This window comes from Shewanella sp. MBTL60-112-B2 (assembly GCF_019655055.1).
Taxonomy (GTDB): domain Bacteria; phylum Pseudomonadota; class Gammaproteobacteria; order Enterobacterales; family Shewanellaceae; genus Shewanella.
The window spans coordinates 57,672-98,854 of sequence record NZ_BPFA01000017.1 but is presented as its reverse complement, the minus strand read 5'-3'; the positions used below and the strand labels follow the sequence as shown (position 1 = coordinate 98,854).

Below are 41,183 nucleotides of genomic sequence, written 5' to 3'. Positions count from 1 at the left end.
AAGTAATGCATAGAAAGTGATTTATATCGCGTTTTTAATTTTTGATTGCGATACACTTTTTACTAAAAGGTGGCTGTATCATTGTGATTGCTTTCTTTGTTTACAACTGATTTGGTTAACAAAAATATTACAAACGCTTTTTAATGGAGAAGACTAACAGATGACACTTGTGCGCAATAGGACAGAAGAAGTTATTCAAATTGAGAGAGAATCGAAACTCAAGGAGATGGAAATGTCAGTAGTTGAAAAGCGTAGACGTCTGTCTTGGCGAGAGGATGAACTTAGCTCTCGTGAAGTAGTAGGCCGTTGGATAGATGAGCGCCCACTGCTCGGCGATAAGATTACCTTGTATAAACAATTGGGTAAGTATTATCTTGAGACTTGGTATTTAGATGGTTGCCACAGCTTGGATGAGATGACCTCTGAAGAGACCGAGGAAGGCACAAAACTAGAAGACAAGGGCGGTAATATTTTTGGTGAATACTTTATGTTGACTACAGATAACGAACTAAAATTCTGTAATTCAACTAATTGCTATTACACAGCCAAGATTAACGTCGAGGCGGCTTAGTCCCTAACCGCCACTTAATATTGGCGCGGCTAGCTAGTCAAACCAGCATTAGACTGTTGAAAACATAAAAGGGGCTATGCCCCTTTTTTAGTGATTTTAATTAGCAGTAACTTAAATTAGCAGTGGCAAGATTGGCATTGCTATATGAGTAAGTGAGTACTAATGAGTCGTGATTAGAATGGGGGCACACTGTTAAAGTGCATTGCTTTACCAGAATACGGATGAGTAAAGCTTAAGCTTTGTGCATGCAACTGCAAGCGTTTGGCTGCATTTATCACTTGCTCATTACCATAAAAATCATCGCCTAAAATGGGATGACCTAGCGCTAACATATGCACCCTTAGCTGGTGTGTTCTACCCGTAACAGGTTTTAGTTCAACAAGAGTGCTGCTAGATTTTTGTTGTAACACTTTAAAATGGGTTATCGCGCTCTTACCTAACTCATTGACTATTTGCTTTGGTGGATTGAGCTTATCTGCAGCAATAGACAATTCAATCACACCACTTTGCTGCTCGAGTATACCGTCAACTTCAGCGATGTAAGTTTTCTCTGTACGCCTATCTTGAAACTGGGTTTTGAGGCTTGACTCGGCTTTCTTATTACGGGCAAACACCATGATGCCTGACGTTGCGCAATCTAAGCGGTGCACGAGTATGCAGTCTTTAAATCGTTGCTGCAGGCGTGTGAGAGCACAATCGTGAGTATATTCAGCGATACCTGGATTAGATAGCAAGCCTGATGGCTTATTGATAACGATAATATCTCGGTCGAGATAACGGATATCTAACCAAGGAATACTGGGGGGCTGATAGCTAAATATTTGCATGAGTTCTCCTATTGCGGCGCAATTCTAGCAAAATACTTAGCGTTAAGACATGTACTTAATTTAAAGAGGGAGCTGCAACGTGGCTTAAACTAATCTGAGGAGTTAATCTAAGCCACTAAAGGAAGGCTATAAGTGCTTACAGATACTCAGGTGGAGTGTTACGTGTCCATAAACGGCTATAGGCCATTAGTTGAGGATAAAAAGTGCGAAAGGCAATCTCTATCTCGGTATCAAGTTTTTTTACGCATTCTTGAGCGCCGTTAAAAATCTCGGGTTTAGAAACTCGCTTAGCAACAGAGGTAAGGGTTTGATTGAGTCCTTCACGGGTTTGATAGGCAACAAGCCAGTTCTCTTGACGGATTTTTGGGGCAATCGATAGCAATTGCTCGGGGAGATCTTCACACTCATCAATGGCGTTGTAGGCCATAGTCGCAAAGTCTTCAAGAGTTTGGTTATGATACTCGTCCCAGTATTTTGCCAGCATATGGTCAAAACTGAGATCGATGATAATAGGTGCCGCGCGGGTTAACGTTTTGGGGAATAAACTTAAAAGCTCTTTGGTTATTTCATGGCTGTCTGTGAGTTGGTCTATTTGACGGTGAAGCCATATTCCTTGCTGAAGATGTTTAGGGAAGTGCCCAATACTGCCTTTTGCAAAGTCGCCGGCAATATTGGCTGCCATTGAAGTTTGGCTATTGTCTGCAAGGTGCAGGTGTGCAAGAAAGTTCATATTTTATACTTGGTGATTCGCATACTTCACGGTATCATGCAGAGCGATGCGAAGGAAATTCTTTATTGAGATAATTCAATATTTAAGGCTTTCCAAAAGGATGTGCGTCGTAAAATAGCAATATACCCACCAATAAAACGGTTTGAGGATCAAGGATGATGTGGAACTGGTTAACCCGAAAGTTGGGCCGCAGCGCTCAAGTTAGACGAAAAAAAGTCGAAATTGATATTCCCTACGCTCAGCACCGCTATCGTATTGAAGATTTAGATAGCAAAACTACGAGCAATACGACTCAGAAGCAGCCTAAGAAATTTAAATCGTTTAATTAATATTCTGCTTTTATTGCAGTAATACCAGATATAGGGCGTTTTTTAGGATCGGATTGTTGATCTTCTTCGGCTCTAGTCATAGACTAGCGGCCGATTTAGACACAGTAGAGACTTTCAATGCGCGTTGCAGATTTTTCTTTTGAACTCCCAGATGAGTTAATTGCCCGTTACCCAACGGCAGAGCGGACAGCGTCCCGATTGCTATCCCTTGACGGTAATAGCGGTCAGTTGGCAGATCTGCAATTTACCGATATTTTGGAGCAAGTTAATCCAGGCGATTTGATGGTGTTCAATAACACTCGGGTTATCCCTGCACGTATGTTTGGCACTAAGCAATCTGGTGGTAAGCTAGAGATCTTGGTTGAGCGTATGCTTGATGACAAGCGAGTGCTGGCTCATGTGCGTTGTTCTAAATCGCCTAAAGTGGATTCTATTATCTGCCTTGATGGTGGCTATGAGATGGTGATGGTCGCCAGACATGATGCATTGTTTGAACTCGAACTGCAAAGTGATAAGACTATCTTAGAGGTGCTTGAAGAAGTTGGCCATATGCCACTTCCGCCATATATAGATAGACCCGACGAAGATGCCGACAAAGAGCGCTACCAAACGGTTTATAATCAAAACCCCGGCGCAGTAGCTGCACCGACTGCCGGTTTACATTTTGATGATGCCATGCTGGCAAAGTTAAAAGATAAAGGCGTGAACACGGCTTTTGTTACCTTACATGTAGGTGCGGGCACCTTCCAGCCTGTACGCGTTGACAATATCCTTGATCATAAAATGCATTCTGAATGGGCTGAAGTGTCTCAAGATGTTGTCGACTTGATTGCTGAAACAAAGGCCAGAGGCAATCGTGTTATTGCCGTCGGTACGACATCAGTGCGTTCATTAGAAAGTGCTGCCAAAGCTTCACCTGAGCAATTGCAAGCTTTCAGTGGTGACACCGACATCTTTATTTACCCTGGTTATCAGTTCCAAATTATCGATGCTATGGTGACAAACTTCCATCTACCAGAGTCGACCTTGATTATGTTGCTGAGTGCCTTCGCAGGCTTTGATGAGGTAAAAAACGCCTATCAGCACGCGATCGCTCAAAAATACCGCTTCTTTAGCTATGGCGACGCCATGTTTGTGACCAAAAAAGCGAACTAATTATCCAAATTGCTTTAAAATACCCAGTTCATAATATGAAGTGGGTATTTTTTTATCCGCAGATTTAATGCATATTTTGGCATTTTAGGGTTGATACTGAATTGTTTGGCCTTATGTTTGTCATAGTCTTAGACTCAAATACTTGAGTTAACTCAGGTCAGACTGTTTATCTGGCGAGGTGAAAAATGAAATTTGAATTAGATACAACTCAAGGCCGCGCACGTCGTGGTCGTTTGATTTTTGAACGCGGTACAGTTGAAACGCCTGCGTTTATGCCTGTAGGTACCTACGGTACCGTTAAAGGTATGACACCGGAAGAAGTGCGCGAAACTGGCGCAGACATTCTGCTTGGTAACACTTTCCACCTTTGGTTACGTCCAGGTGAAGAGATCATGCGTAAGCACGGTGACTTACATGACTTTATGAACTGGCAACGTCCTATTTTGACTGATTCGGGTGGATTCCAAGTATTTAGCTTGGGTGATATTCGTAAGATCACTGAAGAGGGCGTACATTTCCGCTCACCAATCAATGGTGAAAAGATTTTCTTGGATCCAGAAAAGTCGATGCAAATTCAAGACTCATTAGGCAGCGATGTGGTAATGATTTTTGACGAATGTACTCCGTACCCAGCAACTGAAGACGAAGCTCGTAAATCGATGCAGATGTCACTTCGTTGGGCGCAGCGTTCACGCGATGAGTTTGACAGACTTGAAAACCCGAATTCTTTATTCGGTATCATTCAAGGTGGTGTTTATGAAGACCTACGCGATGAAAGCCTAAATGGCCTAGTTGACATTGGTTTTGATGGATACGCTGTTGGTGGTTTAGCAGTTGGCGAGCCGAAGGAAGACATGCACCGCATTCTTGAGCATGTTTGTCCAAAAATTCCAGCTGATAAGCCTCGTTATTTGATGGGGGTCGGTAAGCCAGAAGATTTAGTTGAAGGCGTACGTCGTGGTGTGGACATGTTCGATTGTGTTATGCCAACACGAAATGCTCGTAACGGTCATCTGTTTACCAGTGAAGGTGTTATCAAGATCCGTAATGCACGTCATCGCGATGATACTTCACCACTCGATGATAAGTGTGATTGTTATACCTGTAAGAACTACTCTCGGGCATACCTTTACCACTTAGATCGTTGTAATGAGATTCTAGGTGCTCGATTAAACACCATTCATAACCTTCGTTATTACCAAAGATTGATGGAAGGTTTGCGTGGCGCTATCGAGACAGGTACATTAGACGCCTTTGTTACGGAGTTCTATACCAGTCAAGGTCGAGAAGTACCTGAAGTTCCTGAATTATCCGATTAATTTTTACTCAGACAATAAGAAGAGAATACTATGTTTATTTCAAACGCATATGCAGCTGATGCACCTGTTGGTGGCGCTGGTGGTACGATGGAATTGATTTTCATGTTGGTCATCTTTGGCCTAATTTTTTACTTCATGATTTTCCGTCCACAATCTAAGCGTGTTAAAGAGCACAAGAACCTAATGAGCTCTTTGAGCAAAGGTGATGAAGTGCTAACAAGCGGCGGTATTCTAGGCAAGATCGCTAAGATCAGTGATGAAAACGACTACGTGTTGTTGGCTATCAATGAGACTAGCGAAATCACGATTAAGAAGGATTATATCGCGGCCGTATTGCCAAAAGGCTCTATTAAGTCACTTTAAGCCAAGAGGGCGATGGCGTGTTAAATAAATACCCGATGTGGAAAAACCTAATGGTGGTGTTAATCATCGCCATAGGTGGATTCTATGCGATACCAAACCTTTTCGGTGAAGACCACGCAGTTCAAGTGGTAGCCACACGAGGAGCAGAGGTCTCAGCGTCGACTATGTCGACAGTAAATGAAGTATTAAAGAGCAAAGGGATCGCTGTAAAGCGTTCTGAGCTTGAAAATGGTCAGTTGTTAGTACGTGTAAATAATGGCGAAGAGCAATTACTTGCTAAAGAAGCGATTAGCGATGCGTTAGGCGACAAGTACACCGTAGCACTTAACTTAGCTCCAGCGACTCCAAAGTGGCTAGAGGCCATGGGCGGCTCGCCGATGAAGTTAGGTTTGGATTTACGCGGTGGTGTTCACTTCTTGATGGAAGTAGACATGGGCGAAGCGATTCGTAAGATGACCGAAGCCAAGGTTGCAGACTTCAGAACTGATTTACGAGCTGAGAAAATTCGCTACGCGGGTATTCGTAATGGCGCCAAAGGCATCGAGATTAAGTTTCGCGATGCCGAGACTTTAGCGAAAGCAGAAAACTTTCTTAAGTCTCGCAGCAATGACATGGTCTTCCAAGACAAGACTGTTGGCGATGACTATGTCCTTGTTGCTAATCCAAGTGAAGCTTATTTAAAGCAGGTTAAAGAAGAAGCGCTACAGCAAAACATCACTACACTACGTAACCGTGTAAACGAGCTAGGTGTAGCTGAACCTGTGGTGCAACGTCAAGGTGCTGAACGTATTATCGTTGAGTTACCAGGTGTTCAAGATACTGCTCGCGCAAAAGAAATTTTGAGTGCGACGGCATCGATTGAATTCCATATGGTTGACCAAAAAGCAGATGTACAGGCTGCTATGAGTGGCCGTGTACCAGCAGGTTCTGAGCTTTATCAGCGCCGCAGCGGTGGCCCTGTTGTCTTGAAGAAAGCGGTTATGTTGACCGGTGACCATATTCAAGGCGCACAACCAAGTTTTGACGAATACAGTCGTCCTCAAGTAGCAATTAACCTTGATGCGAAAGGCGGTTCAATTTTCTCAAACGTGACTAAAGACAACATCGGTAACCCGATGGCAACGCTATTTATCGAGTATAAAGATACCGGTGAAAAGAATGCTGATGGTAGCGTTAAGATGAAGAAGATTGAGGAAGTAATTTCGGTTGCTACCATTCAAGCTCGTCTTGGCCGTAACTTTGTTATCACAGGTCTTGAGCATGCAGAAGCACAGAATCTAGCATTATTGCTACGTGCTGGTGCGCTAATCGCCCCTGTATATATCGTTGAAGAACGTACCATTGGTCCAAGCCTTGGTAAGGAAAATATCGAAAACGGTATGCAGGCGATGATCTGGGGTATGGCTGTTGTCCTTATCTTCATGTTGGTTTACTACCGTGGCTTTGGTCTTATTGCTAATCTAGCGCTAACAGCTAACTTAGTGATGGTTGTAGGCGTTATGTCTATGATCCCAGGCGCTGTATTAACCCTGCCAGGTATTGCCGGCATGGTGTTAACTGTCGGTATGGCGGTTGACGGTAACGTACTTATTTACGAACGTATTCGTGAAGAACTTCGTAACGGCCGTAGCGTACAGCAAGCGATTCATGAAGGATACGGTAACGCATTCTCAACTATCGCCGATGCGAACATTACGACCTTTATGACGGCGCTTATCTTATTTGCCGTAGGTACGGGTGCAGTGAAAGGCTTCGCGGTGACCTTAATGATCGGTATCGCTACTTCTATGTTTACTTGTATCGTCGGTACACGCTCAATCGTGAATGCGATATGGGGTGGTAAACGCGTGAAGAAACTGTCTATTTAAGGGGAAGTTGAAATGTTACAGGTTTTAAATGTTAAAGGTACAGTCAACTTCCTACGTCACGCATTGCCTATCAGTATTTTGTCTGCTGTGTTAGTGCTAGGTTCGATTGTTACCTTAGCCACAAAAGGTATTAACTGGGGCTTAGACTTCACCGGTGGTACTGTTGTTGAGCTTGAGTTCTCTAAGCCCGCTGATTTGAATGCAATTCGTACGAATCTGTCCAGTGAGTCGGTAGGTGGTGCATTGGTACAGAACTTCGGTTCTAGCCGCGATGTACTTATTCGCCTTCCAGTCAAAGATGACTTTAAGAGCGAAGTTCAAGTTAATGACGTTATGGCTGCAGTGACTCAGCTTGACTCATCAGTTATTCAAAAGCGTGTCGAGTTTGTTGGCCCACAAGTGGGTAAAGAGCTTGCAGAGCAGGGAGGACTTGCAGTTTTAGTCGCCTTGATATGTATTCTTATTTACGTATCTTTCCGTTTCGAGTGGCGTTTAGCCCTAGGTTCGGTGGCCGCCTTGGCGCATGACGTGATTGTTACTCTGGGTGTATTCTCGATTTTACAGTTGGAGTTTGATCTAACTGTATTAGCCGGTCTATTAACGGTTGTCGGTTACTCGCTTAACGATACCATCGTTGTGTTTGACCGTATTCGAGAGAACTTCCTTAAGCTACGTAAGAGCTTGCCTGAAGAAGTGGTGAATATTTCAATCACTCAAACCATGAGTCGTACCATTATCACAACGGGTACCACTCTAGTTGTGGTCGTAGCCTTGTTCCTTAAAGGCGGCACTATGATCCACGGCTTTGCGACCGCTTTGCTGATGGGTATTTTTGTGGGTACTTTCTCATCAATCTACGTGGCGAGCTTCTTGGCTATTAAGCTTGGTATCAATCGTGAACATATGATGCCAGTTGAAATAGAAAAAGAAGGTGCAGATCAAGACGCATTAATGCCTTAATCTGTTCTCCGTTGAAAAGCCACCGCAGAGGTGGCTTTTTTATGGCTAAACCAATATTACTTATGTTTGACTTTCTGCAAAATCAAGTACAAATCTCCACCATATTAACCTAGGGTAAGTGTTTTATGTTGTTTGAAAAAACAGCTCTCGACAGGCTTATTGTTTTAGCTGTAGCATGTAAAAATACTTTTGAAATGCGCTAAAATCGAGCTAATTGAAGTATTGCCAACAGAGCAATAGCAGTAGGAAATAACATGGAAGAGCAAACACGTTTGGTTGCAGCAGGGAACCTGCTAGAGGCTCATACTTGGAAAGGCATGCTGGAGGCCAGTGGCATTCAAGTCGAGTTAAAAGGTGAGGCCTTGTTAGGCGGTGTTGGTGAGTTACCAACAGGCATTCAAAATGTCGAGTTGTGGGTTGCTGATAGTCAGTATGAGTCTGCAAAGAAACAGATGGCGTCGTTAAATGCACAGTGTCCTAAGTGGAAGTGTGTTAATTGCCATGAAATTAATGAATCAAGTTTCGAGCTCTGCTGGAATTGCAGCGCCGAACGTAGTGAGAAGTACAGTTAATGAAACACAATCCCGCATTTCTAGCGTTAGTAGAAAGTATTTTACCTAAAATCACTGAAGTGACAGTTGAGCAATACCAATCTATGCAAGGCTGGGTTTTACTCGATGTCAGAGAAGACTCTGAGTGGCACCAAGGCCGCCTACCTGATGCACAGCATTTAGGGCGGGGGATTATCGAAAGAGATATTGAGACCCTGTTCCCTGAAAAAGATACACCGCTGGTTTTATATTGTGGTGGCGGTTATCGCTCAGCATTAGCAGCAAACAACCTTCAGGTTATGGGTTATACGAAAGTAGTATCATTATCAGGTGGTTATAAAGCTTGGCTTGGGCGACAATTGCCGATAGAACACGACTAATACACTTGTTAATTATCGCAAAGGTGTAACCTAGATGCAGTACTTTCCGCTATTTGTTGATACTCAGTCACTCAAGGTGCTTATCGTTGGGGCGGGTGACGTCGCGAGTCGTAAGCTCGACTTACTTAGCCGTACTGAGGCGAGTATTCATGTCATTGCTGTCGATATTTGCCCTGATACGCTCAACTATGTAAAGCAGAAGCGTATTTCTCTCATGCAGCGAGCCGTGAGAGATGCAGATATTTATGGGTACGACCTAATATATCTCTGCACCGCGGATAAAAGGCTTAATGAGCGTTTAGCGGGTATTGCCCAAGAGCAAGGCATTTGGGTGAATGTAGTCGATAACCCTAATTTCTGCCGCTTTATCACCCCTTCGATTGTCGATAGAGGCCGCTTACAAATCGCCATTAGTACTGCTGGCGCCGCGCCTGTTTATGCTCGAGAACTCCGAGCTCGGCTTGAATCTTGGTTACCATTGTCATTAAGCCCGCTGTTTGATTTTATTGCGGAGCGTCGTGAAGATGTGCAGCAGCGATTGCCAGTATTTAAACAAAGGCGAGTATTTTGGGAGCAATTTTTTAGGCGCAATGATTCCCGCTTTGACGTAGATACACAAAGCCACTATGACGCTAGTTTTACCCTGCAAGTTTCGCAGGGGGAGCTTTTGCTGATTGATTCAGATACCGCCCCAGAGATGCTGCCGATTGGCGCTATGCCTTACTTGCAAAAAATTGAGGTGACTTATTCTCGATTGTCGTTACCTTTTGCACTTAATGAGATGCTAAGGCGCGACGCAAGCTATTGCGATAGCTTTGATGAATCTGCGATTGCCGCACTATTAGCAAAGGGGGACTCATGTTTAGTGTATGCCGATACCTATGAGATAGCCCATCTGCGTAAGCATTTCCCCACCGCAAAACACCTACAAGCGGGTAGCTTTTAGCCCAACTCATATTCGCATATTTACTTTTTAGTGGCATGATCATGTGTTGAGCCACTAAATTGAGGTAAACTTGGCGCAAATTTCTTTATGAAACATTCCTAATGGCTAAGAAAGCTACCGTATTTAAAATTGCCATCCAAATCGCTGATATGGATCGTGGCTATTATCAAGATCATCAATTAACGGTTGCTCAGCATCCATCTGAAACCGATGAGCGTATGATGGTGAGACTCCTTGCTTTTGCCATGAATGCCAGTGATTCGCTAACCTTTAGTAAAGGGCTGTGTGTTGATGACGAGCCAGAGCTTTGGGATAAATCGTTGTCTGATGAGATAAATCTTTGGGTTGAGTTTGGCCAAAGCGATGAAAAATGGCTACGTAAAGCCTGTGGCCGTGCCAAGCAAGTACAATTGATCACTTATGGTGGCCGTAGCGTGCCGATTTGGTGGAAACAAAATGAAGCCACACTCGAGCGTTATGACAATTTAACGATTTGGAATATTCCAGAAGACGCAGTTAAAGCCATGGGGCTACTGGTCGGTCGTAATATGTCTTTACAGTTTAATATCTGTGAAGGACAGATCTGGATCTCCGATAATGATAACTCTGTACTTGTGGAGCCAGAGCTACTCAAGGGCGTTCAGGAATAGCGCTTTAGCGAATTGAACATGCAAGCATGATCTAATTGAGTGAACTTGATTACAAATAAAAAAACCAGTCAAATGACTGGTTTTTTTATGAAGTGCAAACTGTCCCGTCCGGAGATAAATTACGCTTCTTCAGCTGTCGACTCGATGTCACCTTTGCCTTTAGTTTTCACCACAATCAAACCTGTGATCACTAGGGTCGATACAATACCTGCAACCGTAGATAGTGTCATCGGTAGACCCGCGCCAAGTGTTGGCGAGCTTAATAGGAAGCTAATCACAACAGTGGTCATAAACATGGCTGGAATCGTACAGATCCAATGGAATTTGTTTAGACGGAGCAAGTAAGCTGATGCTGTCCATAACATCATTACCGCAGTCGCTTGGTTCGCCACGCCGAAGTAGCGCCAAATCACACCAAAATCTACTTGAGTCAACACTGCGCCAGCTGCAAACAATGGAATTGCAAACATCAAACGCTTTGGTAGCTCAGTTTGTGGCATCTTGAAGAACTCAGCTAAGATCAAACGCGCACTACGGAAAGCTGTGTCACCTGAAGTAATAGGTAAAACGATGACACCTAATACTGCTAGGAAACCGCCTACAGCGCCTAGAAGACCGGTAGAAGCTTCATAAACCACGTTTGCAGGGTTACCCGCCATGCCAGCATTTAAACCTTCAACACCACCAAAGAATGATAATGCAATTGCACACCAGATAAGCGCGATAATACCTTCACCAATCATTGCACCGAAGAATACGAAGCGGCCATTTGATTCGTTTTCTACACAACGAGCCATCAATGGTGACTGAGTTGCGTGGAAACCTGAAATTGCACCGCAAGCAATCGTGATGAATAGAGCAGGCCACAATGGCATGTCATTTGGATTAAGGTTTGTTAGGAAGTCGCCGATTTCAACGCCTGGCAGTAAGCTGTGCTCGCTCGATACAATTAAAGCGATGGTTAAGCCTACAGACATAAATACTAATAGCGCGCCAAAGAATGGGTATAGACGACCAATGATTTTGTCTACAGGTACGATAGTCGCAATTAAGTAATAGCAGAAGATAATACCGACGAAAATGCTGACATCCCAACCGGTTAGCTTACCTAGTAGGCCTGCAGGAGCTGAGATAAATACCACACCAACAAGAAGCAGTAGGATAATGGCAAATACGTTCATAAAGTGCTTAGCGCCTTTACCTAGGTATTTTCCTGCCAAACTTGGTACTGATTCACCATTGTTGCGTACCGACAGCATACCTGAGAAGTAGTCGTGAACGGCACCAGCAAAAATACAACCTAATACAATCCATAACATTGCTGCTGGACCATAAAGAGCACCAAGGATTGGACCAAAGATAGGACCTACACCAGCGATGTTGAGTAGCTGAATTAAGTACACTTTACCTTTTGACATCGGCACATAATCAACGCCGTCTGTTTTAGTAAAAGCAGGGGTCTGGCGCTTGGCATTGATGCCGAAAACTTTTTCGACAAATGCACCATAAATAAAGTAGCCACCGATCAACAGACCGACGCAAAGCAAAAACCACGACATAATAAATAACTCTCCAAACATAGAATGGCTGAGAGTGTAAACATATTTATAGTATCGGAAAGTTGCAAATTGATAAGCGGTCAAATAGCTAAGGTCAGCGGTTATATGCTGTCCTTAGCGGTTGAACTTTTTAGGCTTATTAGAACGTAATCTTATTCAAGCGTTAGTCTATTGAAACCCAAACAGCTGTTTTAGTTGCTTTAAGTAACGTCTAGAGACAGGAACCTTCGCACCAGATCGAGTCGTCACCTCGGCCCCAGCTTCTTGAACTTCGATTTCTGCAATGGCCTTTGGTGCGATTAAATATTGTCTGTGACAATAGATAAGTGAGGTTTTCTCCTCAAGCACTCTTAAGGTCATATGGGTGTGAACCAGCTCATCAGCTGTCGCCACGTGTACGCCACTCATGTCGCTATAGATGAACTGCACCGCATCAGTGGCGACCACTTTGAGTTTATTGCCACAAAAGCAGGGTATATGCTCAAGCTTCTTGCTGGCGATAGGGCCGAGTGCTTTTGGTGTCAGGTCTTTGCGTAATCGATTTAAGGTACTAGTAAAGCGGTTGTCATCAATAGGTTTTAATAGGTAATCAAAGGCCTGCTTTTCAAAAGCTGTGATAGCGAATTCGTCGAATGCGGTGACAAACACGATTCTCGGTAAATGCTCGGGATCTAGCATCGCTGCCAGCTCAAGCCCTGAAATCTTCGGCATCTGAATATCTAAGAAGATAAGCTGAGGTCTTAACTTGGTTATAGCTTGTATCGCCTCCACCGCATTGCTGCATTGAGCCAGTATTTCGAAGTCGGGTTCGCTCTCAAGTAAGATTGCTATCTCATCTCTGGCATAAGGTTCGTCGTCAATTATGATGCAGCTAATCAAGGTTTAAGTTCTCATTATAGGTAGGTGGATACTGATTGTTGTGTAAAGGCTAGGTTCACAATCTATGGCAATGCCGAACTGTTCACCAAACATGTTTTGAATACGTTTATCGACAATATTCATACCTAAGCCTTCGCTGTTTGTTGCCGGCTTATATAGGCCAGCATTGTCAGTAACAGAAAGTAGTAGGGTTTCATCGGCTAGTTGCTCACCTTTCACTGTGATCACGCCAGAGCTTAGCATGTTTGAGGTGCCATGTTTGACCGCATTCTCAATGATAGGCTGTAGAGTGAAGGCTGGAACCTTACAGTGCAACAGTAACTCTGGAATATCGATGTCGACGGTTAGCTTATCAATAAATCGAGCTTTTTCGATTGTCAGATATGAATCAATGTGTTCTAACTCATCAGTAAGCGTGACTAAACCTGTGGTGCGCTTTAAATTGATCCTTAAAAACTGCGATAAGTTTTGAATAAGTTGGCGCGCGGTATTGGGATCTCGGCGAATAATCGCTGCAATGGTGTTTAAGGCATTAAATAGAAAATGTGGGTTAACCTGAGCTTGCAGCAGTTTTAATTCAGCCTGAGTGAGTAAGTTCTGCTGTGCGGCAAAGCGGCCATAGAGGATCTGATTCGACAACAAACGACCAAGTCCCTCGCCTAAGGTGCGGTTAATATTCAAAAATAACTTTTTCTTAGGCTCATACAGTTTAATGGTTCCTATGACCTCGGCGTCGGAGCGCAGGGGGATCACTAGACTGGAGCCGAGCTGGCAATTATCTGAAATAGAGCAGGCGTAGGGCATATTGACCCCATCGGCAAACATCACTCTGTCTTGATCTATAGCATCTTGGGTTATTTTTGATGAGATAGGCGTACCGGCGATATGGTGGTCGTCGCCAATACCGATAAAAGCGAGTAGCTTTTCTGTGTCGGTAATTGCCACAGCACCAACTTGTGTTTCCTCTTTGACTATTTGTGCGACTTGTTTACTGGTTTCTTCGTTAAAACCTGTCGATAGAATTCCCACACTGCGCTCTGCTATCCGCAATGATTGCGTTGAAAACACCGATGACATCTTGTCATACATGGCTTTTTGATCGCGGATGATGCTCATAAATAGCGCCGCACCGATAGAATTAATGATTAACATAGGTAGAGCAATTTGCTCAACAAGCCCCCATGCATCACCGAACGGTTGAGCGACGATTAGAATAATTAGCATCTGCATGACTTCGGCGGCAAAGGTAACCATGCAGACGAGTAAAGGTGAGTATATAAGCTCTTGTTGGCCGATTCGGCGTAGATAATAGCTCACCATACCCGCAGATAACCCTTCGAGGGTTGTCGATATTGCGCAGGCAAGATCGGTAAAGCCCCCCATGCTATAGCGGTGTAACCCACCGGTTAACCCAACTAAAAATCCTGTAACAGGTCCTCCTAGTAATCCACCAAGTACAGCGCCCATAGCTCGTGTATTGGCAATAGCATCATTGGTTTGTTCTCCAAAGTAGGTCGCCATAATACAAAAGCTAGAGAAAATGAAATAGATATAGACTTTGTGGGGCAGTCGTGTTGCTGCTTCAGTAAAGACCTTAAAGAGCGGGGTTTTACTAACAAGGTAGACAATGACCATATAGAGGCTCATCTGCTGTGTTAGTAATAATATTAGGGACATGGAAGACTCACTTTAGAAGAGTGGCTTAGCATAAGCTTAATCAAATGCTTAATATAGTGCCCATCTAGGCGAGTTTCCTACAAAAAGTTATGGATATTGACGCGACTGCTAAGCAGATCAAAGTTTTGAGGTTATAGATAGCGTATAAAGTTGCTTAAAATATACAGCTTATTATATAGAGGCATTATGTCAGATTCGATTCATGGTCATCAGGTAATGGAGCTTATGCTTGCACATGGGCAATCTTTAACTAAAGAAGCTCTTAAATCGCTTATGCATAAAGAATTTGGTGAGCAGGCACGTTATCACACTTGCTCTGCACAAGAGATGGATGCCGATGAGTTGATTGCTTTTCTAGAGAAGAAAGGCAAGTTTATCCACTCTGAGCAGGGGATTGAAACGGCTGCTGATAGAATTTGTAATCACTAATTATCCTGATTGGTATTATCGAATAAAGTAAAATAAAGCCTGCATCTGCAGGCTTTATTTTTATCAACAGAGTTATATGAGTTGAAGCGCAACATGGAAGCTAGACTCATTAAGGCGAGCGCAGCGGCAAACTTGTCCTTTAACGGTATTTTCATTGTCTTGATTAATGTTAAAGGTAATTGTCATTAAGGTTCCTAATGGCATTAACTGTGTGCACTGTAAGAGTGCCCCTCTTCGAGATAGATCGACACAGATGGCTTTAGCTGGTTTGGTGATGGTATCGACATCACTCTGCAGGGTAATGATTACCGTTTCGCCTTCCATATCCACTCGTGCAGAGTTGCGTCTTTCTTCCCGATAGCTTTCCATACTATTAGTCCCTTATTCGGTTTAGCGCTATGATTTTGCTCAACAGTTTAGTTGATTGGATCAATAGCTTAAAGATCTTAACAGGACAATAAAAGTTAAAATTACTCAGAGGGAGGATTATAAAGTCAATTTTGACGGTTTGAGTACAAGTGGGGGACTGGTAATAAAAAACGCCCGAAGTGAACACTTCGGGCGTAGTTGTTATAGGTCTTCTTCTTTAGGACGCGGATAAGGTAGTTTTAACTGCCCCCAGCGGATCACTATCACTGTTGCAGCAAGTGTGAGAGTTGATAGTGATATCGCAATAATTCGCCAGTCATCCATGGCCTTCATATCTAAAATTAGATAACGCGCTAGGGCAACGATGGCAATGTACAGCGGCATGCGGATCGGTAATTTACCTGATTCGGCATAGTGAGACACCATTGCCAGTACTTCAAGATAAATAAATAGTAGAAGCAGATCCGCAAGTGCAACGGCACCTACATCAAAAATATGTTTAATCTCTTGTCCAATTGCTACAACAGTGGCAATTGCAATAATAATCAGTACTAGATGTTCGATGGCTTTAATACTTGTAATGCCATATTTTCGATACATTTTATCCATGATGCTCCCTAATGCAGTCGTTTGATAAAGGGTATCAGTAAATTGAAATAATGTGACATTATCGATGTGACAGCATTCACAATTGCGTTTTAAAATCCCATTTACCGATTTTGGTTGGTCACTATTTATTGCTAATTAAGTCGCTAATGCTCATTGGTTTTATCTTTTTATCAACCATAGCAGTAAACTGCTTACAAATGTCATTATTGTTAGTCTAGCCCTATCAAGGCGAATATTAGGTAAAAAACAGGTATAAAAAAACCGCCTAGAAGGCGGTTTAATTATCATTTCAAGCAAATTAACGCTTAAGTGCTTCGCTCAATAATGGGCGGAAAGACTTAACTAATGCAGTCGTTGTCTTTGGAGAACCAGCAACTATGTTGCCTGAAACTAGGTAGTTGTGGTTACCTGTAAAGTCAGTAACAGTACCACCTGCTTCACGTACGATTAGATCGCCTGCAGCGATATCCCATGGCTTTAGACCGATTTCAAAGAAACCATCAACACGGCCAGCAGCAAGGTATGCTAGATCAAGTGCTGCAGAACCGGCGCGACGCACGTCAGCAGATTGAGTAAATGCAGTTGCGAACAACTTCATGTAAGTTTCAGTGTGCTGCTTAGCTTTGAATGGGAAACCTGTCGCGATAATTGTTTCGTTTAAGTCTTTGTTCGCAACACGGATGCGGAAATCGTTAAGCTTAGCGAATTTACCACGTACAGCAGAGAACAGCTCATCACGGATTGGATCGTAGACAACAGCGACTTCAGTTTTGCCTTTAAATTGCATTGCAATAGAAACAGCAAAATGAGGAATACCTCTTACGAAGTTATTAGTGCCATCCAGAGGGTCAACAATCCAAACGTAATCTTTATTAGTTCCTTTATTCTCGCCACTTTCCTCACAAACGATTGTGTGGTCTGGGTAAGATTTACGGATCTGATACGTGATTGCTGCTTCAGCTTCCTTGTCTACGTTGGTAACGTAGTCGTTAACACCTTTTGAAGTCACTTCAACTCGGTCTAATTCCGCATAGGCGCGCAGAATAGTTTGGCCGGCAGCGCGAGCAGCGCGCACAGCAATAGTATGCATTGGAAGCATTGCAAATCCCCTGGATGTAAAAGAACGGATATAAATTATCGGAGGCGGATTATACTCTATTTGACGGTTATATCAAATGCTGATTTTTGTATAAGCAAAATGAGTCGCCTGTGGTAACATCCTTTCACGTGTTTTCTCAAAAAAATAAGTAGTTTCATGCTCAGCAATATTCGTGTCGTTCTTGTCGGTACTTCCCATCCAGGGAATATAGGTTCAACAGCCCGTGCTATGAAAACCATGGGTTTATCCACTTTATATCTCGCTGAGCCAAAGGTTGAGCCAGATGGACATTCGATTGCCTTAGCGGCAGGTGCTTCTGATATTTTGAAGCATGCAAAAACAGTGGCCTCTGTAGAAGAAGCTATTGCTGATTGTAGCCTTGTTATTGCAACCAGTGCACGTAGCCGTACTTTGGACTGGCCAATGCTTGAACCCCGTGAAGCAGGTGAGAAGCTAGTGGGCTCAGCCCTTAATGGCCCTGTTGCTATTGTATTTGGTCGTGAAAATAACGGATTGACCAATGAAGAGCTACAACGTTGTGATTATCACGTTGCTATTCCGGCCAACCCTGAATATACCTCGCTAAACTTAGCGCAAGCTGTACAAATCATTTGTTATGAGGCGCGAGTTGCGCATCTCGCACAAGTGGAAAGCGGTGCAGAGCCAACTCCTGTTGATGAAAACGATGACAATCTAGAAGCGTTCCCATCATCAAGAGAGCGTGAGAATTTCTTCGAGCATTTAGAAAACACCTTGTTGTCGACGAATTTTATCGTTAAGAATCACCCTGGCCAAATAATGACTAAGTTACGTCGTTTATTTAGCCGTACCCGAATTGAGCGCCAAGAGATGAACATCTTGCGCGGTATATTGACCTCGATTGATAAAGTCGTTGCCAAGACAGAGACTAAAGATAAGTAAGTAGTGCTAAAAAGGAAGTACCTAACATGGGTGTTATCGCAAGACTGAAAGACGACATAGCCTCTATTTACCATAGAGACCCAGCCGCAAACGGAACCATTGAAATTCTATTCAATTATCCGGGAATGCAGGCTATCTGGATCCACAGGGCAAGCAATAAACTCTGGGTCAGAAATTGGCGACTTTCGGCGCGATGTTTATCAACATTTTCTCGTTGGTTAACAGGGGTTGAAATCCACCCTGGAGCAACCATAGGCGATCGCTTCTTTATCGACCACGGCATGGGCGTTGTGATCGGTGAAACCGCGGAGATCGGTAACGATTGCACCCTGTATCATGGTGTGACCTTAGGCGGTACAACCTGGCAGTCGGGTAAACGTCATCCAACATTAGGTAATAATGTGGTGATTGGTGCGGGGGCTAAAATTCTTGGCCCTATCACCATGAATGATGGCGCGCGTGTGGGATCTAACTCTGTGGTAGTTAAAGACGTACCAGTCGATACGACAGTAGTTGGGATCCCGGGGCGCGTAGTGGCTACGCCATCAGCACAATCAAAAGAAACTTCTCAGCGCCGCACTGAAATGGCCAAGAAATATGGTTTCGATGCCTATGCAGTCTCGCCAGATAATCCAGACCCAGTTGCTAATGCTATTGGCCAGATGTTGGATCATATGCATCTAATGGACTCAAAAGTCCAAGAAGTCTGTCAAGCTGTACAAACTTTGGGCGGAAGTGTCTGTACTGAGAAGCTGCCAGAGCTTGATGTTGAAGATTTTAGCGATGCAGAAAATGCGGCAGCGCAGAAACGTCAGAAGTCTTTAGATGAGTTTGATCCCATTATCTAGAATAATGTGCGTTTAAAAACTTAAATGCCATTGAATCTTGCCTAATAAACAGGTTAAATACCCCAGCAAAATGACGGGGTATTTAACCTGTCATGATCCTTTTAATACTTGACCAAATTGCTGGGTTTTATACTTGACTAAAACAGTCGGGTATGTTGAAATTAGCTTATGCTTTTTTGGGAGACGTAGTAGCCATGAAACTTACATCGAAAGGTCGGTACGCAGTAACTGCAATGTTAGATGTTGCCATGCATTCAACCAATGGTCCTGTACCATTGGCCGATATTTCCGAGCGCCAAGGGATCTCTCTATCTTACCTCGAACAACTCTTTGCAAAACTCAGAAAAAATGGTTTGGTCTCAAGTGTACGTGGCCCTGGCGGTGGATATCGCCTAGGTACAGACGCCTGTGATATTTCCGTTGGGATGGTTGTACGTGCGGTTGATGAGTCTGTTGATGCAACACGCTGCCAAGGTCAAGGTAACTGCCAGAGTGGAACACGATGTTTAACCCATTCTCTCTGGGGAGATTTAAGTAGTCAGATTTCTGATTTCTTAAATGGCATATCGTTAGCAGGATTGATGCATAAAAGAGATGTGCAGTTTATCTCCGTTAAACAGGATAAATTGCAGCAGGAACAAAGGCTAAGTATCTAACAGCTTTTGTTATGAATATAAAAATTATTTTTTGTACGTTGTTAAGTGGTCTCCATTAGAGGCTACAAAGTACGGAGTGTGTGATGAAGCTACCTATCTATCTAGATTATGCTGCGACGACGCCGGTTGACCCTCGTGTCGCAGAGAAAATGATGCAATGCCTGACTATGGACGGCATTTTTGGCAATCCAGCGTCTCGTTCTCACCGTTACGGTTGGCAAGCTGAAGAAGCTGTCGATATCGCTCGTAACCAAGTTGCAGAGCTGATTAATGCTGACCCGCGTGAAATCGTGTTTACTTCAGGTGCGACAGAATCTGACAACCTTGCAATTAAAGGTGTTGCTCACTTCTACCATAAGAAGGGTAAGCACATCATCACTAGCAAGACTGAACACAAAGCCGTATTAGATACTTGTCGCCAACTTGAGCGTGAAGGTTATGAAGTGACGTATCTTCAGCCTGAGCCAAGTGGTCTAATTCCTGTATCTATGATTGAAGCTGCTATGCGTGAAGACACTATTTTAGTGAGCATCATGCAAGTGAACAACGAAATCGGTGTTATCCAAGACATCGACGCGATTGGTGAGCTATGTCGTTCACGTAAAATCGTATTCCATGTTGATGCGGCACAAAGCGCAGGCAAAATGCCTATCGATGTGCAAAAGACTAAAGTCGATTTGCTATCAATTTCTGGCCATAAAATGTACGGACCTAAAGGTATTGGTGCACTTTATGTAAGCCGTAAACCGCGTATTCGCCTAGAAGCAGCAATGCACGGTGGTGGACACGAGCGCGGCATGCGTAGTGGTACGCTAGCAACTCACCAAATTGTGGGTATGGGCGAAGCTGCTGCAATTGCAAAAGCTGATATGGACGTTGATAACGAGCGTATTCGCCGTCTACGCGACAAGCTTTGGAATGGTATCAACCATATCGAAGAAACATACATTAATGGTGATATGGAAAATCGCGCTTGCGGTAGCCTAAACGTCAGCTTTAACTTCGTAGAAGGTGAGTCTTTGATGATGGCATTAAAAGACTTAGCAGTATCTTCTGGTTCTGCATGTACTTCAGCAAGCCTTGAGCCAAGTTATGTTCTACGTGCACTCGGTCTAAATGATGAAATGGCTCATAGCTCAATTCGATTCTCAATTGGTCGTTTCACGACTGATGAAGAGATCGACCATGCAATAGAAACGATTAAAGAGTCTATTGGTAATTTAAGGGAAATGTCTCCGCTTTGGGAAATGTTCAAAGACGGTATCGATCTGGATTCAGTCCAGTGGGCACATCACTAACCTTAACTTAATTCACGAATAGATAAATTGGAGTAGTATCATGGCTTATAGCGAAAAAGTAATCGATCATTATGAGAACCCACGTAACGTTGGTTCATTTGATAAAAATGATCCGTCAGTGGTAACTGGCATGGTAGGCGCACCAGCTTGTGGTGACGTAATGAAACTGCAACTTCGCATCGACGATAACGGTATTATTGAAGACGCTAAGTTCAAAACTTACGGTTGTGGTAGTGCTATTGCATCTAGCTCGCTTGTAACTGAGTGGGTTAAAGGCAAAACAATTGAAGAAGCTGGCGCAATTAAAAACACTGATATTGCTGAAGAGTTAGCGTTACCACCAGTAAAAATTCATTGCTCAATTTTGGCTGAAGATGCGATTAAAGCCGCTCTTGAAGAGTACAAAACAAAGCAATCTAAGTAATACCTGGAGTTAAGATGGCAATTAGTATCACTCCCGCTGCGGCTGAACGGGTTAAGAATTTCTTAATCAGTCGCGGCAAAGGTCTTGGCTTACGCTTAGGACTTAAGACATCAGGTTGTTCTGGTATGGCTTATGTGCTTGAGTTTGTTGATGACCTTAATGACGACGATGAACTATATGATATCGATGGTGTGAAAATCATTATCGATGCTAAAAGCTTTATCTATCTTCAAGGGATTGAGTTGGACTTTGTTAAAGAAGGTCTAAACGAAGGTTTCCAATTTAATAACCCTAATGCGAAAGGTGAATGTGGTTGCGGTGAGAGCTTTACCGTTTAAACCATTAAAAAGTTAAACTATGAATTATTTCGAGCTGTTTAGTTTACTTCCTTCCTATGATGTCGACACCGCCTTACTTGCAGAACGCTATCGCGAACTGCAAAGGGCGGTTCATCCCGACAAGTTTGCCAACGCAAGCGAACAAGATAAACGTCTTTCAGTACAGCGCACTGCGCAAATCAATGACGCATTTCAAACGCTTAAAAATCCTATTCAACGTGCCGAGCACTTGCTAGCACTAAAAGGAATAGAGATTAGTCATGAAACCACCACGCTTAAAGACACCGTGTTTTTAATGCAGCAGATGGAATGGCGTGAGTCGCTTGAAGACATTGCTCATAGTGATGATCCTGATGATGAAATCGCAGCCTTATATGATTCGTTTGAGCAATACGCCAAGCAGATCACAGCACAACTAAAAGTGTTGTTAGTGAGCGATCTCGAAGCGGAACATTTGCAGGCCGCCGATCAAATTCGTAAACTCAAGTTTATGGCAAAATTACAAGACGAGTTGGCCAGAGTGGAAGACGCACTCTTAGACTAGCCAGCGGCGTTAATTTTTTAATATTGTTGGCTCATGATTTTGAGCCAACATTTTTTTAAGTGGATATTTATGGCACTTTTGCAGATAGCAGAGCCTGGACAGAGCGCTGCTCCCCACCAACATCGTCTCGCCGTGGGGATCGATTTAGGCACCACTAATTCACTTGTTGCTGCAGTGCGTAGTGGTGTGGCGAATACCTTACCTAATGAAGATGCTCAGCATTCATTACCTTCGGTTGTACGATATACCCAAGACGGTGTACAAGTTGGCCTAGAAGCCGAAGTGTTTTCTGCTCAAGACCCACAAAATACCATCGTATCTGTAAAGCGCTTTATGGGTCGTAGTCTTAACGACATACAATCAGGCGAACAGTCTTTGCCGTATGCTTTTGAAGCCAGTGAGAATGGCTTACCTATTTTTGTGACGCCTCAAGGTAAAGTTAATCCAGTGCAAATCTCGGCAGAGATCTTAAAACCGCTGGTGGCTCGAGCAGAGTCAACACTGGGCGGCACACTAGAAGGCGTAGTGATCACGGTTCCTGCTTATTTTGATGACGCACAACGTCAAGGTACTAAAGATGCGGCATCATTAATTGGCGTAAAGGTGTTACGTCTATTAAATGAACCAACTGCTGCTGCGATTGCTTACGGCTTAGATTCCGGTCAAGAGGGTGTCATTGCCGTTTATGATTTAGGCGGCGGTACCTTTGATATTTCAATTTTACGTTTAAACAAAGGCGTATTTGAAGTACTGGCAACCGGTGGTGATTCGGCGTTAGGTGGTGATGATTTTGATCATATGCTGCAAGCGTTTTTCATCGAGCAATGGCAGTTAACCAATGTTAGCGCTAGCTTAAACCGTACTATGCAAATTGAAGCTCGCCGGGTAAAAGAAGCGTTAACCGATTCAGCTGAAACCCTTGCAAGTGTGACTGATGATAATGGTGCTAATTTATCGCTATTAGTTACCCGAGAGCTGTTTGATAGTTTGATCAGCAAGCTAGTAAAGAAAACAGTTGCAAGTTGTCGTCGTGCATTGCGTGACGCCGGTGTGAGTAGTGATGAAGTGCTAGAAACTGTAATGGTTGGCGGCTCTACTCGTGTGCCTTTGGTACGCCAAGAAGTTGAAAACTTTATGGGCAAAACACCACTGACTACTATCGACCCTGACCGCGTAGTTGCAATTGGCGCTGCAATTCAAGCTGACATTTTAGTCGGCAATAAGCCAGAGTCAGATTTACTATTACTTGATGTTATTCCGCTATCGCTCGGTATCGAAACCATGGGTGGCTTAGTTGAGAAAGTGGTGTCACGTAATACCACTATCCCAGTTGCTCGTGCGCAAGAGTTTACCACTTTTAAAGATGGTCAAACGGCTATGGCCTTCCATGTGGTTCAAGGTGAGCGTGAGTTAGTGTCTGATTGTCGCTCGCTTGCTAGATTTACCTTGAAAGGGATCCCACCGCTTGCGGCAGGTGCGGCGCATATTCGCGTGACGTTCCAGGTTGACGCTGATGGTTTGCTTAGCGTGACTGCAATGGAAAAGTCAACCGGCGTACAATCAAGTATTCAGGTTAAGCCATCATTTGGTTTAAGCGATGAAGAAATTGGTAGCATGTTAAAAGACTCGATGGCTAATGCTAAAGAGGATATCACTCGTCGCATGTTAGCTGAGAAACAAGTCGAAGCTGCACGCGTGCTTGAGTCATTAAGCGCTGCATTGAATAAAGACGGTGAGCTACTGTCAGATGAAGAGCGCACAGCAATCCAAGCCGATATGGCATCACTTGCTCAAATTGCAAGTGAAGATGACGCTGATGCGATTGAAAAGGCTATTGAAGCACTAGATACAGCGACGCAGGACTTTGCTGCTAAGCGTATGGATAATTCAATTCGATTGGCTCTAAAAGGGCAGTCGGTTGACAATATATAGGTAAGGTTATGCCACAAATTGTATTTTTACCCCATGAAGAATTATGCCCGGATGGCGCTGTAGTTGAAGCGAATGTCGGCGAAACTGTATTAGACGTTGCACTGCGTAACGGTATTCATATCGAACACGCGTGTGAAAAGTCATGTGCTTGCACAACTTGCCACGTAATTATCCGTGAAGGTTTTGACGAGCTAGAAGAAAGTGATGAGCTAGAAGATGATATGCTAGATAAAGCATGGGGTCTTGAGCCTGAAAGTCGCCTTTCTTGCCAGTCTAGAGTACCTGAAGCTGATTTGGTTGTAGATATTCCAAAGTACACCATTAACATGGTCAGTGAAGGCTAAACTTTTCACCTAGTGTGAGATGTTTTGTGTAAGAGCCAGTAGCTAAGCCTACTGGCTTTTTTGTTTTAATCACTGATTGACACGACTCAAAACACCAAGTCCATAGGCTACAGTTCTCAGTTCCCAGATAACAGTACACAGCCCTAAGCCCTAGGATTGAGTCGCTGGGGAGCCATCAATTTACTCTTAGTTGGGCTAGACTAATTTGCTTTTGGCTAAGCAGAGGCATATCTCTACGCCGGACCTTTGATAAAGATGGAGAGAGAAGCTAGCTACATGCCGCAGCATTACACGGATTTTGAGTTCATTGTGAACCGTCCTGCTAGACCCTGTACTCAAGTGAGGCTGTGCTATCTTTAAATCTAGCTTGACTCAAGAGGCTGGTGGCTTAGCTAGGGTTTATCTATAGCTGTCTAGTGCAATCTGTAGCAAGCGTTAACTGAGATGCTGTCAGTGCCTCATCATCGACATTTATAAGCCTTATATTGCCTGTTATCCATTGAATGTTAACTTGTCATCGGTATTTAACCAGCGTGTCGCTATCCATGTTTTATACTCAATTAAGTTTGAACCGAAAGGAGAGCTAATATGGAGCTTAAGTGGATTGACTCACTAGAGATTGCGCTGCAACTAATAGATAAGTACCCAGATGTTGAGCCTGAAAAAATTCGTTTCACCGATCTTAGTGAGTGGGTATTAGATTTAGAGTGTTTTGATGATGACCCAAATCATTGTAATGAGAGAGTGCTTGAGGCGATTCAAGCAAACTGGATTGCTGAAAAATGACCCTAACTATTCGATGTGGTTAAAGTGTGACCTGTATCTTGTCTAGCTGGCTTAGTGAACATAAAGTAGCCTTGTATTGATCCGTATCAAGAGGCACTAGGCTGATTGACTTTAGCCTAGAGTCGAGTTTTATGGACTCTAAGCTCAGACACTCATTACAACATTAATTAAAAGGGACGTTCCTATGCGTAAGTTACTATTAGTAGCCTTGTTATCTCCCATGACAGTTATGGCGCATGAAGGCCATGGTGGTATTGGTTTATTCCATCACCTAGCCGATTTAGCGCCAGCAATTGCCTTATTAGCCGTGATAGCAGCAGGCTTTATTTGGGTAAAAAAGCGAAAGTAGCGTACTTTGGACTGATGAGCGTCTATTGTCATTCAATTGTTTAGTTAATGCTGTTTTATCTAATTAAATCGGTTGTGATTGATTGGAAGTGTGAGCTAATCGCGATTTTCTCGTTTGGACAGCGGACTTATCTCAACAAGTTTATGGCTTAAGGGTAGGCAATAGGGCTTTAATTTCGTATAATCCGCGCGAAAATTAAAACCCGTTTACATAAGAAGGAAGCTTTTCATGGCTATCGAACGTACTTTTTCTATCATTAAGCCTGATGCAGTTGCAAAGAACCACATTGGCGCTATCTACAACCGTTTTGAAACGGCTGGCCTGAAAATCATCGCTTCTAAAATGATTCACCTAAGCAAAGAACAAGCTGAAGGTTTCTACGCTGAGCACAGCGAGCGTCCGTTCTTTGGTGCACTAGTAGCATTCATGACGTCTGGTCCTATCATGGTGCAAACTCTTGAAGGCGAGAACGCTGTTCTAGCTCACCGTGAAATCTTAGGTGCGACTAACCCAGCTGAAGCGGCTGAAGGTACAATCCGTGCAGATTTCGCAGAAAGCATTGATGAGAACGCTGCTCATGGTTCTGATTCAGTAGCATCTGCAGAGCGTGAAGTAGCTTACTTCTTCAGCACTGAAGAGCTATGCCCACGTACTCGTTAATTCGAATGCGTGAAAAAGGAGCCGAAAGGCTCCTTTTTTTTGTCTTTTTTTGGCGATTATAGCGACCCGAGTAATACCAATGAGTATAAGAATTTGATCTAATCAGAGCGATTTTCGCAAACTAATTCAAGGGGAATAGCTGCAATAATGACTATTACCTTATAAAAGCTATTCAACGCAGAAGTCGGCAGCCAAAAACACTCCAGAATGGCGAGTTTTAGCTGTTCTGATCGTGTGACTCCTAAGGTTCAAGAGGGAGCTTAACCCTACTATGCTCTTCACTCGTTGCGAGCAGCATGGATGCTGCGAATATTATTAATGCACGACTATATGGGTATAGGAGGTACGAAACCAAGGATGGTCGAAGGTAGAATAATGCAGAAGCAATTATCGAGAGTCACGCAGGGTAGTTACCTAGGAGCATTTAAAGACCTTGCCTCAGAACCGCTAAACTCTCGCTGAGTGACTAAATGTTTATACTGATTGGTATAAAAGCTGCTCTAAAGCTGGGAGCGTAGCATCTCCAAAATGGTGTTACTTAGCGATATCGAATCGAGAATGACACCAAGTTCTCTATTTTAAGCTTGCGCAATCTTAGAATTGTAATCTAGTTGCCACATATAAATTATCTTCGCCTTCATGCTTACGCTCTGTGGCAGCTGTTAATGCTTTAAGACTACTAGGCTCTAAAAGAGAACCAGCCATTTAGTTCTGTTGCTGCTGGTATTAGGGGAAGGAGTTATGCTATTAAGTCGTTGCCGCTATTTCGCTCCATTCGTAAATGCTAATGATTTACATACTCAATATTAATTCTCCCCATTCTTTATCCTCTGTATTAAGCCAGTAGTTTACAAATAGACATTTAACAATAATTGACGATTTTTTATGGAGCTTGATATTTAACTTTTCCATATTTTAGATAGATTAATTCATTGTTAACAGTCTGCATTTAATTAACATATAACTAATAAGCTTTATATTTATCTGATACAACCAGTTACTTGATGTGAACGGGTTGTTAAATTTGCCTTGACTGTTTTTTATATAAACATCCCTGATTCTATATGTGTCCCCAGCTACTTAAGTAACTGGTTAATTTATTTTTATAACATGTTTAGTGTGTTTTTTAATCTTTATAGTTGCCCTTTTGTTAACTGTCTTTATAATTGCGTAACAACTGTAACGGCTGTTGTTACGTTGTTTTGATGCCTGGTGCCTCTTTATTTTTTTGCTTATTAAGTATTTGTTTTTTAAGGTTTTTTGTGTTTCCGTTATTACTTTGGGGTATGTAACTTGTATCAAATAATCTCTTTTAGGTTATTTTTTTGTAATGACAGTTGACTTAAAAGTTAAATTTGAACAGTATTTATTACGAAGTGTTTAACTTCCTTTTTAAAATAATAAATAAATATAACTGTTCCGACGTTGTTATATCGGAATATGAGGGGATAAATATGAACTCAGTAACCTTAACCGCAAAAGCAGTACGTCGTAGCTTTATAGCCGCTGCCGCGACAAGTGTTGCTTTATCTGGATTTGCATTTGCAGAAGAAGCTGCGGATGAAAAAGTAGAACGCATCGAAGTAACCGGTTCGCGTATTAAGCAAGTTGACATGGAAACTGTATCTCCAGTTACAGTTATCAGTGCTGCAGATATCGCAATGACTGGTGAAAAAACAGTTGCAGACGTTTTAAACAACTCAGCAGTAAATAGCTTTGGTTCATGGCGTGGAATGTCTGGCTACGGCTCAGGCGGCAGCGCAACAAGTAGTGTTAACCTTCGTGGTCTAGGCTCTTCTGCGACACTTGTGTTATTAGACGGCCGTCGTATGCCGGGTACCAGTTCAAGTTCTGGAGCGGTAGCCGATACATCTCAGATCCCAATGGCGATTGTTGAACGTATTGAAATTCTACGTGATGGCGCATCGGCAGTTTATGGTTCTGATGCTGTTGCTGGCGTAATCAACATTATTACTAAGAAAGACTTTGATGGTGTTCAGCTAGATTTTAGTACTGAGCAGCCAAGTATTGAAGGCGGTGATGCCAACCGTTTCTCATTAGCTACGGGTTTTAACACCGACAAAGGTAACATCACTTTTACTTACGAGTATTACGATACTAAGAATGTGATGGACCGTGATGTTTGGGACATGAATGACCCAACGTATAGCGATTATAGTTCTTTCAGCTCAGTGCCTAACGGTTATTACAACACTGGCGAGAAGAATGATGATGGTAAAGACATCTATGCATTCTATTCAAACTCAGAGATGTGTGAGCAGACTGAAAACGTATCTAACGGTACCGATGGCGCGAATAACGGTCGTTGTTACTACAGCTACGGTGAAGTGACTAAGTTATTTGGTGATGTGACTCGTAACTCATTTATGACTAATTTTAGTTACGATGTTGCAGAAGATATTCAGTTCCGTGGTCGTGGTTCAGCGTCATTTACTGAAACTCATACCCGTTATGCTGGTACGCCAGTATCGACAAACTACCCAGTCATGGACGCTGATAACCAGTATAACCCTACTGGTGAAGACATGACTATTTACATGCGTTCAGTACAGATTGGTGAGCGTGACACACTGACTGAAACAAATAACTTCGATATTCTAGGTGGGCTAGTAGGCTTCTCTGATGTAGGTAATGGTCTAGACTGGGAAGTCAATCTACAGCACTCAGCTTCTACTACAAATTCATTTAACTATAACCTTATCAATGACAACATCATCCAGAGTGAAATTGATACAGGTGAGTACGACATCTTTAACACTCAAGGCTTAGCTTATGATGAGTGGGAACAGCAAATGGCAGGCCTTTATGGGGCCGCAGCTCACACAGGTGTTTACCAGGGTAAATTTGAAAGTACACAAATTGACGCACTTGCTTCAACATTGATTTTCGAAAATGATGCAGTATCACTAGCTATGGTTGGTGGTGTTGAATATGAAATGATTAGCTTTGAGCAAACAAGTGACCCTGAGTCTGCTGCAGGTATCATTTCAGGTGGTTCTGGTGGTGATGATGTTGATGCAACACGTGACCGTTCTGCGGGTTATGTAGAATTCCAGATGGGGCTGCCTGCAAACGTTGAACTTTCAGCAGCTGTACGTTATGAGCGTTATGAGCAAGAAGGTAACTTAACAGGTGCAACGGGTGAAGTGACTGAGTCATCTACATTTGATGCAGTTGTTCCTAAGTTTGGTTTGAGCTGGCGCCCAGTAGATTCACTATTACTACGTGCTAGCTACGGTGATTCATTCCGTGCTCCAAACATGGGGGAGATGTTCTCTTCACAGTCACTAAGTTTCGAAAGCGGATATGATCCAGTATGGTGTGGTGCCAACGGTGATGATGCAGACGCAGATTACTGTTCGCCAACCAACCAATATAAAACTTGGTACGGTGGTAACCCAGACCTAGAAGCGGAAGAAGGTAATTCGTTAACCGTTGGTGGTGTGTGGAACGTAACCGATGAGTGGAACGTTGAGCTGTCATACTACTCAATCGTCTATGACAACAAGATTGAATCAGTTGGTATCGATGACCTGTTATATGATGAGCAGATTAATGGTGGTTCAGATAAGATCCATCGTGGAGCAGACGGTAAGATTGAGTACATTGAAGCGGGTGTAGAAAATATTGCTTCAGTTGAAACATCGGGTCTAGATTTTGTGACTGCTTATAACCTAGAAACAGGTTTTGGTGACTTTAACTTTAAACTAGATGTTTCACACATTTTAGCGTTTGATAAGCAAGCAGATGCGACATCTGAAATGGTTGAGTATGCAGGTACTCAGGATTACCCAGATTGGCGTGGTAACTTCGCTGCTAGTTGGTACTTAAACGACTTCAACGCAGCTTGGACTACGGTATACATTGGTAGTCAATCAGGTCAAGATCTTCGTGATGAAGGTTATGACTATATTGTTGACGTACCAAGCTACTTCAAGCATAACTTCCAGGTGGGTTACACCCATGATTGGAACGGTAGCATCACAGTGGGTGTGAACAATATCTTTGATAAAGAAGCACCAAGCTGGTATGACTTCGCCGGTTACCGTGACACAAATACGGGTCTATACGATGTCTTAGGACGTACTTATTACCTAAGATTGAACCAGAAGTTCTAATCGTTTAATAACTAAATAAATTAGTTAGATAATAAAAAACCTCCGCAATGCGGAGGTTTTTTTATGGAAATTAGCCACTCACAAAGACGGCGAGTAACTCATATGTACTCGTACGTATTATACCAATCAGTATAAGAATTTGATCTACTCAGAGCGATTTTTGGCAAACTAATTCAAGGCGAATAGCTGCAATAATGGTTATTCCCTTAGAAAGCTAATCAACGCAGAAGTAGGCAGCCAAAAACGCTCCAGAATGGCGAGTTTTAGCGATTCTGATGCTGAGGCTCTTAACAAACAAAGAGGAAGCTTGAACCTAGTTCAACTATGCCCTTTACTCGTTGCGAGCTGCATGGATGCAGCGAATGTCATTAATGCAGGAGCATTTAATGACCTTGCCTCAAAACCGCTAAACTCTCGCTGAGTGACTAAATGTTTATACTGATTGGTATTAGTGATTAAGTCTTAACTCTTGTCTGTGTTGACGTAGGAATTGGCCACTGCAGCTAATGCAACGTTGTTCTAATGGATCCTTCGCTAAATGATCAGGCTCGATATCACTTTCACAATCACTGCATACACCGTATAAACCAATCTCAAGTTGACACCGCGCCGCATCTAGGCTCATCAACTTAATAAATAATGGATGCTCGCATAGGTGAACATCAGTCATGACTTGAATGAGCTCACAAAGAGAATAATTTTGCTGGTCCATTAGCTTGGCTTGCATTTCGGGGAGTGCACCAATCTTTGATCTTAGTTCCGACTCGATAGCGGATAAGGTTTGTTTGATTTGGTTAGTACTCACTAGATTGCCTACATTAATGACTTTACGGCTTGTTAGTCTAAACGTGCAGGCGTGAGGCGTTATGATAGAGATCAATTCAGCGCTATATTTTGTCAATATAGCGCAATAAAATGCCGGTTATTTGGCTAGATTGTCTTGTGCGCGTCGTAACACGTCAATAATCTCTTCAGCCGTTTTAAACACTCTTAGCTCTCTAAATAGTTCATCAGCTTCGCTATATTGACGATTTAAATAGCCAAACCACTGTTTGATCCGGGCGGGGTAATAAGTACTCTTCCTTCCCTCTAATTCTCGATTCGTATACTCAAGCATGAGATTGAGTGATTGTTCCCAAGTGTAAGTGTCATCGCCTTTTATGTGTGCGGCAAGGTTTGGCAGTGAAATAGCTCCGCGTCCAACCATGATACTGTCACAGCCTGTTACGCTCATACAGCGCTCGGCATCATCTCGATTCCAGATCTCGCCATTCGCAATGACGGGAATGGGCAACTTGGCATTAATGTCAGTAATATATTCCCAATAAGCAGGAGGCTTATAACCATCAACCTTGCTGCGAGCATGGACTGCAAGTTCACTTGCACCAGCTTCGTAAATAGCAAGGGCATTCTCCATATATAAAGACTTATCGTTAAAGCCTAAACGTATTTTGGCTGTAACAGGCTGGTGGCTTGGCACTGCATCACGCATCGCCTTTACAACTTTATATAATTGCTCTGGATATTGCAGCATGATGGCACCGCCATTACTGCGATTGACCATCTTTGCTGGGCAACCAAAGTTCACATCCACACCATTTGAACCAAGCTCTACCGCTCTAAAAGCATTTTCTGCCATCCAGTCAGGATTTTGGCCAAGTAGTTGTACCCGTACAGGCGTGCCAGATAATGTCTGTGCGCCATTTTGCAGCTCAGGGCAAATACGGTGGAATACTTTGTCAGGCAGTAGTTGGTCTACTACACGAACAAATTCGGTGACCATTAGGTCATATGGGTTGATGGCAGAGAGGATCTCTCGCATTAAGTCATCTACAACGCCTTCCATAGGCGCCAAAATTATTCGCACTGAATAGTCCAACATATCGGTATTTTTAAAGGCGCTGCATTCTACCCCATCCTAAACTGTCGGCCAAATAGACTTAAACATTTTATCTACTGTCAATCGATGCTAACTCAATTGTAGCTGTAAATGTTAATTCATCAGAGGGCGGGACATGTCTGCAGCAGAGGCGTGAAACTAGCAAGATTGATAAAAAATTCAGTGTAAACATTCAACTATGCTTAGTTCTTATGTAGATGATTATTTGACCTAGCAGCTTTATTGAGCCATAAATGTGATGAATGTAAAATTTGTGAAATTTAATTGTTGGTTGACGGGTCTAATTTAGCAAGCCAGCAAAATGCCTTGTTGGTAACCGATACCATATTGATATGTATAGAGGGAAGAGATTATGAAATTAGTTAATAAAACTGCAATCACTGTAGCTGTAGGTGCTGTTGTAATGGGAAGTGCTTTAGCTGGCAGTGTTCAAGCAAACCCATTTGGCTACAGTGAAATGCCAGCCGGTTACCAACTGTTAGAGGGCGAGGGTAAGTGCGGCGAAGGTAAATGCGGTGCCGATAAGAAAAAGGCTAAAGAGGGCAAGTGTGGCGAAGGTAAATGTGGTGGCGACAAAGCTAAAGCCAAAGAAGGTAAGTGCGGCGAAGGTAAATGTGGTGGCGACAAAGCTAAAGCCAAAGAAGGTAAGTGCGGCGAAGGTAAATGTGGTGGCGACAAAGCTAAAGCCAAAGAAGGCAAGTGCGGCGAAGGTAAATGTGGTGGCGAAAAGAAAGCCAAAAAAGAAGGTAAGTGTGGTGAAGGTAAATGTGGCGGCGCTAAATAGTTTTTCTTGGTAGTTATGCAGGGTCAGCATATGCTGGCCCTGTTTGTTTAGCTGATTCAGTGGTAAATGGGCGACAATATGACACATAGCAGTAAGGTGAATAAGGGACAAGTTGGCTTAGGTCTTAGACGGGAAATGCTGGATGAAATGTGCCAGTCTGTACCAAGTGCGATCGATTTTTTTGAAATAGCCCCAGAGAACTGGATGACATTAGGCGGTAAGTTTGGCCGTCAATTTAGAGAGCTAACTGAAAAGCATGAGTTCTATTGTCACGGCTTATCCTTATCGATAGGCAGCCCTGCACCATTAGATGTTCAGTTTGTTAGAAGCGTTAAAAACTTTCTAGATCTGCACCAGATAGAAACCTATTCAGAGCATTTAAGTTACTGTTCTGGTACTGGGCATATGTACGATTTAATGCCGATCCCCTTTACCTCTGAAGCTGTGATGCATGTCGCTGAGCGAGTAAAGCAAGCAGAGGATATTATTGAGCGACCTTTAGTGCTTGAGAATGTGTCATTTTACGCGGCACCTGGGGCTGAAATGTCAGAAGCTGAATTTGTCACTAGTGTTATGCAAGAGGCTGGTTGTAAGATGCTTTTAGATGTTAATAACATCTATGTTAATTCGGTCAATCATCAATATGACGCGCTCGAATTTTTAAAAATGATGCCGACAGACAAAATCGCCTACTTACATATCGCGGGGCACTATGAAGAAGCTGAGGATTTAATCGTCGATACTCACGGTGCTGATATCGTTGATCCCGTTTGGAAGTTACTCGCTGCATGTCACCAGCATCACGGCGTGTTTCCAACCTTGTTAGAACGAGATTTTAATATCCCACAAACCAGCGAATTATTGTTAGAGATTAATCAGATCCATGACTATCAAAACCGCTACTTAGACAGCTTAAAAAGGAGTGCCTAATGAGCTTTGTTAAGGTGCAGCAGAATTTTATGGACTGCATTAAAGATCCTTCTCGCCTACCTCCAGAGGGGATTGAAGCTCGGCGGATGAAAATCTATCGCGAGCTGTTTTTCAATAATATCGATGGTTTTATTTCAAATGCTTTCCCAGTACTAAAGAGCTTGTACAAGCAACAAGATTGGTTAGATTTGGTGCAAAAGTTTTTTGTCACGCATGACTGCCATACGCCTATATTTTTAGAGATCTCTCAAGAGTTTCTAGTATTTCTGCAAACAGAGTATGAAGCTACAGAGCTCGATCCCCCCTTTATGCTTGAGTTAGCACACTATGAATGGTTGGAGTTAGTCGTAGCGGTAGCCCAAGATAGTGCGCAGCAGCGACTCATTGCGCCAAGCGATATTGAAACTAAAAAGCTCTGTGTTGCGGCGACCGCTCAAGTTGCTCAATATGCTTATGATGTTCAGCATATAAGCCCAGATTACCGACCCCAAGAAGCTGCATCTGAGCCACAATGCTTTTGTATCTATCGTGATGCAGATGATGAGGTAAGTTTTTTAAATTTGAATCCACTTACAGCACAAGTACTAGCGTATATGGCACAACATGAAAGTGTTGATTATCAAGAGTTAGTAACTTGGTTACTGCAAACCTTTACTCATATTCAAGCAGATGTTTTACAGCAAGGTTGCTTACAATTACTTATTGACTTGAGCCATAAGGGAATTATTAGGGAATTAATGGCTAAATAGACTTCCTATTCCTGTGATGGAACTCTATAATGACCGCAAAAATTGATCTAGATCAATAAAAGTGGTTAGCAATAATAAGAGAGGAAGTCATGAGTCAGCCGTTTAAAGACCCATTTAACATTGTTTATTTTATTGGTTTTATCCTTGTAATGCTTATTCCTACATTACCCGCGAGCCTTTCTTGGTTAAAGATTATGGGATTAATTTAATCCGCCTTTAAGCCAAGCTCAGGTATACTAGCCACTCATAATAGAGTGGCTTTTTGTTTTTTAGGATTGATTGATGGCGTTAAAGCGTGGCTTTTTTCTTATTTTAGGACTTTGCAGCTTAGTTTTAGGCTTGTTAGGTATATTGCTGCCTATATTGCCAACAGTGCCGTTTATTTTATTAGCTGCGTATTGTTTTGCTCGCTCTAGCGATAGGCTTTACCAGTGGTTGATGAGCCACCCTTGGTTTGCCGATGCACTGAAAAACTGGCAGGCGCAGGGAGCCATTCGTAAAAGCTTAAAAAAGAAAGCTTACATCGTCAGTAGCCTGAGTTTTTTAACCAGTATTGTCATTGTTCCACTAATCTGGGTAAAAGTGATGCTGGCGTGTCTTGGTACAGGATTAATTCTTTATCTAAGAAGTATTCCTGAAATCGACGGGTGACCGTCCACTGTATTACATCATCGCATTGAAAAGTAAGCTCTATTACGGCTTTAGTTCAAAAGCCTCCTCACATAAAAACAATGGCAACACAAAATAGCTAAGACTGAGACTACACTTCTAGCGTTAGTAGGTTGCAACTCGCAATAAAGCGGCTTAAGCTTGATGCCGATTTTTACACTTCGATGACATCTATACCTGCATAATCAAAATTTGCTGCAGGGGATTTCAACAAACTAAAGTAGATTAAGTAAAGAATTATGGTAATGAATACTGACAGCTTGGCACTAATAAAGAACAGCATTAAAACCATCCCTAATTATCCTAAAGAAGGGATCTTGTTTAGAGATGTGACTAGCTTATTAGAAGATCCACAAGCCTATAAACTCACCATTGGCCTTTTAGTTGAGTACTATAAAGACCAAGGGTTTACTAAGGTTGTCGGTACTGAAGCGCGCGGGTTTCTGTTTGGCGCTCCTTTAGCCCTCGAACTAGGCATAGGTTTTGTACCTGTTCGTAAGCCTGGTAAGTTACCAAGAGAAACGATTTCAGAAAGTTATGAGCTTGAATATGGTCATGATGTTTTAGAGATCCATGTTGATGCGATCAATGCTGACGACAAAGTACTGGTAATCGATGACTTACTTGCAACTGGCGGTACAATCGAAGCAACTGTTAAGCTTATCCGTAAGTTAGGCGGAAGCGTAAATGATGCTGCTTTTGTTATTTCATTGCCAGATCTTGGTGGTGAAGAGCGTCTACAAGCGATGGATCTTAAGTTAGTCAGCCTTTGTGAGTTTGAAGGCGAATAAGTCTACAGGCTACTGAGATAAACAGTAGCGATAAAGAGTCGACAAAACTGTCGATTCTTTATCTTAAAAGGTGAATTAATCACCGTCAAACCGCTCCTAAGACGCTTGAGATAGCATGTAAAACCGTTGCATGCTATTGTTCAACGATGTCGAGGAGCGTGCTCCCGAAACCATATTCATGACACGTTGGGGAGTTCCATGTCATATCAGGTGTTGGCCAGAAAATGGCGCCCTGCCACTTTTGAGCAAATGGTTGGTCAATCTCATGTTTTACATGCATTAACCAATGCGCTTACTCAGCAAAGATTGCACCATGCTTATCTGTTTTCCGGTACTCGCGGTGTGGGTAAAACCAGTCTTGCACGTCTTTTTGCTAAGGGGTTAAATTGCGAGCAAGGGGTCACAGCCACGCCATGTGGCCAATGTTCTGCGTGTGTTGAAATTGCCGAAGGCCGTTTTGTCGACTTGATTGAAGTCGATGCTGCCTCAAGAACTAAGGTTGATGATACCCGAGAACTACTCGATAACGTGCAATACAGGCCGAGCCGTGGTCGCTATAAAGTGTACCTTATCGATGAAGTACACATGTTATCGCGCAGCAGTTTTAATGCCTTGCTAAAGACGCTTGAAGAACCTCCAGAGCACGTAAAATTCTTATTAGCGACTACCGATCCACAGCGCTTACCTGTGACGGTTCTCTCTCGTTGTTTGCAGTTTAATCTTAAGAGTCTTACTCAAGATGAGATTGCCGCGCAGCTTAACCATATTTTAACGGCAGAACAACTGACTTTTGAAGAGTCAGCTTTAACCTTACTTGCTAAAGCGGCGAACGGCAGTATGCGTGATGCCTTGAGTTTGACCGATCAAGCCATTGCATTTGGCGCAGGTCAGGTCAAACTCGAGCAAGTACAGACAATGCTCGGTAGCATCGATGAGAAGCATGTTATTGCCTTGCTTGAAGCTCTGGCTAAAGCTGATGTGATAGATTTGATGCAAGTGACGGCAAAAGTGCTGTCATTTGGCGCTGAACCAGAAGAAGTGCTGCGAAGCTTACTTGAGTTGTTGCATCAAATTACTTTAACCCAATTTGCTCCGGCAGCCGCGCAAATGTCACTGTATAGTGAGCAGATTAAAGCGTTTGCACAGCAGCTATCAGCAGAGCAGGTACAGCTGTACTATCAGTTGTTACTTACAGGGCGTAAAGACTTACCTCATGCCCCCGACCCTAAATCGGGACTTGAGATGGCACTGCTCCGAGCGGTAACTTTCGTCCCAGAAAAGCCTGTAACGCGTTGGGCGGTCGAGTCGAAAGCTGAAGTTAGTGTACCGAAAGCCGATAAGGAACAACTATTAGCAGCTCAAGCTGCGATTACTGCAGCGTCAGTTAACTCTGCTTCCATAAGTCACGCCCAAGCGGCGGTAGACTCAGCTCCTGCTGCTTTAAACTCAGAGACCTTACTAGCCGCGGCCTCTACTTCTGCTGATGAAGCTGAGGTTAAGGGATCGGCTGAGGAGCAAGAGAAGCCCGTCGAGGTTATTTCTGCTAACGCTTCAGCTATTGTGACGGAGCCGAGTAGCAAGCAAATAATTGAAGAAAGTGCTGCGTTAGAGGAGCCAGATCTAAGCCTTAATAGCGAGATGGCCATGATAATGAGCCAGGCTCAGAGTCAGGGCTTTAATCAAGCAGAAACGGCCACTGAGGCTGATCCAGAAGTTGTCGCCGCAGATGTTACTGAAGTCGCTGAGAAGGTTGAAAAAGCGACCGAGCCTTCAGCACAAACAGAGCCTTTAGCGCAAAAAGAGCTCTCAGCAGAAATAGAGCCTTCAGCGCAGTTACAGTCTTCAGCGCAATTACAGCCTGAGCCGCAAATGCCTCCAGCTCTAGAGGCAAAGTCTGAGAGTGAGCTTGGCTCTGAGTCTGAGCAGGGGGCAGATAGACAACAAGATGAGCTTACCAGCGAAAGCGCAGCCTATGCAGATTACAGCGATGATGATTTAGCATCGTACGCTGACTATGCCGGTGCTTATGATGGCTCTAGCCATGATTATGGTTTCGATAATAGTAACGATTTAAGTTATCAGACCAATCAAGAGCCATCTTCGCAGGCTCAATCGGTGACGTCACCGGTAAGTTCGACGACCAATACCGACTCTGTTTCGGGTGATGATCTTTTGGATGCTGTTCTTGCAGCCAGAGCGACTTTACTCGAGGGACTAGGAGAGGATGATCCTAAGGAGGAATCCTCAAAAAAGTCTTTAGAGGTTCGTAAGCCTTTTACTCCTCCGGCGCGAAAGCTCCCAGAAGTAGAGGATAACGAAATCACCTCAGCAGATAGCTTTGAATCACCTAAAGAGCCAGTTCAACAACTAGCTGATGACAGTCAGTCCGAGATTATCGACAGGCCGCCTTGGGAAGAACCTCACGAACAGGATCCTTGTGCGCGATTTGATGATTCGACAGCTCAGCCGCATAACAGTGAAGCTAAGCTTGAAGAGGAAAAAACTGCCGAATTTGATACTGAACAAGATGTAACTGCACCTGAGCAAACAACAGTTGATTCATCTCCTGTTCAGGATGCTGAGCTAAACTTACCTATATTACCCAGTGGTGATTTGACGGGAAATGAAGTTGATCTCAAATGGTATCGCTTTATGTCAGAGCTTGAGGTTGGTGGGCGAGTGCGTCAGTTAGCGGTGAACTCAGTCTGCCATCAGTTTGAGCAACCCTTGTCACTGTTGCTAAAGCCAGATCAGAAGCATTTAGCTGCTGATGTGGCCATTAAGCAATTAGAAGAGGCTATGAGTGCCGCTCTTGGCGAGCCATGCACGGTAAGCGTGACTGTAGGCGCTGATCATGATAGAGAAACGCCGCTTGAAGTCAGACGACGTTTCAACAAAGAGATCTTAGTGCAGGCTCATCATGATCTGATGACCGATGAAAATGTGCGCTGGCTAACCCAGAATATGGGGGCACAGATGACAGACGATTCGTTAACTTATGCGCCAGAGCTATTGGTACAGAAAGGAAAACAGATTGAGTTGATCGATATTGCGAACTTTAAGCGGTTAACTGAGTCATAAATTTTACAATTGAATTTCAGCTTTCATTGCTAATCATTGGTTTTTTAGTAAGATTAGCCCACTTTATTTGTTGTGATAAATAATAGAAGAGAATTAGAGTATGTTTGGAAAAGGCGGTATGGGCAACTTGATGAAGCAAGCCCAGATGATGCAAGACAAAATGGCTAAAGTGCAAGAAGAGATCGCACGTATGGAAGTGACTGGCGAAGCTGGTGCTGGCCTAGTTAAAGTCACTATGACGGGTTCTCACAGCGTACGTAAAGTTGATATCGACGCAAGCCTGCTTGAAGACGATAAAGAAATGCTAGAAGATCTTATCGCAGCAGCTTGTAACGATGCAGCGCGCCGCGTAGAAGAGAATCAAAAAGAGAAAATGGCTGAAGTGACAGGCGGTATGCAACTACCACCAGGCATGAAGATGCCGTTCTAACTGATTTCCTAACGGTTTGTTTCAGTCCTAGCTGACTGGTATAAGTGTAGGTAAATGACAAAGCCCAAGTTTATCTTGGGCTTTTCTGTTTCTGTATTTATCCTATTCATTAGCATTTCACTCCAAGTAAATATAAATCACAAACTTTCATAAGCTTACATTCAATATCTTGCGAGCTTCACAGCCTTGTGTCAGACTGCTGCCGTTTTATTACTCGCCTTTGCTGCGCCATCTTTGGTGTACAGCTTTAGTTATTCTTAATCAGTATTAGCCTAAATGGATTAATGTGTGAAGCAAAAGCTTAAAGGGCTGGGGTTCTCCTTAGCTATATTTGTCGTCATGGTTATCTTTAACACCTTGTTTGGTGCGCCGCCGATTGCCCTTAGCGGAATAGACAAATACAGTAAAAGCCTGCCATCCGAAGAGGCTCGTGAGATAGGTTTTATTCTATTTAATAATAAGCGCTACACCGATGCGAAAGCATTTTTTGCGCCTGCTGCAAAGCTAGGTGATGTCGGTAGTCAGTTGTCGCTGGCCACACTGTATTTTTACGATTTGACTGCTGCTGACAATTACCAGCAGGCATACCGTTGGTTTAGTAAGAATAGCGATAATGCGTTTGCTCAATACTATTTAAGCTTGTTATATCACTTTGGCCATTACGTGCCACAAAACCCGCTAAAATCGTTATTTTGGCTCGAAAAGTCTGCTAAGCAATCTTTCCCTGCTGGGCAACATAATTTGGCTGTTTACTATTTCAATCTTGGTGATTATAGCCAAGCTTACCTTTGGGGCTTGTATGCTAGAGCTAATGGTTTTTCTCAGTCTCGAAGCTTAGTAAAACAAGCCGCGGAACATTTGACGCCACAAGAGAAAGCCAACGCTGATCAAACCTTTAGAAACACTAAAGCCAAGCATTCTTGGGATGATGACAACAATCAGATTAGCGCACTGTTAGAGCAGGTATTTTAATCATGAAGATAAGTTCGCTGTCATTAGGGTTAGCATCTGGTCAAACTCAAGAGTTTGGGGCGGTGACAAGTCGCACTAACTTAAAGCATCGTCTCAAGGAGGTGCTTGATTGTGTCGTATTTGAAGAACCTAGCGTTGATGGAAGTGGAGCGCTCACCATGCCTATGCTGATCGTACAGACAAAGGTGAGGCAGTGTGAGATCACTTTTACTTATGATCTGCTGAGTAAAGAAGAAGGGTTATTGGCGTTGTATTACACCAGCGCTAAAGGAGGTCGAGAGCGACAAAAGGAATTTGGTTTTGTGAGCTTTGGCGAACTAGAAGATCATTTACAGAGACTCTTGAGCGAGAGTGAAGCCAAGTTTGTT

The 41,183-nt window shown here is 43.2% G+C and carries 44 protein-coding genes (1 of these 44 only partly in view); 34 read left to right on the top strand and 10 right to left on the bottom strand.

Going from position 1 to position 41,183, the window contains the following annotated elements:
• The first annotated feature begins 160 nt into the window (after positions 1 to 160).
• On the top strand, positions 161 to 571 hold the full coding sequence (locus K5Q73_RS12365) for a hypothetical protein (protein WP_220762978.1): 411 nt from the start codon (positions 161 to 163) through the stop codon (positions 569 to 571).
• A 173-nt stretch (positions 572 to 744) separates the two neighbouring features.
• Here the strand turns inward: K5Q73_RS12365 and K5Q73_RS12360 are convergent, their stop codons facing one another.
• On the bottom strand, positions 745 to 1,398 hold the full coding sequence (locus K5Q73_RS12360) for an RluA family pseudouridine synthase (protein WP_220762976.1): 654 nt from the start codon (positions 1,396 to 1,398) through the stop codon (positions 745 to 747).
• Between the two features lie 136 nt (positions 1,399 to 1,534).
• Entirely contained in the window at positions 1,535 to 2,128 is a 594-nt protein-coding gene (locus K5Q73_RS12355) for an ACP phosphodiesterase (RefSeq protein ID WP_220762974.1), read from the bottom strand.
• A 155-nt stretch (positions 2,129 to 2,283) separates the two neighbouring features.
• On the opposite strand from K5Q73_RS12355, the gene K5Q73_RS12350 reads away from it, so the two are divergent.
• From K5Q73_RS12350 to K5Q73_RS12305, 10 genes are all read left to right on the top strand, one after another.
• On the top strand, positions 2,284 to 2,457 hold the full coding sequence (locus K5Q73_RS12350; RefSeq protein WP_220762972.1) for a hypothetical protein: 174 nt from the start codon (positions 2,284 to 2,286) through the stop codon (positions 2,455 to 2,457).
• A 117-nt stretch (positions 2,458 to 2,574) separates the two neighbouring features.
• Complete coding sequence (gene queA / locus K5Q73_RS12345) at positions 2,575 to 3,612, top strand: tRNA preQ1(34) S-adenosylmethionine ribosyltransferase-isomerase QueA (RefSeq protein ID WP_220762969.1); 1,038 nt, start codon at positions 2,575 to 2,577, stop codon at positions 3,610 to 3,612.
• Between the two features lie 185 nt (positions 3,613 to 3,797).
• Positions 3,798 to 4,931, top strand: a complete 1,134-nt coding sequence (gene tgt, locus K5Q73_RS12340; RefSeq protein ID WP_012154721.1) for a tRNA guanosine(34) transglycosylase Tgt — start codon at positions 3,798 to 3,800, stop codon at positions 4,929 to 4,931.
• Between the two features lie 30 nt (positions 4,932 to 4,961).
• A complete protein-coding gene (gene yajC / locus K5Q73_RS12335) occupies positions 4,962 to 5,294 on the top strand; it encodes a preprotein translocase subunit YajC (protein ID WP_020911830.1) in 333 nt (110 codons plus the stop codon).
• Positions 5,295 to 5,311: 17 nt separating this feature from the next.
• Positions 5,312 to 7,162: a protein translocase subunit SecD gene (gene secD, locus K5Q73_RS12330; RefSeq protein WP_220762967.1), complete on the top strand. Its 1,851-nt coding sequence runs from the start codon at positions 5,312 to 5,314 to the stop codon at positions 7,160 to 7,162.
• A 12-nt stretch (positions 7,163 to 7,174) separates the two neighbouring features.
• Positions 7,175 to 8,122, top strand: a complete 948-nt coding sequence (secF, locus tag K5Q73_RS12325; RefSeq protein ID WP_220762965.1) for a protein translocase subunit SecF — start codon at positions 7,175 to 7,177, stop codon at positions 8,120 to 8,122.
• 254 nt (positions 8,123 to 8,376) lie between these two features.
• On the top strand, positions 8,377 to 8,694 hold the full coding sequence (locus K5Q73_RS12320; protein ID WP_220762963.1) for a DUF2007 domain-containing protein: 318 nt from the start codon (positions 8,377 to 8,379) through the stop codon (positions 8,692 to 8,694).
• On the top strand, positions 8,694 to 9,053 hold the full coding sequence (locus tag K5Q73_RS12315) for a rhodanese-like domain-containing protein (protein ID WP_220762961.1): 360 nt from the start codon (positions 8,694 to 8,696) through the stop codon (positions 9,051 to 9,053). The genes K5Q73_RS12320 and K5Q73_RS12315 overlap by 1 nt, the downstream gene beginning before the upstream one ends.
• 34 nt (positions 9,054 to 9,087) lie before the next feature.
• Positions 9,088 to 9,999, top strand: coding sequence for a bifunctional precorrin-2 dehydrogenase/sirohydrochlorin ferrochelatase (locus tag K5Q73_RS12310; protein WP_220762959.1), 912 nt, complete (start codon positions 9,088 to 9,090; stop codon positions 9,997 to 9,999).
• A gap of 101 nt (positions 10,000 to 10,100) precedes the next feature.
• Positions 10,101 to 10,649 carry a YaeQ family protein gene (locus K5Q73_RS12305; protein ID WP_220762957.1) on the top strand — a complete coding sequence of 183 codons (549 nt, stop codon included), beginning with the start codon at positions 10,101 to 10,103 and terminating at the stop codon, positions 10,647 to 10,649.
• A gap of 119 nt (positions 10,650 to 10,768) precedes the next feature.
• On the opposite strand, the gene K5Q73_RS12300 is transcribed toward K5Q73_RS12305, so the two are convergent.
• The 3 genes from K5Q73_RS12300 to K5Q73_RS12290 form a co-directional block, all read right to left on the bottom strand.
• A complete protein-coding gene (locus K5Q73_RS12300) occupies positions 10,769 to 12,208 on the bottom strand; it encodes a carbon starvation protein A (RefSeq protein ID WP_220762955.1) in 1,440 nt (479 codons plus the stop codon).
• 168 nt (positions 12,209 to 12,376) lie between these two features.
• Positions 12,377 to 13,087: a two-component system response regulator BtsR gene (gene btsR / locus K5Q73_RS12295; protein WP_220762953.1), complete on the bottom strand. Its 711-nt coding sequence runs from the start codon at positions 13,085 to 13,087 to the stop codon at positions 12,377 to 12,379.
• Positions 13,088 to 13,090: 3 nt separating this feature from the next.
• On the bottom strand, positions 13,091 to 14,764 hold the full coding sequence (locus K5Q73_RS12290; protein ID WP_220762945.1) for a sensor histidine kinase: 1,674 nt from the start codon (positions 14,762 to 14,764) through the stop codon (positions 13,091 to 13,093).
• Between the two features lie 186 nt (positions 14,765 to 14,950).
• On the opposite strand from K5Q73_RS12290, the gene K5Q73_RS12285 reads away from it, so the two are divergent.
• Entirely contained in the window at positions 14,951 to 15,193 is a 243-nt protein-coding gene (locus K5Q73_RS12285) for a YecH family metal-binding protein (protein WP_220762943.1), read from the top strand.
• Positions 15,194 to 15,265: 72 nt separating this feature from the next.
• Here K5Q73_RS12285 and K5Q73_RS12280 read toward each other — a convergent pair whose 3' ends face one another.
• From K5Q73_RS12280 to suhB, 3 genes are all read right to left on the bottom strand, one after another.
• Positions 15,266 to 15,562 carry a PilZ domain-containing protein gene (locus K5Q73_RS12280; protein ID WP_220762941.1) on the bottom strand — a complete coding sequence of 99 codons (297 nt, stop codon included), beginning with the start codon at positions 15,560 to 15,562 and terminating at the stop codon, positions 15,266 to 15,268.
• Between the two features lie 201 nt (positions 15,563 to 15,763).
• Positions 15,764 to 16,171 (bottom strand): phosphate-starvation-inducible protein PsiE, encoded by a 408-nt coding sequence (locus tag K5Q73_RS12275; RefSeq protein WP_220762932.1) that lies wholly within the window; start codon positions 16,169 to 16,171, stop codon positions 15,764 to 15,766.
• A 298-nt stretch (positions 16,172 to 16,469) separates the two neighbouring features.
• Positions 16,470 to 17,270 carry an inositol-1-monophosphatase gene (gene suhB, locus K5Q73_RS12270; RefSeq protein ID WP_220762930.1) on the bottom strand — a complete coding sequence of 267 codons (801 nt, stop codon included), beginning with the start codon at positions 17,268 to 17,270 and terminating at the stop codon, positions 16,470 to 16,472.
• A 156-nt stretch (positions 17,271 to 17,426) separates the two neighbouring features.
• On the opposite strand from suhB, the gene trmJ reads away from it, so the two are divergent.
• From trmJ to K5Q73_RS12205, 13 genes are all read left to right on the top strand, one after another.
• Positions 17,427 to 18,191 carry a tRNA (cytosine(32)/uridine(32)-2'-O)-methyltransferase TrmJ gene (gene trmJ, locus K5Q73_RS12265; RefSeq protein ID WP_220762928.1) on the top strand — a complete coding sequence of 255 codons (765 nt, stop codon included), beginning with the start codon at positions 17,427 to 17,429 and terminating at the stop codon, positions 18,189 to 18,191.
• A 26-nt stretch (positions 18,192 to 18,217) separates the two neighbouring features.
• The gene (gene cysE, locus K5Q73_RS12260) at positions 18,218 to 19,039 is read left to right on the top strand and encodes a serine O-acetyltransferase (RefSeq protein WP_220762925.1); all 822 of its coding nucleotides are present in this window, start codon (positions 18,218 to 18,220) and stop codon (positions 19,037 to 19,039) included.
• Between the two features lie 194 nt (positions 19,040 to 19,233).
• Positions 19,234 to 19,695 carry a Fe-S cluster assembly transcriptional regulator IscR gene (gene iscR, locus K5Q73_RS12255; RefSeq protein WP_012154738.1) on the top strand — a complete coding sequence of 154 codons (462 nt, stop codon included), beginning with the start codon at positions 19,234 to 19,236 and terminating at the stop codon, positions 19,693 to 19,695.
• An 83-nt stretch (positions 19,696 to 19,778) separates the two neighbouring features.
• Complete coding sequence (locus K5Q73_RS12250; protein WP_220762924.1) at positions 19,779 to 20,993, top strand: IscS subfamily cysteine desulfurase; 1,215 nt, start codon at positions 19,779 to 19,781, stop codon at positions 20,991 to 20,993.
• 40 nt (positions 20,994 to 21,033) lie between these two features.
• Positions 21,034 to 21,417, top strand: a complete 384-nt coding sequence (iscU, locus tag K5Q73_RS12245; protein ID WP_028767228.1) for a Fe-S cluster assembly scaffold IscU — start codon at positions 21,034 to 21,036, stop codon at positions 21,415 to 21,417.
• A gap of 14 nt (positions 21,418 to 21,431) precedes the next feature.
• Positions 21,432 to 21,755 (top strand): iron-sulfur cluster assembly protein IscA, encoded by a 324-nt coding sequence (gene iscA, locus K5Q73_RS12240; protein ID WP_220762922.1) that lies wholly within the window; start codon positions 21,432 to 21,434, stop codon positions 21,753 to 21,755.
• A 19-nt stretch (positions 21,756 to 21,774) separates the two neighbouring features.
• Positions 21,775 to 22,299: a co-chaperone HscB gene (hscB, locus tag K5Q73_RS12235; RefSeq protein WP_220762919.1), complete on the top strand. Its 525-nt coding sequence runs from the start codon at positions 21,775 to 21,777 to the stop codon at positions 22,297 to 22,299.
• Positions 22,300 to 22,368: 69 nt separating this feature from the next.
• A complete protein-coding gene (hscA, locus tag K5Q73_RS12230; protein WP_220762918.1) occupies positions 22,369 to 24,231 on the top strand; it encodes a Fe-S protein assembly chaperone HscA in 1,863 nt (620 codons plus the stop codon).
• Between the two features lie 8 nt (positions 24,232 to 24,239).
• On the top strand, positions 24,240 to 24,575 hold the full coding sequence (gene fdx, locus K5Q73_RS12225; RefSeq protein WP_028767232.1) for an ISC system 2Fe-2S type ferredoxin: 336 nt from the start codon (positions 24,240 to 24,242) through the stop codon (positions 24,573 to 24,575).
• A gap of 588 nt (positions 24,576 to 25,163) precedes the next feature.
• The gene (gene iscX, locus K5Q73_RS12220; RefSeq protein WP_220762916.1) at positions 25,164 to 25,361 is read left to right on the top strand and encodes a Fe-S cluster assembly protein IscX; all 198 of its coding nucleotides are present in this window, start codon (positions 25,164 to 25,166) and stop codon (positions 25,359 to 25,361) included.
• A 184-nt stretch (positions 25,362 to 25,545) separates the two neighbouring features.
• Positions 25,546 to 25,710 carry a hypothetical protein gene (locus tag K5Q73_RS12215; RefSeq protein WP_220762914.1) on the top strand — a complete coding sequence of 55 codons (165 nt, stop codon included), beginning with the start codon at positions 25,546 to 25,548 and terminating at the stop codon, positions 25,708 to 25,710.
• 228 nt (positions 25,711 to 25,938) lie between these two features.
• Positions 25,939 to 26,370, top strand: a complete 432-nt coding sequence (gene ndk / locus K5Q73_RS12210) for a nucleoside-diphosphate kinase (protein ID WP_220762912.1) — start codon at positions 25,939 to 25,941, stop codon at positions 26,368 to 26,370.
• A 1,454-nt stretch (positions 26,371 to 27,824) separates the two neighbouring features.
• Positions 27,825 to 30,509, top strand: coding sequence for a TonB-dependent receptor (locus K5Q73_RS12205; RefSeq protein WP_220762910.1), 2,685 nt, complete (start codon positions 27,825 to 27,827; stop codon positions 30,507 to 30,509).
• A gap of 448 nt (positions 30,510 to 30,957) precedes the next feature.
• Here the strand turns inward: K5Q73_RS12205 and K5Q73_RS12200 are convergent, their stop codons facing one another.
• Together K5Q73_RS12200 and dusC are read right to left on the bottom strand one after the other, a co-directional pair.
• A complete protein-coding gene (locus tag K5Q73_RS12200; RefSeq protein WP_220762908.1) occupies positions 30,958 to 31,314 on the bottom strand; it encodes a TraR/DksA family transcriptional regulator in 357 nt (118 codons plus the stop codon).
• A 117-nt stretch (positions 31,315 to 31,431) separates the two neighbouring features.
• Positions 31,432 to 32,376 carry a tRNA dihydrouridine(16) synthase DusC gene (gene dusC, locus K5Q73_RS12195; RefSeq protein ID WP_220762906.1) on the bottom strand — a complete coding sequence of 315 codons (945 nt, stop codon included), beginning with the start codon at positions 32,374 to 32,376 and terminating at the stop codon, positions 31,432 to 31,434.
• Positions 32,377 to 32,761: 385 nt separating this feature from the next.
• Here dusC and K5Q73_RS12190 point away from each other — a divergent pair, with 385 nt between their 5' ends.
• The 9 genes from K5Q73_RS12190 to K5Q73_RS12150 all read left to right on the top strand — a co-directional run.
• On the top strand, positions 32,762 to 33,193 hold the full coding sequence (locus K5Q73_RS12190) for a hypothetical protein (protein WP_220762904.1): 432 nt from the start codon (positions 32,762 to 32,764) through the stop codon (positions 33,191 to 33,193).
• 78 nt (positions 33,194 to 33,271) lie between these two features.
• Positions 33,272 to 34,123 (top strand): DUF692 domain-containing protein, encoded by an 852-nt coding sequence (locus tag K5Q73_RS12185; protein WP_220762902.1) that lies wholly within the window; start codon positions 33,272 to 33,274, stop codon positions 34,121 to 34,123.
• The gene (locus K5Q73_RS12180; protein ID WP_220762900.1) at positions 34,123 to 34,872 is read left to right on the top strand and encodes a DUF2063 domain-containing protein; all 750 of its coding nucleotides are present in this window, start codon (positions 34,123 to 34,125) and stop codon (positions 34,870 to 34,872) included. Before K5Q73_RS12185 ends, K5Q73_RS12180 begins: the two co-directional genes overlap by 1 nt.
• A gap of 282 nt (positions 34,873 to 35,154) precedes the next feature.
• Entirely contained in the window at positions 35,155 to 35,523 is a 369-nt protein-coding gene (locus K5Q73_RS12175; RefSeq protein WP_220762898.1) for a YbaN family protein, read from the top strand.
• Between the two features lie 257 nt (positions 35,524 to 35,780).
• Positions 35,781 to 36,332, top strand: coding sequence for an adenine phosphoribosyltransferase (gene apt, locus K5Q73_RS12170; protein ID WP_220762895.1), 552 nt, complete (start codon positions 35,781 to 35,783; stop codon positions 36,330 to 36,332).
• 198 nt (positions 36,333 to 36,530) lie between these two features.
• Entirely contained in the window at positions 36,531 to 39,413 is a 2,883-nt protein-coding gene (gene dnaX, locus K5Q73_RS12165; protein WP_220762893.1) for a DNA polymerase III subunit gamma/tau, read from the top strand.
• 100 nt (positions 39,414 to 39,513) lie between these two features.
• On the top strand, positions 39,514 to 39,843 hold the full coding sequence (locus K5Q73_RS12160; RefSeq protein WP_012154758.1) for a YbaB/EbfC family nucleoid-associated protein: 330 nt from the start codon (positions 39,514 to 39,516) through the stop codon (positions 39,841 to 39,843).
• Between the two features lie 288 nt (positions 39,844 to 40,131).
• Positions 40,132 to 40,815, top strand: a complete 684-nt coding sequence (locus K5Q73_RS12155) for a tetratricopeptide repeat protein (RefSeq protein WP_220762891.1) — start codon at positions 40,132 to 40,134, stop codon at positions 40,813 to 40,815.
• A 2-nt stretch (positions 40,816 to 40,817) separates the two neighbouring features.
• A protein-coding gene (locus tag K5Q73_RS12150; RefSeq protein WP_220762889.1) for a hypothetical protein crosses the window boundary here: on the top strand, positions 40,818 to 41,183 show its start. It continues 555 nt past the right edge of the window; 366 of the gene's 921 nt are visible here — the first part of the coding sequence; it begins with the start codon at positions 40,818 to 40,820; its stop codon lies beyond the right edge, outside the window.

Coding starts and splice junctions, on each gene's coding strand:
- K5Q73_RS12365 (WP_220762978.1), top strand. CDS start 161: ATGACACTTGTGCGCAATAGGACAGAAGAAGTTATTCAAATTGAGAGA.
- K5Q73_RS12360 (WP_220762976.1), bottom strand. CDS start 1,398: ATGCAAATATTTAGCTATCAGCCCCCCAGTATTCCTTGGTTAGATATC.
- K5Q73_RS12355 (WP_220762974.1), bottom strand. CDS start 2,128: ATGAACTTTCTTGCACACCTGCACCTTGCAGACAATAGCCAAACTTCA.
- K5Q73_RS12350 (WP_220762972.1), top strand. CDS start 2,284: ATGATGTGGAACTGGTTAACCCGAAAGTTGGGCCGCAGCGCTCAAGTT.
- queA (WP_220762969.1), top strand. CDS start 2,575: ATGCGCGTTGCAGATTTTTCTTTTGAACTCCCAGATGAGTTAATTGCC.
- tgt (WP_012154721.1), top strand. CDS start 3,798: ATGAAATTTGAATTAGATACAACTCAAGGCCGCGCACGTCGTGGTCGT.
- yajC (WP_020911830.1), top strand. CDS start 4,962: ATGTTTATTTCAAACGCATATGCAGCTGATGCACCTGTTGGTGGCGCT.
- secF (WP_220762965.1), top strand. CDS start 7,175: ATGTTACAGGTTTTAAATGTTAAAGGTACAGTCAACTTCCTACGTCAC.
- K5Q73_RS12320 (WP_220762963.1), top strand. CDS start 8,377: ATGGAAGAGCAAACACGTTTGGTTGCAGCAGGGAACCTGCTAGAGGCT.
- K5Q73_RS12315 (WP_220762961.1), top strand. CDS start 8,694: ATGAAACACAATCCCGCATTTCTAGCGTTAGTAGAAAGTATTTTACCT.
- K5Q73_RS12310 (WP_220762959.1), top strand. CDS start 9,088: ATGCAGTACTTTCCGCTATTTGTTGATACTCAGTCACTCAAGGTGCTT.
- K5Q73_RS12305 (WP_220762957.1), top strand. CDS start 10,101: ATGGCTAAGAAAGCTACCGTATTTAAAATTGCCATCCAAATCGCTGAT.
- K5Q73_RS12300 (WP_220762955.1), bottom strand. CDS start 12,208: ATGTCGTGGTTTTTGCTTTGCGTCGGTCTGTTGATCGGTGGCTACTTT.
- K5Q73_RS12290 (WP_220762945.1), bottom strand. CDS start 14,764: ATGTCCCTAATATTATTACTAACACAGCAGATGAGCCTCTATATGGTC.
- K5Q73_RS12285 (WP_220762943.1), top strand. CDS start 14,951: ATGTCAGATTCGATTCATGGTCATCAGGTAATGGAGCTTATGCTTGCA.
- K5Q73_RS12280 (WP_220762941.1), bottom strand. CDS start 15,562: ATGGAAAGCTATCGGGAAGAAAGACGCAACTCTGCACGAGTGGATATG.
- K5Q73_RS12275 (WP_220762932.1), bottom strand. CDS start 16,171: ATGGATAAAATGTATCGAAAATATGGCATTACAAGTATTAAAGCCATC.
- suhB (WP_220762930.1), bottom strand. CDS start 17,270: ATGCTTCCAATGCATACTATTGCTGTGCGCGCTGCTCGCGCTGCCGGC.
- trmJ (WP_220762928.1), top strand. CDS start 17,427: ATGCTCAGCAATATTCGTGTCGTTCTTGTCGGTACTTCCCATCCAGGG.
- cysE (WP_220762925.1), top strand. CDS start 18,218: ATGGGTGTTATCGCAAGACTGAAAGACGACATAGCCTCTATTTACCAT.
- iscR (WP_012154738.1), top strand. CDS start 19,234: ATGAAACTTACATCGAAAGGTCGGTACGCAGTAACTGCAATGTTAGAT.
- K5Q73_RS12250 (WP_220762924.1), top strand. CDS start 19,779: ATGAAGCTACCTATCTATCTAGATTATGCTGCGACGACGCCGGTTGAC.
- iscU (WP_028767228.1), top strand. CDS start 21,034: ATGGCTTATAGCGAAAAAGTAATCGATCATTATGAGAACCCACGTAAC.
- iscA (WP_220762922.1), top strand. CDS start 21,432: ATGGCAATTAGTATCACTCCCGCTGCGGCTGAACGGGTTAAGAATTTC.
- hscB (WP_220762919.1), top strand. CDS start 21,775: ATGAATTATTTCGAGCTGTTTAGTTTACTTCCTTCCTATGATGTCGAC.
- hscA (WP_220762918.1), top strand. CDS start 22,369: ATGGCACTTTTGCAGATAGCAGAGCCTGGACAGAGCGCTGCTCCCCAC.
- fdx (WP_028767232.1), top strand. CDS start 24,240: ATGCCACAAATTGTATTTTTACCCCATGAAGAATTATGCCCGGATGGC.
- iscX (WP_220762916.1), top strand. CDS start 25,164: ATGGAGCTTAAGTGGATTGACTCACTAGAGATTGCGCTGCAACTAATA.
- K5Q73_RS12215 (WP_220762914.1), top strand. CDS start 25,546: ATGCGTAAGTTACTATTAGTAGCCTTGTTATCTCCCATGACAGTTATG.
- ndk (WP_220762912.1), top strand. CDS start 25,939: ATGGCTATCGAACGTACTTTTTCTATCATTAAGCCTGATGCAGTTGCA.
- K5Q73_RS12205 (WP_220762910.1), top strand. CDS start 27,825: ATGAACTCAGTAACCTTAACCGCAAAAGCAGTACGTCGTAGCTTTATA.
- K5Q73_RS12190 (WP_220762904.1), top strand. CDS start 32,762: ATGAAATTAGTTAATAAAACTGCAATCACTGTAGCTGTAGGTGCTGTT.
- K5Q73_RS12185 (WP_220762902.1), top strand. CDS start 33,272: ATGACACATAGCAGTAAGGTGAATAAGGGACAAGTTGGCTTAGGTCTT.
- K5Q73_RS12180 (WP_220762900.1), top strand. CDS start 34,123: ATGAGCTTTGTTAAGGTGCAGCAGAATTTTATGGACTGCATTAAAGAT.
- K5Q73_RS12175 (WP_220762898.1), top strand. CDS start 35,155: ATGGCGTTAAAGCGTGGCTTTTTTCTTATTTTAGGACTTTGCAGCTTA.
- apt (WP_220762895.1), top strand. CDS start 35,781: ATGGTAATGAATACTGACAGCTTGGCACTAATAAAGAACAGCATTAAA.
- dnaX (WP_220762893.1), top strand. CDS start 36,531: ATGTCATATCAGGTGTTGGCCAGAAAATGGCGCCCTGCCACTTTTGAG.
- K5Q73_RS12160 (WP_012154758.1), top strand. CDS start 39,514: ATGTTTGGAAAAGGCGGTATGGGCAACTTGATGAAGCAAGCCCAGATG.